Genomic DNA, 51,940 nt, shown 5'->3' with positions numbered 1-51,940 from the left:
TCGCTGACCCATTATACAAAAGGTACGCAGTCACACCACGAAGGTGCTCCACTGCTTGTACGTACACGGTTTCAGGTTCTATTTCACTCCCCTCGCCGGGGTCTTTTCGCCTTTCCCTCACGGTACTGGTTCACTATCGGTCAGTCAGGAGTATTTAGCCTTGGAGGATGGTCCCCCCATATTCAGACAGGATACCACGTGTCCCGCCCTACTCTTCGAGTTCACAACCTGTGTGCTTTCGTGTACGGGACTGTCACCCTGTACCGTGCGACTTTCCAGACGCTTCCACTAACACACAAGCTGATTCAGACTCTGGGCTGCTCCCCGTTCGCTCGCCGCTACTGGGGAATCTCGGTTGATTTCTTTTCCTCGGGGTACTTAGATGTTTCAGTTCCCCCAGTTCGCCTCGTTAACCTATGTATTCAGTTAACGATAGTGTGACGAATCACACTGGGTTTCCCCATTCGGACATCGCCGGGTCAAAGGTTCATATCACCTCGCCGGCGCTTTTCGCAGATTAGCACGTCCTTCATCGCCTCTGACTGCCAGGGCATCCACCGTGTACGCTTAGTCGCTTAACCTCACAACCCGAAGATGTTTCACTTCTGATTGCGAAAATTTGAGAGACTCGAACACACCATTTAAGATGTGTCGTTTCAATTTTCAGCTTGATCCAGATTTTTAAAGAGCAAAACTTCGCAGTGCACCTTTTCAGGTTCACTCTGAAGTTTTCTTGGGTTCGCAGTAAAAGATGGTGGAGCTATGCGGGATCGAACCGCAGACCTCCTGCGTGCAAAGCAGGCGCTCTCCCAGCTGAGCTATAGCCCCATCGTTTTGCAATCTCTGTACCGCTCATCCTTTAAAAGGAGTTTGGTAGGCCTGAGTGGACTTGAACCACCGACCTCACCCTTATCAGGGGTGCGCTCTAACCACCTGAGCTACAAGCCTGCAGAGATTTTTACTGCTGTTTTTCATCAGACAATCTGTGTGAGCACTACAAAGGCAGGTTCTTTAAGGTAAGGAGGTGATCCAACCGCAGGTTCCCCTACGGTTACCTTGTTACGACTTCACCCCAGTCATGAATCACAAAGTGGTAAGCGCCCTCCCGAAGGTTAAGCTACCTACTTCTTTTGCAACCCACTCCCATGGTGTGACGGGCGGTGTGTACAAGGCCCGGGAACGTATTCACCGTAGCATTCTGATCTACGATTACTAGCGATTCCGACTTCATGGAGTCGAGTTGCAGACTCCAATCCGGACTACGACGCACTTTATGAGGTCCGCTTGCTCTCGCGAGGTCGCTTCTCTTTGTATGCGCCATTGTAGCACGTGTGTAGCCCTACTCGTAAGGGCCATGATGACTTGACGTCATCCCCACCTTCCTCCAGTTTATCACTGGCAGTCTCCTTTGAGTTCCCGGCCGGACCGCTGGCAACAAAGGATAAGGGTTGCGCTCGTTGCGGGACTTAACCCAACATTTCACAACACGAGCTGACGACAGCCATGCAGCACCTGTCTCAGAGTTCCCGAAGGCACCAATCCATCTCTGGAAAGTTCTCTGGATGTCAAGAGTAGGTAAGGTTCTTCGCGTTGCATCGAATTAAACCACATGCTCCACCGCTTGTGCGGGCCCCCGTCAATTCATTTGAGTTTTAACCTTGCGGCCGTACTCCCCAGGCGGTCGACTTAACGCGTTAGCTCCGGAAGCCACGCCTCAAGGGCACAACCTCCAAGTCGACATCGTTTACGGCGTGGACTACCAGGGTATCTAATCCTGTTTGCTCCCCACGCTTTCGCACCTGAGCGTCAGTCTTTGTCCAGGGGGCCGCCTTCGCCACCGGTATTCCTCCAGATCTCTACGCATTTCACCGCTACACCTGGAATTCTACCCCCCTCTACAAGACTCTAGCCTGCCAGTTTCGAATGCAGTTCCCAGGTTGAGCCCGGGGATTTCACATCCGACTTGACAGACCGCCTGCGTGCGCTTTACGCCCAGTAATTCCGATTAACGCTTGCACCCTCCGTATTACCGCGGCTGCTGGCACGGAGTTAGCCGGTGCTTCTTCTGCGGGTAACGTCAATCGCTGAGGTTATTAACCTCAACGCCTTCCTCCCCGCTGAAAGTACTTTACAACCCGAAGGCCTTCTTCATACACGCGGCATGGCTGCATCAGGCTTGCGCCCATTGTGCAATATTCCCCACTGCTGCCTCCCGTAGGAGTCTGGACCGTGTCTCAGTTCCAGTGTGGCTGGTCATCCTCTCAGACCAGCTAGGGATCGTCGCCTAGGTGAGCCGTTACCCCACCTACTAGCTAATCCCATCTGGGCACATCTGATGGCAAGAGGCCCGAAGGTCCCCCTCTTTGGTCTTGCGACGTTATGCGGTATTAGCTACCGTTTCCAGTAGTTATCCCCCTCCATCAGGCAGTTTCCCAGACATTACTCACCCGTCCGCCGCTCGCCGGCAAAGTAGCAAGCTACTTTCCGCTGCCGCTCGACTTGCATGTGTTAGGCCTGCCGCCAGCGTTCAATCTGAGCCATGATCAAACTCTTCAATTTAAGTTTGATGCTCGTGAATTAAACTTCGTAATGAATTACGTATGTTCACTCAGAGACTTGGTATTCATTTTTCGTCCGAGGACGTTAAGAATCCATGTCACTTTGAGTGCCCACACAGATTGTCTGATAAATTGTTAAAGAGCAGTGCAACGCGGCTTTCGCTCACCGTTGCGAGGTGGCGTATATTACGCTTTCCTCTTTCAGAGTCAACCCGTTATTTCAGGATTTTTTCTCTTCAACCGAACCGCTTGTTGTGTGAAGTGATTCACATCCGCCGTGTCGATGGAGGCGCATTATAGGGAGCCGCCGAGGAATGACAAGCGGAAAAATGCATTTTTATTTCAACCGCTCACCTTTTCACCAAAAAGGCTATTTTTGGTGCTTTTTAATCTCTTTTGGCAGATCGGCCAGACTATTAATCACCCAATCAGCCGCATTCTCAGCCTCTGGCGTCACTGGCTTGCCGGTACGCACTAATATTTTAGTCCCTACACCCGCGGCTGCGGCTGCCTGCATATCTTCCAGTTTATCGCCCACCATATAAGAAGCCGCCATATCAATGTGCAGGAACTCCTGCGCAGAGATAAACATCCCCGGATGCGGCTTACGGCAATCACAGGTCTGACGATACGCTTCTACGGTTCCCTGCGGATGATGCGGACAATAGTAGATGCCATCCAGATCCACACCGCGGTCGGCAAGTGACCAGTCCATCCATTCGGTCAGCGTCTCGAACTGCGCTTCGGTGAATTTACCACGTGCAATACCAGACTGGTTCGTCACCACCACCAGCGCATAGCCCATCTCTTTCAACTGGCGCATGGCATCTATTACGCCCTCGATAAACTCGAACTCATCAATCTCATGGACATAACCGTGATCCACATTAATAGTGCCGTCACGATCGAGAAAAATTGCGGGTACTGATTTTGCCACCGGTTTGCTCCTGAAAAAGGCATGTTCAGCTAGTATCTCATGAATCGCAGCGCAATAAAGTGCTCATCGTACAGAGTTGGATTGATTTAGACGTCTGGATGCCTTAACATCCGTTTTGTTTACGGTCATCACCCGTATCTGGCAGAAGAAAATGCCACGGCTAACTTACATACGATAAAAATAATCTAATGATTAAACTTTCCAATATCACCAAAGTGTTCCAGCAGGGGAACCGAACCATTCAGGCGCTGAACAACGTCAGCCTGCATGTTCCTGCTGGTCAAATTTATGGCGTCATTGGCGCATCGGGTGCAGGTAAAAGTACGCTGATCCGTTGTGTTAACCTGCTTGAGCGCCCAACCCAGGGCAGCGTAGAAGTTGGCGGCCAGGAACTTACCGCCCTTTCAGAGAAAGAACTCACCAAAGCGCGTCGTCAGATTGGCATGATCTTCCAGCACTTTAACCTGCTGGCTTCCCGCACCGTGTTCGGCAACGTTGCCTTACCGCTTGAGCTGGATAACACGCCGAAAGAAGAAGTGAAGCGTCGCGTCACCGAGCTGCTCGACCTCGTAGGTCTGGGCGACAAACAGGATAGCTACCCGGCAAATCTGTCCGGTGGGCAAAAACAGCGTGTGGCCATTGCCCGCGCGCTGGCAAGCAATCCTAAGGTGCTGCTGTGTGATGAAGCCACCAGCGCACTGGATCCGGCAACCACGCGTTCGATTCTGGAACTGCTGAAAGACATTAACCGTCGCCTGGGCCTGACGATCCTCCTTATTACGCACGAGATGGACGTGGTGAAACGCATCTGCGACTGCGTGGCGGTCATCAGTAACGGTGAACTGATCGAGCAGGACACGGTAAGCGAAGTGTTCTCGCATCCGAAAACCCCGCTGGCGCAGCAGTTCATCCAGTCCACGCTGCATCTGGATATTCCGGAAGACTATCTGGAACGTCTGAAAACAGAAGCAACAGCAGACAGCGTCCCGATGCTGCGCATGGAGTTCACCGGCCAGTCCGTTGATGCTCCCCTGCTTTCCGAAACCGCACGTCGCTTTAACGTGAATAACAACATCATCAGCGCGCAGATGGATTACGCCGGAGGCGTGAAGTTCGGCATCATGCTGACAGAAATGCACGGCACACAAGAAGAAACCCAGGCAGCCATTGCCTGGCTGCAAGAACATCACGTAAAAGTAGAGGTACTGGGTTATGTCTGAGCCGATGATGTGGCTGCTGGTTCGCGGCGTTTGGGAAACGCTGGCAATGACCTTTGTCTCTGGTTTCTTTGGTTTTGTGATTGGCCTGCCGGTCGGCGTGTTGCTGTACGTGACGCGTCCGGGTCAAATCATTGAGAACGCGAAGCTGTACCGTACGCTCTCTGCGCTGGTGAACATCTTCCGTTCTATCCCGTTCATTATTCTGCTGGTGTGGATGATTCCATTTACCCGCGTGATCGTCGGAACGTCTATCGGTCTGCAGGCGGCGATCGTTCCGCTGACCGTTGGCGCTGCGCCGTTTATCGCCCGCATGGTGGAAAACGCCCTGCTGGAGATCCCAACCGGTTTGATCGAAGCGTCCCGCGCGATGGGCGCCACGCCGATGCAGATCGTCCGCAAGGTTCTGCTGCCTGAGGCACTGCCAGGGCTGGTGAATGCGGCAACCATTACGCTTATCACCCTGGTCGGTTATTCCGCGATGGGCGGTGCCGTAGGCGCGGGCGGTTTAGGCCAGATTGGTTATCAGTACGGCTATATTGGATATAACGCGACCGTGATGAATACCGTTCTGGTATTGCTGGTTGTTCTGGTTTACTTAATCCAGTTCTCTGGCGATCGCATCGTCCGGGCTGTTACGCACAAATAACGTTACACACAACATAAACTCTACGAGTTAAGGATAAAACATGGCGTTTAAATTAAAGACCTTCGCAGCAGTAGGCGCGCTGATCGGCTCTCTGGCACTGGTGGGTTGCGGTCAGGATGAAAAAGATCCGAACCACATTAAAGTGGGCGTTATCGTAGGTGCAGAACAGCAGGTTGCAGAAGTTGCTCAGAAAGTGGCGAAAGAGAAATATGGCCTGGACGTGGAGCTGGTGACCTTCAACGATTACGTTCTGCCGAACGAAGCGCTGAGCAAAGGTGATATCGACGCGAACGCCTTCCAGCATAAACCATACCTGGACCAACAGATCAAAGATCGCGGCTATAAACTGGTGGGCGTGGGTAACACATTCGTTTATCCAATTGCCGGTTACTCTAAGAAAATTAAATCCCTGGACGAGCTGCAGCCGGGCTCTCAGGTTGCCGTGCCTAACGACCCAACTAACCTTGGTCGTTCCCTGCTGCTGCTGCAGAAAGTGGGCCTGATCAAACTGAAAGACGGTGTTGGCCTGCTGCCAACCGTTCTGGACGTCACCGAGAACCCGAAAAATCTGAAAATTGTTGAGCTGGAAGCACCGCAGCTGCCACGTTCTCTGGACGATGCGCAGATTGCCCTGGCCGTTATCAACACCACGTACGCCAGTCAGATTGGCCTGACCCCAGCTAAAGACGGTATCTTCGTTGAAGATAAAGACTCTCCATACGTAAACCTGATCGTGACTCGCGAAGACAACAAAGACGCGGAAAACGTGAAGAAATTCGTACAGGCCTATCAGTCTGACGAAGTTTACCAGGAAGCCAACAAAGTGTTTAACGGCGGCGCTGTTAAGGGCTGGTAATCTCACCTCAGTGTAATATCATCAGGACGGGCTTATGCCCGTCTTGTCATTTGTGCAGTCAACTGATTCAATATCTGACGTTTTGATTATCCATTGAGGAAATATTATGCGTGCTTTACCGATCTGTCTTTTAGCACTCATGCTGAGCGGCTGTTCTATGCTAAGCAGATCTCCCGTTGAACCTGTTCAAAGCACGGCAACCCCGCCAAAGACCGAGCCTGCGAAACCGAAAGTGGTACGCCCTGCGCCGGTTCGCATTATCACGAAAGCGGATGAACTCGTCGGTAAACCGTTCCGTGAACTGGGCGAAGTGAGCGGCGAATCCTGTCAGGCGACCAATCAGGACTCACCACCGAATATCCCGACAGCGCGTAAACGCATGCAGATTAATGCCGCAAAAATGAAAGCCAACGCGGTCCTGCTGCACAGCTGTGAAGTCACCAGCGGCACGCCGGGCTGCTACCGTCAGGCGGTGTGCATCGGTTCTGCGCTGAACATCACGGCGAAATGAGTGCATTTCAGTTCGAGCAGATAGGCGTTATCCACTCTCCTTACAAAGAGAAGTTCGCCGTCCCCCGCCAGCCCGGTCTTGTCACCAGCGGACGCGGTGAGCTTCACCTGATTGCGCCTTACAATCAGGCCGATGCGGTGCGCGGGCTTGAGGCGTTCAGCCACCTGTGGGTGGTGTTCGTGTTTCACCAGACGATGGAAGGCGGCTGGCGTCCTACCGTGCGTCCTCCTCGTCTTGGCGGCAATGCGAGAATGGGGGTGTTTGCGACGCGCTCGACCTTCCGTCCAAACCCGGTTGGCATGTCACTGGTTGAACTGAAAGGCATACGCTGCCAGAAAGATCGGGTGATACTGGAGTTAGGTAGCCTGGACCTTGTAGACGGCACGCCGGTGATCGACATCAAACCCTATTTGCCCTTCGCCGAAGCCCTTCCGGACGCGCGTGCAAGTTATGCTCAGGACGCCCCACAGGCGGACATGCCTGTATATTTTACGCCTGAGATAACCGCTCAGTTCGGCCAACTGGAGAAACGCTATCCTCGCTTACGGGATTTCATCACCGAAGTTCTGGCACAGGACCCGCGTCCGGCCTACCGTAAAGAAGAGGAAGCAGGCAAAACGTACGCCGTCTGGCTGCTGGATTTTAACGTTCGCTGGCGCGTCACCGGGGCAGGTTTTGAAGTGTTTGCCCTTGAACCCAGGTAATTTTGTTCTCCTCTCTTTTGGCATCTTTGCCACACTGGTAAACTAAACCACTTTTTTTGTGTCAGGCTGGTGTTTCAGCCTGTTCCAATCGTCGAAATGGAACCGTAACAACATGCGTACTAGCCAATATCTGCTCTCCACTCTGAAGGAGACGCCTGCCGACGCCGAAGTGATCAGCCATCAGCTGATGCTGCGCGCCGGGATGATCCGCAAGCTGGCCTCCGGGTTATACACCTGGCTGCCGACCGGCGTGCGCGTCCTGAAAAAAGTCGAAAACATCGTGCGTGAAGAGATGAACAACGCCGGTGCTATCGAGGTGTCCATGCCCGTGGTTCAGCCCGCTGACCTGTGGCAGGAGAGCGGTCGTTGGGAACAGTATGGTCCTGAACTGCTGCGCTTCGTCGATCGTGGCGAGCGTCCGTTCGTTCTCGGCCCAACGCATGAAGAAGTCATCACCGACCTGATTCGTAATGAGCTGAGCTCTTACAAACAGCTGCCGCTGAACTTCTTCCAGATCCAGACCAAGTTCCGTGACGAAGTTCGCCCGCGTTTCGGCGTCATGCGCTCTCGCGAATTCCTGATGAAAGACGCCTACTCTTTCCATACCTCTCAGGAATCCCTGCAAGAGACCTACGACGCAATGTACGCGGCGTACAGCAAAATCTTCTCCCGCATGGGGCTGGATTTCCGTGCTGTGCAGGCCGATACCGGCTCCATCGGCGGTAGCGCATCTCATGAATTCCAGGTACTGGCGCAGAGCGGTGAAGACGATGTGATCTTCTCTGACTCTTCCGATTACGCGGCGAACATCGAATTCGCAGAAGCGCTGGCACCAAAAGAACCACGTGCTGCGGCAACGCAAGAGATGACGCTGGTTGATACGCCAAACGCTAAAACCATTGCCGAGCTGGTTGAGCAGTTCAACCTGCCGATCGAAAAAACCGTTAAGACGCTGCTGGTGAAAGCCACCGAAGGGAGCGCTTACCCGCTGGTTGCCCTGCTGGTGCGTGGCGATCACGAGCTGAACGAAGTGAAAGCAGAGAAGCTGCCGCAGGTTGCCAGCCCGCTGACGTTCGCAACGGAAGCGGAAATCCGCGCCGTGGTCAATGCTGGCCCAGGTTCTCTCGGTCCGGTGAATATGCCGGTTCCTGTTGTTATTGACCGCACGGTAGCCGCGATGAGCGACTTCTCCGCCGGTGCGAACATCGACGGTAAACACTACTTCGGCATCAACTGGGATCGCGACGTGGCGACGCCGGAAGTAGCAGACATCCGTAACGTGGTCGCAGGCGATCCAAGCCCGGACGGTCAGGGTACCCTGATGATCAAGCGCGGCATTGAAGTCGGTCACATCTTCCAGCTGGGTGATAAATACTCTCGCGCGCTGAACGCCGCTGTTCAGGGTGAAGATGGCCGTAACCAGATCCTGACCATGGGTTGCTACGGTATCGGGGTGACGCGCGTGGTAGCTGCCGCCATTGAGCAGAACTATGACGAGCGCGGCATCGTCTGGCCAGACAACATCGCACCGTTCCAGGTTGCTATTCTGCCAATGAACATGCACAAGTCTTACCGCGTGCAGGAACTGGCCGAGAAGCTGTATGCCGAGCTGCGTGCGCAGGGTATCGAAGTGCTGATGGATGACCGTAAAGAGCGTCCGGGCGTGATGTTTGCCGATATGGAACTGATCGGTATCCCACACACCGTCGTGATCGGCGACCGTAACCTCGACAGCGACGAGATTGAATACAAATACCGTCGCAGCGGCGAAAAACAGATGATCAAGACAGGCGAGATTCTTGATTACCTGGTGAAAGCCATCAAAGGCTAAACAAAAAACCCCGCTCAGGCGGGGTTTTTTAATGGCTCAGCGTCAGCTTATTTACTGTTACAGTCTTTACCCGCAACAAACTTCGCGTCTTTATCTGCCACCAGCGTTTTCACCATCTCTCCACTATCCGGGTTTGGCTCCAGCGTAAAGTGACCGTCCACCGTCAGCAATACCGGCTTGCTGTCATTGCCGCGCGCCACCGCGTAATCACGTTCAAGCTGCGCATTGTTTGCCACGCTGACCTTCTTACCGGTTGCGCAATCAGTAAAGATCGCCGCATCCGCCATATAGAAGTACATCCCCCGCATCGCCATCGGCGTCGCGGGCAGAGCCGCTTTTACCGGCGCCAGCGTGTAGTTGAACTGGGATTCAATTGGATTGCCTTCACGATCCAGCATCTCCATCCCCTCGCCTTTGGCGCGGAAATAAGTTTTCTCGCCAGCGGTATCCGTCAGAACCAGCTTCTCCGCCGTTCGCGCCCATGTTCCATAAGTTGCAAAAGAAGAAGGCTCTTTTGCGCCCTGATAGCGCTGGTTCATCACCCAGGTGCCGTCTTTTTGCAGGAACAGGGACGTTTCAATGCCTTCACAGTCCGCGCAAGGCAATACGCCGCGCCAGCTCTGCTGCATCGGTTTTAATTCTTCCGTCTGCGTGGGTTGTAAAACCTGCGTTTCGGAGCGGTTGTTACACCCGAAAAGCGCAAACAGCGTACTCACTGCCAGCGCTGACCATAATGCTTTTTTCACAATGAATTCCTTATGAAAAGTGTGTTCCCTTTCGTCACTCTGTGGGGCGACGAACTTTACCGCGTAGTGCTTTCACTGTGGATTTTTGGGCCTTCGAGGCCAGCCGACGCTCTTTCGATGCGCGGGTTGGCCGCGTTGCCCGGCGGCTTTTTTGTACTGCCGTTAATTCTTTGATGACCGCCACCAGCCTGGCTATCGCCGCTTCCCGGTTGAGCTCCTGGCTGCGGTATTCCTGGGCTTTGATCACCATCACGCCATCGCTGGTGATCAGGTGATGGCTGGCAGCAAGCAGACTTTCTTTATAATACTCTGGCAGGCTTGAGGCCCGAATGTCAAAACGCAAATGGATTGCCGTTGAGGCCTTGTTGACGTGCTGCCCACCTGCCCCCTGAGCACGGATGGCGGTGATCTCCAGCTCGTTGTCCGGAATGCTGACGTTTCGGGACAGGACGATCATGAGGCCGGTTGCCACGCCGTCAAATGAATTTCCAGATTATTCTGAGAATCAGAGAGCCAGATGGCACCGTCCTGAATCGTCGCCTGCAACACCATGGTCCGGCTGGCAAAGTCGCTCAGCTTCGCCAGCTGCTCATCATCCAGATACCAGACCGTGAGATTTTTAAACTGTCCGCACTTGCTTTTGTTTTGCTGCCACCAAATCTCCGCAGCGCGCTGATTATATGCGAATAAGGCCACTTCAGCGGACTGAGTGCAGGCCTTCTTAATTCTGCGTTCGTCCGGCAGTCCAAGTTCGATCCACAAATCGATACCCAGATGATCGTTGCGCAGCCAGGCTTCTGGCTCGTCTTCTGCGCTTAACCCACGGGTAAACTGCAGACGCTCGTCAGCGTACTTAATCCACGCCAGCAGGCGCAGCATCATGCGCTCCTGGGTTTCGGAGGGGTGGCGAGCCAGCGTCAGCGAGGCGTCCAGGAACTGGTTGCGATCGAGATCGGCCACATTGACCACTGCTTTATAAATTGTCGCTTTCAGCGCCATGAGAGAACTCCATTCGAATCAGGCGCTCATTGTAGCGAAAACCGCGGCAAAAGGCTGTTGTAGGGTGATAAATACACCGCTATCAAGGCGCTGATATTGCTTAAATGAGTATGGTATAGTCACCTTGCTAAACCGAGTTTATCTTCGTAGGCTTAATGATATCTCACAGTAAGTCAGTGCGCTGGCGGGAGGGGATGTGAATAATTATTGTGAGTTAATTCGCAAACGGTATGCGGAAATCGCCAGCGGAGATCTGGGGTATGTCCCGGACGCGTTGGGCTGTGTATTGAAAGTGCTTAATGAAGTGGCCTCTGATGAGAGCCTTTCAGAGTCGGTCAGGGAAAAAGCAGCGTATGCTGCGGCGAATTTACTGGTGAGCGATTATGTCGATGAATGATACTTATCAACCCATCAATTGTGATGACTATGACAACCTCGAACTCGCCTGCCAGCATCATTTATTACTGACGCTGGAGCTAAAAGATGGCGAAGTGTTGAAGGCGAAGGCCAGCGATCTGGTTTCACGTAAGAATGTGGAATACCTGATAGTGGAGGATGCCGGTGCGACGCGTGAGCTGCGCCTGGATAAAATAGCCAGCTTCAGCCACCCGCAAATCGGCACCGTCGTGGTGAGCGAATCCTGATGACATTAACGGGCAGCCTGGCTGCCCGTTACGCTTTCTGCCACTCAAACCTGACCCCCTCTTCCGCCCATCCCGCTTCCGTGATGAAAATGCCCGCAGCAGCAATCAATGTTTCACCATAGAACAACAGCGGCGTGGTGTCGCGCAGCCACGGCGGCACGTTGCACTCCTGCCAGATTTTCTTCAGCTTGCGTCCCCCGTTGCGTCCGACAATATGCAGCATGCCGCCAGCCCTAAAGCGTACCGTTACCGGTTCACCTGCCTCTGGCAGCCTCACATGACCAGACGGTATAAGAGAGACACGTCCTGCCTCACTGGGCAATATCAGCGGAAGCGCAGGTGAAAGCCAGTCGAGCACCACATCGGTCAGTGAAGGCGTTGATTTTACCCACCAGAGTTCCCCTTTGTAGCGCCTTACGCCAAAACCGTTCAGGTGGACGCACGGGGAAGCATCCTCCCGCGCCAGGGCAACCTCGTCCCAGATACGGTTTAGCATCGCCCGCGACGGCATCGCGGCGTGATGAGAGGCCAGCCAGCGCCGTAGCAGCGCGGCGCGGCGCACCGGGCTCATCGCTTTCAGCGGTGCAATCGCCAGCGCTCCGTCTTCAGAAATCAGTTCAGCCAGCTCGTCACTCAACAGCTCGTCCAGCAGCGATTCCTGTTCGGCGCACAGCATAGCGCTTCTTGCCGTCGCGTCGGCGAAATGCGGCCAGCGCTCGCTCAATAGCGGGAGGACGCGCAGACGCAGAAAGTTACGGTCATAGCCGTCATCCTGGTTGCTCTCATCTTCAATCCAGCTGAGCTGATGTTCTCGCGCCCAGGCCTCAAGCGAGGCGCGCGTCTCGCCAAGCAGCGGACGCAGTAACGTTGTACCGGCAAACTCAGAACGCTCAGGCATTGCTGAAAGCCCTGCCGGTCCGCTGCCCCGCTTAAGCGCCAGCAGAAAGGTTTCACACTGATCGTCCAGGTGCTGAGCCGTGACAAGCGCTTCTCCTGTACGCAATGCCCCGGCAAAGGCGGCATAGCGAGCTTTACGCGCCTGCGCCTCAATGCCCAGCCCTTCCTCTGCAAGCGTGACGCGCTCGACGAGAAGCGGGATCGCCCACGCCGCACACATAGCTTCGCAGTGCGCCACCCACATCTCTGCGCGAGGACTTAATCCGTGATGAATATGTATCGCGCGCAGCTGGACGTCAGGCTCCCGATCGCGCCAGCACTTAAGGCGATGAAGCAGAACGGTGGAATCCAGGCCACCGCTAAACCCCACCAGCAGCTGGCGGTACGGTGAAACGGCGTGTGCGATAGCGGGTAAGGTCATAGGGAATTACACATAAAAAATGCCCGAACTGAACGGGCATTATCACACAGGACGAAGATTACTGCTGATAAAGCTCCAGCGGCAGGCCGTCCGGGTCGTTGAAAAAGGTAAAACGCTTGTCGGTGAACGGATCGACGCGGATCGCTTCACACGTCACGCCGTGCGCTTCCAGATGTTTTACTGCGCTATCCAGGTCATCGACGCTGAAGGCAAGATGGCGCAGGCCACAGGCTTCCGGGCGGGACGGACGCGCAGGCGGAAAAGGAAAAGAGAACAGTTCAATCACATACTGCCCGTTTAACGCCAAGTCGCCCTTCCAGGAGTCGCGCTCCTCACGGTAGGCCTCGCTCAACAGCGTAAAGCCGAGAATGTCGCAGTAGAAGGCCTTACTCTTCGCGTAATCGGTCGCAATGATCGCAATATGATGAACAGCTTTTAAACCCAGCATAACTTCTCCTTTTTATGATGCCTGAACGTTACAACCGAAAACCCGCACCTGGCAAGCGGTCACTCTTATTTTAGGACTCGCACCCAGTACACGCCGTTTTCGTCGCGCTTCGCACCGTGGATATCCGTCTCAAAACCGGGATAGTGACGCCCTACCGAACAGAGCATCAGCAGGAAATCGAGCACGGCCCGACTCTCTTCGGTAATCATCTCTCCCGGCATCAGGAGCGGTACGCCCGGCGGATACGGCAGGATCATGTTTGCCGATACGCGCCCAACCAGATTTTCCAGCTCGACGGTTTCGACCTCTCCCCTCACCTGGCGCTGCCACGCCTGGTGCGGGGTAAACTTCATCTCCGGCAACACATCGAACGCCTGTAGCATCAGACGCGGCAGATCGTGCTGACGGATCAGCCTGTGGATCCCCTGGGCCAGATCCTGAATACGCATGTTACGGTAGAAGTCAGGATCCTCCGCGTAGAGATCCGGCAGCATGTTCTTCACCCGCAGGTTGAGATCGTAGGCGCGCTTAAATTCCATCAGACCGCGCAGCAACCCCATCGCCCGGGTTTTATCGATCCCGATACTGAACAGGAACAGCAAATTATAGGGGCCTGTTTTCTCCACCACCACGCCGCGTTCATCAAGGAATTTCGCCACCAGCGCAGCCGGGATCCCTTCCTCGCTCATCTTGCCCTGCTCATCCATACCCGGCGTCAGGATCGTCACCTTAACCGGGTCGAGGAACATATGGTCACTATCGGCATCCCGGAAGCCATGCCAGTCTTCGGCGGGCGAAACCGGCCAGCATTCTGCTTCATCAATCTCTTCCGGCTGCCAGATATCAAAGAACCAGCCGTCGGCTTCCTCTTTCAGCCGCTGAACCTCTTTACGGAAATGCAGTGCGCGCTCCACAGAGCGATTGATAAGACGTTTACCGGGATTGCCGCGCAGCATCGCCGCAGCCGTTTCGATAGACGCCACCAGCGGATAGCTTGGTGAGGTGGTTGTATGCATCATAAAGGCTTCGTTAAAGGTCTCTTCGTCGTATTCGCCTTTGATGTGAATCAGCGAAGCCTGGGAAAACGCGGCCAGCATTTTGTGCGTCGACTGCGTTTCGAAGAACACTTTACCCGGCACGCGTTCACCGCTCATGCCGCTTTTACCCGCGTAAATCGGGTGGAAATTGGTGTACGGTACCCACGCGGAATCGAAGTGGATCGACGGCACGTCCAAAGTCTTTTTGATCCAGTCCGTGTTGTACAGCAGACCGTCATAGGTCGAGTTGGTGATCACCGCATGGACAGGCCAGCCTGCGCCGGGCACTGCCGCGACCTTGCGCTCAATCGCGTCATGCGCGAACTCCCGCCGCGGAATACCGCCCAGAATACCGAGCGCGTTGCGCGTGGGCGACAGCCAGAGCGGTACAACGTCGCTCATCATCAGCAGGTGCGCCAGCGATTTATGGCAGTTACGGTCAATCAGCAGGGTGCTCCCCGCAGGCGCGGCATACATTCCGACGATTTTGTTCGAGGTCGAGGTGCCGTTGGTCACCATATAGCTCTGCTCGGCCCCAAAGGTGCGGGCGATATACTCTTCGGCTTCCAGATGCGGTCCGGTATGATCCAGCAGCGAGCCTAATTCGGTGACTGAAATGGACACGTCCGCTTTCAGCGTGTTGCCACCAAAGAAATCATAGAAGAGGCAGCCCACCGGGCTTTTTTGGTAGGCCGTTCCCGCCATATGCCCAGGCGTACAGAAGGTATATTTCCCCTCTTTCACGTAGGTGAAGAGCGCCCGGGTAAAGGGCGGAGTAATGTTATCGAGATATTCATTCGTGTATTGCTGAATGCGGGTCGCAATGTCTTCCGCCACGCCGAGGGAATATTCAAAGAACCACAGTGCCATACGCATATCATTGGCGCTGACGTCCATGGTTGAGTGGGTATTAATAAACGCGTACAGCGGGAGATATTCGTTCAGCTTGTTGATATCGCTGCACAGTTCGAGGTCATATTCATCCCAGTCGAAGATCACGCCGCAGATACGCGGGTTATGCTCGATGAACTTCAGCAGATCGGCGCTGTTGTGCGGCCAGATTAGCTGATACCCGCGCGACTGCAGGGCTTGCTCCAGCTCCTTAATCGGCTCATCTTTATAAAAGACGCCGTGTGGCCCCATAACGGCAATGATATTCATGGGCTTCCTCCTTAAAAAACATTAGCTAAGCATAGTCCGGCTAAACCGCAGGTATAAAAAAAGCCGCAACATTGTGCGGCTTTTCAGATAATTGTGAGGCTTACGCGTAGCCGTAGGTCATCAGACGCTGGTAACGGCGGTTGAGCAGATCTTCTTTGCTCAGCACGTCCAGGTCTGCCAGATCGGCCAGCAGCTGTGCTTTCAGAGAAGCAGCCATCACTTCCGGCTTACGATGTGCCCCACCCAGTGGTTCCGGGATGATGGAATCGATCAGCTTAAGCTCTTTCAGGCGTGGCGCAATGATGCCCATCGCTTCGGCAGCCAGAGGCGCTTTGTCGGCACTCTTCCACAGAATAGACGCGCAGCCTTCCGGGGAGATTACGGAATAGGTGCTGTACTGCAGCATATTCACTTTATCACCCACGCCAATCGCCAGCGCGCCACCGGAACCACCCTCACCGATAACGGTACAGATGACCGGCACCTTCAGACGAGACATCTCGCGCAGGTTGCGCGCGATAGCTTCAGACTGACCGCGCTCTTCCGCGCCCACGCCTGGGTATGCACCCGGGGTGTCGATGAAGGTGATGATTGGCATGTTGAAACGCTCAGCCATCTCCATCAGACGCAGGGCTTTACGGTAGCCTTCTGGTGCTGGCATACCAAAGTTACGACGGATTTTCTCTTTGGTTTCACGGCCTTTCTGATGACCAATGATCATCACCGGGCGTCCGTCCAGACGCGCGATACCACCAACGATAGCTTTATCGTCAGCGTATGCGCGATCGCCTGCCAGTTCGTCAAATTCGTCAAACGCCAGGCGGACATAATCCAGGGTGTACGGACGCTGTGGATGGCGTGCCAGCTGGGCCACCTGCCATGCGCCGAGATCGGCAAAGATTTTGCGCGTCAGCTCTACGCTTTTCTCGCGCAGACGATGCACTTCTTCGTCGATGTTAATATCCAGTTTTTCATCCTGACGGCTTACCGCTGTCAGAGAATCGATTTTCGCTTCCAGCTCAGCAATCGGCTGTTCGAAATCAAGGAAATTCAGACTCATAGTATTCCTGTATTAGTCAAACTCCAGTTCCACCTGCTCCGAACCAATGAGGCCACGGAGATCGTTCAGTAAACGATCGCTCGGAGAGACACGCCACGTTGCACCAAAGCGCAACCGCGCACGTGCATCCGCCCTCTGATAGTAGAGATGTACTGGAATTGTCCCCGAGCGGTGGGGTTCCAGAGACTGACGGAGTCGGTTTAAAAGCTGGTCATCAATTTGCCTGTCCGTCAGCGAGATAGCAAGCCCGCGAGCATATTTTTCCCGGGCTTCGTCAATGTCCATCACTTCGCGGGCGGTCATTTTAAGCCCCCCACTGAAGTCATCAAAGCTGACCTGTCCGCTGACGATAAGTATGCGGTCTTTTTCCAGCAATTGCTGGTATTTATCCAGCGCGTCGGTGAACAACATCACCTCCAGACGCCCGGAACGGTCATCCAACGTACAGATGCCGATACGATTGCCGCGCTTGGTGACCATAACCCTTGCAGCAATCACGAGCCCCGCAGCCGTGGTGATTTTACCACGTTCTGTCGGATGCATGTCTTTTAGCCTGTGGCCGCCGACATAGCGCTCAATTTCTTTAATGTACTGGTTGATCGGGTGACCCGTCAGGTACAAACCTAACGTTTCACGCTCGCCGTCCAGCACCACCTGTTCTGGCCACGGCTGGCAGTTGGAATACGACTGTTCAATCTGCTCCGGCTCTTCCGCCAGCACCCCGAACATATCCGCCTGGCCAATGGCTTCCGCTTTCGCGTGCTGATCCGCCGCTTTCAGGGCGTCGCCCAGCGAGTTCATCAGCGCGGCGCGGTGCGGCCCCAGCCTGTCGAACGCGCCGGACATGATCAGTTTTTCCAGCACGCGGCGGTTCAGCTTTTTGGTATCGGTACGGGCGCAGAGATCGAACAGCTCGCGGAAATAACCGCCGTTGTTGCGCGCTTCGATGATCGCCTCGATCGGCCCCTCACCCACGCCCTTGATCGCGCCGATCCCGTAAACGATCTCCCCGTCGTCATTGACGTGGAAATGGTAAAGACCCGAGTTGATATCCGGCGGCAGGATCTTCAGCCCCATGCGCCAGCACTCATCCACCAGGCCCACCACCTTCTCGGTGTTGTCCATATCGGCGGTCATTACCGCAGCCATAAACTCCGCAGGATAGTGCGCCTTCAGCCACAGCGTTTGATACGACACCAAAGCATAGGCGGCTGAGTGAGATTTGTTAAATCCGTACCCGGCGAATTTCTCCACCAGGTCGAAGATTTTCATCGCCAGCTCGCCGTCGACGCCGTTTTTCTTCGCCCCGTCTTCAAAGATGGAACGCTGCTTGGCCATCTCTTCCGGCTTTTTCTTACCCATCGCACGACGCAGCATGTCCGCGCCGCCGAGCGTATAGCCGGAAAGCACCTGGGCGATCTGCATCACCTGTTCCTGATACAGGATGATGCCATAGGTTGGCTCCAGTACCGGCTTCAGGCTTTCGTGCTGCCACTGAACGTCCGGGTAGGAAATCTCTTCGCGCCCGTGCTTACGGTCGATAAAGTTATCTACCATCCCTGACTGCAGCGGGCCCGGACGGAACAGGGCCACCAGCGCGATCATATCTTCGAAGCAGTCGGGCTGCAGACGTTTAATCAGATCTTTCATGCCGCGGGATTCAAGCTGGAAGACGGCGGTGGTCTCCGAGCGCTGCAGCATGTCGAAACTTTTCTTGTCGTCCAGCGGGATGGCCGCGATATCCAGCGGCGGCTCGCCGTTCTTCTCGCGGCGGGCGTTGATCATCTCCAGCGCCCAGTTGATGATGGTCAGCGTACGCAGGCCAAGGAAGTCGAACTTCACCAGCCCGGCGTATTCTACGTCGTTCTTGTCGAACTGGGTGACCGGATGCTGGCCCGCTTCATCGCAATACAGCGGCGCGAAGTCGGTGATTTTGGTCGGGGCGATAACCACGCCCCCCGCATGCTTACCGGCGTTACGCGTGACGCCTTCCAGCTTGCGCGCCATGTCGATCAGCGCTTTGACCTCTTCGTCCGCTTCATAGATTTCCGGCAGCTGCGGTTCAGCCTCAAAGGCTTTTGCCAGCGTCATGCCCGGATCGGGCGGCACCAGTTTAGAGATGCGATCGACAAACCCGTAAGGGTGGCCCAGCACGCGGCCCACGTCGCGGATAACCGCTTTCGCCGCCATCGTACCGAAGGTAATGATCTGCGATACCGCATCACGACCGTACATGTCGGCCACGTGCTCGATCACCTGATCACGTTTCTCCATGCAGAAGTCGACGTCGAAGTCGGGCATCGAGACACGTTCCGGGTTGAGGAAACGTTCGAACAGCAGGTCGAACTCCAGCGGATCGAGGTCGGTAATTTTCAGCGCGTACGCCACCAGCGAGCCTGCGCCGGAACCACGGCCCGGTCCAACCGGCACGCCGTTATCCTTCGACCACTGGATGAACTCCATAACGATCAGGAAGTAGCCCGGGAAGCCCATCTGGTTGATCACCTGGAGTTCAATGTCCAGGCGTTCGTCATACTCCGGGCGACGCTTTTTACGCTCTTCTTCATCCGGGAACAGGAATTCCAGACGCTCTTCCAGACCTTCTTTCGATTTCATGACCAGGAAATCTTCCGTGGTCATGTCACCCGTCGGGAACTGCGGCAGGAAGTATTCGCCAAGGCGGACGGTGACGTTGCAGCGCTTGGCAATCTCTACGCTGTTTTCCAGCGCTTCGGGGATATCGGAGAAGAGCTCACACATCTCCTCCTCGCTGCGCATGTACTGTTGTGCGGAGTAATTGCGCGGCCGCTTCGGATCGTCGAGGGTAAAGCCATCGTGGATCGCCACGCGAATTTCGTGAGCGTCAAAATCGCCCGCCTCAAGGAACCGAACGTCGTTGGTGGCCACTACGGGCAACCCGCGCTCCTCTGCGAGCGCCACCGCGGCATGAAGATAGCTCTCTTCATCCTGACGGCCGGTACGGATCAACTCCAGGTAATAACGATTCGGGAAATATTCTTCATAGAACGAGACGCATTGATCCACCAGCGCGCTGTTACCGCGCAGCAGGGATTTTCCGACGTCACCCATGCGGCCGCCGGAGATCAGCAGCAGCCCTTCGTTGAGCTCGGCCAGCCAGTCACGATCTATCCACGGCCCCAGCGCACCATATCCGCGCTGATAGGCTTTTGAGATAAGCAGCGTGAGGTTTTGGTAACCCGTGTTGTTCATCGCCAGCACGGAGATTTGCGTCAGTTCATCCCCGATGAGGTCGCTCTGCACGTGGAAATCTGCGCCGACGATCGGCTTCATCCCCGCGCCATGCGCCGTTCCGTAGAACTTCACCAGGCCACACAGGTTGGTAAAATCGGTGATCGCTAGCGCAGGCATGCCAAGCGAGGCCGCCTTTTTTACCAGCGGCCCGGTCTTCGCCAGCCCATCGATCATGGAGTAGTCGCTATGCACCCGCAGGTGTACGAAACGTGGTTCAGCCATCTTCAGATTCCGCGTTACTTAATTGCTTGCGTAATGATTCAGGACACCCGTCCCAGGGCGCGTTTTACCGGGCCAAAACTGCGCCGATGGTGTTCGGTTGCGCCATGTTCAGCCAGCCTCTCCAGGTGGAAAGGTGTGGGATATCCCTTATGCTGGGCGAAACCATACTGAGGGTAAGTGAGATCCAGCGCGGCCATTTCGGCGTCGCGTGTCACTTTGGCAATAATAGAAGCTGCGCTAATTTCTGCGACCCGGCTATCGCCTTTGACCACTGCCATTGAAGGCATGGGCAATGCCGGACAGCGGTTGCCGTCAATCAGGACATATTCAGGGGAAATTTTCAGCCCCGCCACCGCACGCTGCATCGCCAGCATCGTGGCATGCAAAATATTCAGCTCGTCTATCTCATGCGGTTCAGCGCGCCCGAGGCTCCAGGCCAGCGCTTTCTCCTGAATCTCACTAAACAGCGCCAGCCGGCGCTTTTCAGACAATTTTTTTGAGTCGTTCAGCCCGACGATCGGCCGAGCCGGATCGAGGATCACCGCAGCGGTCACCACGGCTCCCACTAACGGACCACGACCCACTTCGTCCACCCCCGCCACAAGGTGGGTGTGAGGATAAACAAATTCCATCATTTTGCTAACTCCAGCACCGCATCGGCCGCTTGCTCATCAGCATTACAGCGGATCAGTTGATGCAGTTCGCGGAAGGTATCGTGCATCTGGTGGCTGGTTTTACCGTTGGCGAGCAGCGGCAGCAGGGCCTCCGCCAGCGCCTGCGGCTGGCATTCATCCTGCAGCAGCTCTTTCACCAGCTCGCGCCCGGCAAGCAGGTTTGGCAGGGAGACGTAATCTGTTTTCACCAGACGTTTTGCCAGCCAGAAGGTAAACGGCTTCATGCGGTAACCGACCACCATCGGGCATTTCGCCAGCATACACTCCAGCGCCGCCGTGCCGGAGGCCAGTAGTGCCGCATCGCTCGCATACATCGCTTCCCGCCCCTGCCCGTCCAGAAGACGGACGTGAAGATCCGGGGCGACGTCAGCTTTGATGCGCTCAAACTGCTCGCGGCGTTTGGCATTCACCAGCGGCACGACCACTTCAAGATCGGGCCAGGTCTGGCGAAGAATTTGCGCAGTCTTAAGAAAATCGGCGCTCAGCATCTCAACTTCTGCGCCACGGCTGCCTGGCAGTAAGGCCAGACAGTGCACATCATGCGGGATGCCCAGCGCGTCGCGCACCGCGTTTTTATCCGGATCCAGCGGCATCGCATCCGCCATGGTATGACCGATAAAACGACACGGAACATTAAATCTGTCGTAAAACGCTTTTTCGAAAGGCAGGAAAGCCAGCACCAGGTGGGTGGACCGTCCGATTTTGAAAACGCGTTTCTGTCGCCACGCCCAGACGGACGGACTGACGTAGTGAATCGTCTTAATGCCCTGCTTTTTCAGATTCCCTTCGAGGGTAATGTTGAAATCAGGTGCATCGATACCGACAAACACATCGGGTTTGAGTTCGGTAAAGCGGCGGGTGAGATCGGCACGGATGTGCAGCAAACGGCGTAACCGTCCCAGCACCTCAACGATCCCCATCACGGCCAGCTCTTCCATTTCATACCAGGCTTCACAGCCTTCGGCCTGCATCAGCGGGCCAGCAACACCGACGAAGCGAGCATTGGGTACGCGAGCCTTAAGCGCACGGATGAGACCGGCACCAAGAATATCGCCGGAGGTTTCTCCGGCGACCAGGGCTATCGTAAGCGGACGACTGTCGACCATTAACGAATCAGACCCCTTGTTGAACGGTCAAAGAACTCCATGAACGCGTCCACTTCCGGGTGCTTTTTCGCCAGTTCGGCAATTTCCGGCTTCGCCTCTTCCAGCGTTTTACCGCTACGGTACAGCAGTTTGTACGCGTTGCGGATGGCAGTAATCGCTTCGCGACTAAAACCACGACGCTTGAGGCCTTCGATGTTCACGCCAAACGGCGTGGCATGGTTGCCCTGCGCAATCACATACGGTGGGACGTCCTGCGCCACACCGGAGCATCCGCCGACCATCACGTGCGCACCAATGATGCAGAACTGATGGACTGCGGTCATGCCGCCAATAATTGCGAAGTCATCAACTGATACGTGTCCTGCCAGCGTGGCATTGTTGGCAAGGATACAGCGGTCACCCACGGTACAGTCGTGCGCGATATGCGCATTCACCATAAACAGGTTATCGCTGCCCACCTTCGTCAACCCACCACCCTGTACTGTTCCACGATGAATGGTGACGCTTTCGCGAATACGGTTACGATCGCCGATTTCCACACGGGTCGACTCACCAGCATATTTCAGATCCTGGTTAACTTCGCCGATGGAGGCGAACTGATAGATCTCGTTATTGCAGCCAATGGTCGTGTGACCATTCACCACAACGTGAGATTTCAGTACTGTACCCTCACCAATTTCGACATGGGGTCCAACAATACAAAACGGGCCAATGTGGGCGTTAGCACCAACGATGGCACCCGTTTCCACAATGGCGGTAGGATGAATAAAGGCGGATTTATCAATCACGTATCAGGACTCCCGGCTACGAGCACACATCATCGTCGCTTCGCAAACAACTTTACCGTCAACCAGCGCTACGCCTTTGAAGCGAGTCAGGCCACGACGCGTTTTTTCAAAAGTGACTTCCATGATCATCTGATCACCAGGCACGACAGGGCGCTTAAAGCGCGCTTCGTCAATACCCGCGAAGTAATACAGCTCACCGGGTTCCAGTTTACCGACGCTTTTAAACGCCAGAATACCGGTAGCCTGAGCCATCGCTTCCAGAATCAACACACCCGGGAAGATAGGTTTACCAGGGAAGTGCCCCTGGAAGAACGGCTCATTCACGGAAACATTTTTCACTGCGCGCAGAAAACGACCTTCTTCAAAATCCAGCACACGGTCTACCAGCAGAAACGGGTAGCGGTGCGGCAGAAGTTCTAAAATCTCTTCAATATGCAGAGTATGAGTGTCAGTAGTCAAAATACTCTTCCTGTCAAAATGTACTGATAACAATAATAACACGGCCTGCCGGTTTATTAGAAAGCCGACAGGCCGGGAAAAATAGCGTTAAACGGATGACGCTTAGTCTTGTTGATCGATCTTGCGCTCAAGGGACTTGAGGCGCTTGCTCATATCATCAATGTTCATCACCAGAGCTGCTGTTTTACGCCATACCTTGTTGGGCTGGAGCGGAATGCCGGAGGAATAGACGCCAGGTTCAGTGATAGGACGCATTACCATGCCCATTCCCGTCACGGTCACCTTGTCGCAGATTTCCATATGGCCATTAATCACGCTCGCACCGCCAATCATGCAATAACGGCCAATTTTCAGGCTGCCCGCCATGATGACGCCACCCGCAACCGCGGTATTGTCGCCAATCACAACGTTATGCGCAATCTGGCACTGGTTATCGATGATAACACCATTGCCAATGATCGTGTCGTCAAGCGCGCCACGGTCAATGGTGGTACAGGCGCCGATCTCCACGCGATCGCCAATAATAACGCGACCAAGCTGCGGGATCTTAACCCAGTTACCGCGATCGTTAGCGTAACCAAAGCCATCAGAACCAATCACGGTGCTGGACTGGACGAGGCAGTTTTCGCCAATTTCAACGTCATGGTATACGGACACATTCGCCCATAAACGGGTCCCGGCGCCGATTTTCGTATTTTTCCCAACGAAGCAGCCCGGGCCAATGACGACGTTATCGCCCAGCTCGACGCCGGATTCGATAACCGCATTCGCACCAACGGCGACGTTGTTACCCAGCCTGGCCGTCTCATCAATCGCTGCGCTGGCAGCAATGTTCTGGGCCGGTTGCGGCGTGGTATCAAGAATTTGAGCCATGCGTGCATACGTCAGGTAGGGGTTTTTCACTACCAGCGCGCTTACAGTGGCAAATGGAAGATCGTCCTGCGTCAGAACAACAGCTGACGCCTGGCATTGAGCCAGTTGCTCACGGTACTTAGGGCTTACCATGAAGGTAATCGTGCCAGCTTTAGCAGATTGCATGGACGCAACAGCGGTGATGACGATATCGCCATCACCGTGTAATTCTGCATCCAACTGCTGAGCTAAATCAGCCAGTCGAATTGAAGGCATTACTTATTTAACCTGTTTCAGAACGTCAGCAGTGATGTCTTTAACATCTTTGCTGTTGAAAGCGACGGCGTTCGCATCAACAACCAGATCGATGCTCTGATCGGCAGCCACTGCTTTAACAGCGGTCTGAATGCGAGTCACCAGCTTGCCGCGTTCTTCGTTAGAACGACGCTGACGATCCTGCTCGAAAGCCTGCGCTTTCTGGGAGAACGCCTGGCGCTGAGCCATTACGTCTTTTTCCAGCTTGCTGCGGTCGCTTGCCTTCATGGTAGAACCATCACGCTGCAGACGCTGCATTTTGGACTGAAGATCGTTTTCCATACCCTGCAGTTCGCTTGCACGGCCTTTGAATTCGTTTTCCAGAGTCGCAGAAACACCTGTTTTCTGTGCAACCTGCTGGAACAAATTACCCATGTTGACGATTGCAATTTTGTCTGCTGCCTGAGCAGAAGTTGCCATCGCTAAACCGAGACCTGCAGCTAATAACCACTTTTTCACAATTAACTCCTTACCATCCCATTGGCACCAGAAGGTACCGTTCTTTGCGTGGCAAGGCGACCGTATTACCGATCGCCAGTTGTCAGCGCTACACTGCCAACGCATTCCTTTGCAGCGGATTATTACCAGGTTTTACCAATGTTAAACTGGAATTGCTCCGCTTTGTCTCCATCATATTTCTTAAACGGCTGGGCGTAAGAGAAGACCAACGGCCCCAGCGGTGACATCCATTGTAATGCGATACCGGCAGACATGCGAATATTGCTCGGATCGCTGTAGTCAGGAACGCCAGCTGCACGCATCTGGGCAGTGTTCTCCCAGTTGGTATCCCACACCGTACCCGCATCCCAGAAGAAGGATGTACGGACGGAGTTCGCATATTTATCACTAATAAACGGCGTTGGCGTGATGAACTCCAGACTGGCAACGGCCATAGCGTTACCGCCGACTGCGTCATCAGAACTACAGACTTCTGATGAGGAAGACTTATCGCAGTTATCTTTGTCGTTCCCGCCGTAGTAAACCGCTTTCGGACCAATGTTGTTGGACTGGAAGCCACGAACGGTACTGGAACCACCGGCATAGAAGTTTTCATAGAACGGCATCTCTTTGCCGCCTAAACCATCACCATAACCCCAACGGGTACGACCCAGAACCACCCACTTGTGATCGTCATCGATCGGGAAGTAGGACGCAGTATCGAGCGTCACCTTATAGAACTCGTTATCGGAACCCGGGACGGTAACTTTACCGTTCAGGTTGACGCGAGAACCTTCCGTTGGGAAGTAACCACGGTCGAGACGGTTATAGGTCCAGCCGTAGTTGAAGGTGAAGTCATCCGCAGCGAAACCGTTGTTATCGCTGTTTTTGCTGGCCGACTGACCGATAGAGTCCAGATAACGCCACATGGCCACCTGCGGTTGCATATTGGACAGGTCGTTATGCACGTAACCTAAGCCCGCTCGCAGGGTGTTGTATTCGTTAATCGGGAAGCCAAGCGTTCCGTCCACACCGTAACTCTTGTTGGTGTAGGAGGACAGATCCGCATCGTCGGCTTTAAAGTCGTTATAGAAGATACGACCGCCCAGGCTCACACCGTCAACGGTGAAGTATGGGTTCGTTACAGAGAACTCAGAGTAGGTCTGATAGTCGTTTTTGGTACCGTTAATGCCGACAGAGTAACCCGTACCCAGCCAGTTATCCTGCTGCACGCCAACCTGGAAGCTGACGCCGCTTTCAGTACCGTAGCCCACACCAAAGTTAAAGCTACCGGTGTTACGCTCTTTCACTTTATAAACGACATCAACCTGATCCGGGCTGCCCGGTACGCGCTGGGTATCAGTATCAACCGTTTCAAAATAGCCCAGACGGTTCAGACGCTCTTTACCCTGATCAACGAGATCGCTACCTAACCATGCGCCTTCCATCTGACGCATTTCGCGACGCAGAACGGAGTCTTTGGAGGTGTCGTTACCGACGAAGCGGATCTTACGCACGTAGAAACGGTTACCCGCGTCAACATTCACGTTCAGCTTAACGGTTTTATCCGCGTCATTGATTTCCGGCTGAGTCTGTACGCGCGGATAGGCATAACCATAGCGGCCGAGCAGCTTCTTAATGCTGTCTTCCATTTTGGTGACTTTGGATCCGCTATAGAGATCGCCTGGCTGAATTTTGGTCAGCGATTCGATTTCAGCAGAATGCCCCGCCAGATTACCACTCACCTCAACACCCGAAAGCTTGTACTGATCGCCTTCCGTGATGTTGATCGTAATGTAGATGCCTTTCTTGTCCGGCGTCAGGCTCACCTGCGTCGAGTCGATGTTGAAACGCGCGTAACCACGATCCAGATAGTAGCTGCGCAGGGTTTCAAGGTCGCCCGCCAGTTTCTGTTTCTGGTATTTGCGATCGCCCACCACGTTCCACCACGGCACTTCATCGCGCAGCTGGAAGGTGGAGATCAGTTCGTCGGTGCTGAACGCGTGGTTACCCACAATGTTGATCTGCTGGATCTTCGCAGAGACACCTTCCTGGAAGACCAGCTTCAGGTCAACACGGTTACGCGGCAGCGGAGTCACAACCGCTTTCACGCTGGCGCTGTATTTACCGACGCTGTAGTAGAAGTCTTCCAGACCTTTTTCAATGTCTGAAAGGGTTGTGCGGTCCAGAGACTCCCCCACACGAACACCGGATGCTTCAAGGTTTTGCTTGAGCATGTCATCTTTCACCGACTTGTTACCGGAGAAAGTGATACTGGCGATCGTTGGACGTTCTTTTACCTGTACCAGCAGGGTATCACCATCACGCAGGACGCGGACATCCTCGAAGTTGCCGGTGGCAAACAGAGCACGGATGGTATTACTGATATCATCATCATTAACCGTATCGCCGGGGCGCACAGGCATACTGAGGAGGGCCGCACCAACGGCGACACGCTGAAGGCCTTCGAAATGAATGTCTTTCACTACGAACCCGTCAGCACCGTATACGGTGGCGCTGCTAAACAGCAGCGACGCTATGAGCAACTTTTTCATCGCCATCGTTATTATGCGTTCTTCCTAACTAACTCTCTTACAACCGAGAGAAATCATTGAAAAGTGCAAGCCCCATTAACAGCACCAGCAAAATCGAGCCAATGCGATAACTAAAGTCTTGAACTCGCTCGGATACCGGCCCGCCTTTTAGCTTTTCAATCGCTAAAAACAGCAGATGACCCCCGTCTAAAACGGGAAGCGGGAACAGGTTGATTATCCCAAGGTTCACGCTAATGAGCGCGAGGAACATGAGATAGTAAATCACCCCGAATTCCGCTGACATCCCAGCCCCCTGGGCAATCGAAATTGGCCCACTGAGGTTGTTCAGTTTCACATCACCGGTTATCAATTTCCCCAACATGTTGACCGTCAGCTTCATCAGTTGCCATGTTTTATCCGTGGCTTCAAGGATGGCGCTGAACGGCCCATACTGGCGTATTGTCTTGTACTCATCTGGCAGCGGGATCACTTTTGGCACAACGCCTGCAAACCCTTCTGCCTTCTTGCCGACCGACTTCGTATCCGGGATCAGCGTCAGCGAAAGCGGACTGCCCTGCCTTTCAACTTCCAGCGCGAGAGACGTACCCGGATTATCGCGCACAAGAGTAACAAAGGTCATCCACTCTGTTAATGGTTGACCATCGACTTTAACGATCCTGTCGCCTGCTTGCAAACCCGCTTTGCTCGCCGCCGAGTTTGCCTGTACTTCGGCTAATACCGGCTCGATCTGCGCGCCGCGTGGACGAATGCCCAGCGCAGCGACGGGATCCTCTTTGTCTGGCTCGAAACGCCATTGACGTAAATCGAGCACTTTGTCCTGACGGGCGTCTGACCCAAATGGCGATACGCTGATGGTGGTCTGCGGATCGCCAATTTTAGCAACCAGCTGCAGTCGCACGGCATCCCAATCAGGGGTTTCGATGCCATCAATCGCTTTAAGTTCCATCCCGGATGTAATTTGCGCACTCGCCGCGATGGAGTTGGGGGCAATGTCACCTACTACCGGACGCACGCCAGGGACGCCGATGATAAACACCAGCCAGTAAGCGAAAATCGCAAAGATGAAGTTGGCTACCGGTCCGGCAGCGATGATGGCGGCGCGTTGTCCAACGGTTTTATTGTTGAATGCGCTGTGTCGCAGTTCAGGCGCGACAGGCTCGACGCGTTCGTCGAGCATTTTGACGTAGCCGCCCAGCGGGATAAGGGCGATGACAAATTGCGTACCGTGGCGGTCGGTGCGCGTCCAGAGTGATTTACCAAAACCGATGGAAAATCGTTCTACGCGCACGCCACAGCGGCGAGCAACCCAGAAATGGCCAAATTCATGCACGGTAATCAGTACACCCAGTGCAACTATGAACGCCGCCAGATTCCAGAGAATGCTCAGCATAAAACCTTCCGTTAAATCGTCCCGAATACCAGTAAAAGCAAACACGCAAACACTGGAACAGCCGCTGTCAGGCTATCAATGCGATCCAGTATACCGCCATGCCCTGGAATCAGGTGTCCACTGTCCTTAATCCCTGCTTCACGCTTGAACATACTTTCGGTTAAATCACCGAGCACGGAGGCAAGCGCAGCAAAAATCGAGCACACCAGCAGTATTGATGGTGCCACTTCAAGATTCGCCCAGACGCCGTAGCCCCAGGAGATGATCGCGGCCGTAAACAAACCGCCGATAAATCCTTGCCAGGTTTTGCCCGGAGAAACCTTCGGTGCCAGCTTATGTTTGCCAAACAGTTTACCAAACATATAGGCCCCGGAGTCAGCCCCCCAGACGAGAATCATCACATAAAGCAGCCAGATCGCACCGCTGTAGTGGTTTTCGTCGTAGTGCCAGGCGCGCAGCGCAACCATACCCCAGAAAAAAGGAATAATGGTGAGCAAACCAAAAATCAGTCGCAGCACTTTTGAATGACGCCACAACGCCGCGGAGCCGGGATAAAACAGCACCAGCAACAGCGCGGCAACCCACCAGGCCAACGATATCCACAAGGAACCAGCCACCAGAGGCTGATGAATATCATGATGATATTCAGGCAACGTGAACAGCATTACGGCCAGAATAAAGCCACAAAGTACCGCAAGCCATACTCGCTGCGTACGCGAGGTAAAGCCGCTAAACTGTCCCCATTCCCACGCGGCGAGCATGCACACCACCAGCGTAACAATAGCGAATCCCACCGGGGGCAGCAAAAACAGCGCCGCAATGACAATGGGTATTAATACAAAAGCGGAAATCAGGCGATACTTCAGCAAAAGCTACCCCCATCAGGCGTTGTCGCCACCAGGCTCGGTGCCGCCGAAACGACGCTCTCGATTGGCAAAGGCATGCAGCGCACCTTCAAAGTCTTGTTCATCAAAATCGGGCCAAAGAACATCTGTAAAGTAAAGTTCGGCATAGGCAATTTGCCATATCAAAAAGTTACTTATGCGATGTTCTCCCCCTGTCCTAATTACTAAATCCACAGGTGCCAGTTCATTCATGCAGATTTGCTTGCTCAGCGCTTCTTCATCAATTTGGTCGGGTCTCAACAGCCCTTCCTGAACCTGTTCGGCGAGATGCCGAACGCCCTGGATAATATCCCAGCGTCCGCCGTAATTCGCCGCAATATTCAGCGTCAGACCGGTATTATTTTCAGTCAGCGCCTCTGCTTTACGAATCCGTTCCTGCAAACGTGAGTTAAAACGACTGGTATCGCCAATGATACGCAGGCGGACGTTGTGGCGGTGCAGGCTTTTTACTTCGCTGTCTAGCGCCCACACAAACAATTCCATCAACGCAGTCACTTCCTGCAGCGGTCGATTCCAGTTTTCACTGCTAAAAGCATAGAGCGTTAACGCATCAATGCCGTTATTGGCGGCAAAAGAAACGGCGCGGCGAACGGATTTCGCCCCAGCTTTATGCCCAAAGGCTCGTATCTTCCCTTGTCTTTTCGCCCAGCGGCCATTGCCATCCATAATGATTGCTACATGACGGCAGCCATGAGCTGGCAAGTTTTCGCTTATTGGTTGATTCGCAGACAACATAACGCGTTTTTTGTCCCTGAAAAGGATTTAACGGTACTCAGGAATACTGAAGCCGATACATAAAAAAGCCGTGTCAAACCACGGCTCACCTGACCACGTAAAGTCAAATACCTGCGATCAGGTGGCGCAGACTATATCACTGAAGCCCAACGCTAACAAATAGCACGACGACTAGTGGTTGCTTTATCACCAGCTTGCGAGACGTGTCACCTGTTGGCGCGCAATATTACGCGCAGCTGCATCCACCGTTAGCACCTCTTCCACGCTCTGTGGTTCGCGCAAATCCATCATCTCCAGTACCGATAAATTTAACGCCGCAATATCGGTAAAACGAATTTGCTGATTCAGAAATGCTTCAACGGTAATTTCATTGGCTGCATTCAGTGCCGTTGTCGCCGCCTGCCCCTGGTCAAAGGCCGTCATTGCAAGCTTCAGACAAGGGTAACGGTCGTAGTCTGGTTCACTGAACGTCAGGGAACTTAGCTTGCAGAAATCAAGCGGCTTCACGCCGGACTTCACTCGATTCGGCCACGCCATGGAATGGGCAATCGGCGTACGCATATCCGGTTCGCCCAGCTGCGCCAGCACGCTGCCATCCTGATAACGCACCATCGAATGAATCACCGATTGCGGGTGAATCAGTACTTCCATCTGTTTCGCTGACGCATTAAACAGCCAGCGCGCTTCAATGTATTCCAGACCTTTATTCATCATGGTGGCAGAGTCAACGGAGATTTTACGCCCCATCGACCAGTTCGGATGGCGGCACGCCTGATCCGGCGTCATTGCACGCAGTTCAGACAGTGGCGTTTCACGGAACGGGCCACCTGACCCGGTAAGCAGAATCGACACGACGCCATTCTGCTCCAGGTCAGCGTACCCCAGGTTCTGTTGAAAAGGTTGCGGTAAACTCTGAAAAATCGCGTTGTGCTCGCTGTCGACGGGCAAAAGACGTGCGCCGCGCTGCTTCACCGCCTCCATGAACAGGCGTCCGCAGGTAACCAGCGACTCTTTATTGGCCAGCAGAACATCCTTACCGGCATCAATCGCGGCAAGCGTCGGCAATAATCCTGCCGCCCCGACAATGGCCGCCATTACCTGATCCACCTCATCCAGCGCCGCCATCTCGCAGGCCGCCTGTTGGCCACTCAGCACCTCGGTTCGACTGCCCTTCTCAAGCAGCTGTGCTTTCAGCAGGCGCGCGCTCTCTTCGTCATCCATCACCGCATAGCGGGGCGTAAACTCCAGGCACTGCTCAACCATTCGCTGCACATTCTTACCGGCCACCAGCGCTGTCACGGTGTAAAGTTCAGGATTATGGCGAACAACGTCGAGAGTGCTGCAACCAATAGAGCCGGTTGAGCCAAGGAGTGTTAAATGCTTCATGAGATGCCCGAAAAGTTAGACCATTTAAAAGCAAAACGCCGCCAGCAAGACCCAAAGTCCCTCTGAACGGCGTTTATCAGTGTACGACAGAAATCAGAACTGCATCAGTTCCGCTTCTTTATCTGCCAGCGCCGCATCAATTTTCTTGATGGCAGCGTCAGTCATTTTCTGAATGTCGTCCTGAGAACGACGATCGTCATCTTCACTGATCTCTTTTTCTTTCAGCAGCGCTTTTACTTTATCATTCGCGTCGCGACGGACGTTACGCACGGATACACGACCCTGCTCAGCTTCGCCACGTACCACTTTGATCAGGTCTTTACGACGCTCTTCGGTCAGCGGTGGCAGTGGAACGCGGATGTCAGCCCCCGCAGAGCTTGGGTTCAGACCGAGGTCAGACGCCATGATCGCTTTCTCAACCGCCGGGCCCATAGAACGATCGAATACGTTGATTTTCAGCGTACGGGTATCTTCTACCGTCACGCTCGCCAGCTGACGCAGAGGGGTTGGCGTACCGTAGTACTCGACGATGATGCCATCCAGCAGGCTTGGGGAAGCACGGCCAGTACGGATTTTGCTGATTTGGGTTTTGAACGCTTCTACGCATTTTTCCATGCGTACTTCAGCATCTTTTCTGATGTCGTTAATCACGTTACGAATCCTTGAAAACTTGTCTCAGGCAGACTATCCGCCAGCACAGCGCTACAGGTGTGCTAAGTATAGTCGCGTTTAATTCATGACAACGCCAAAGGCGCGCCCGGGTAAGATACCACTACAAAATAAAGCGGAATCTTACCTGTATTTATCGTCAACGGAAATTATTCCGTGATCAAAGTGCCTTCTTTTTCGCCCATGACCACGCGACGCAGTGCGCCAGGTTTGTTCATGTTGAAGACACGAATTGGCAATTTGTGGTCGCGAGCCAGCGTGAAGGCGGCAAGATCCATCACTTTCAGCTCTTTATCCAGCACTTCGCTGTAGCTCAGCTGATCGTACATGGTGGCAGAAGGATCTTTTGCCGGGTCGGCAGTAAACACGCCATCGACTTTGGTCGCTTTCAGTACCACATCAGCTTCGATCTCGATACCGCGCAGGCAGGCAGCGGAATCGGTCGTAAAGAACGGGTTACCCGTACCGGCGGAGAGGATCACCACGCGGTTGTTGCGCAGCAGGCTGATAGCTTCTGCCCAGCTGTAATTATCGCATACGCCATTCAGGGGGATCGCGGACATCAGGCGGGCGTTCACATAGGCGCGATGGAGCGCATCACGCATCGCCAGGCCATTCATCACGGTTGCCAGCATACCCATGTGGTCGCCCACAACGCGGTTCATCCCCGCTTTCGCCAGACCAGCACCACGGAAAAGGTTGCCACCGCCAATGACCACGCCAACCTGGATGCCCAGTTCGACCAGTTCTTTGATTTCCTGTGCCATGCGATCAAGGATGCTTGCGTCAATACCGAAGCCTTCCGATCCCTGCAGCGCTTCGCCACTCAGCTTAAGCAGAATGCGTTTGTACACGGGTTTTGCATTGGTAGCCATGTTTCTTTCCTGAGACTGTCAACGATTAAGATGGGGGTTAATTCTGGCGACATGATATGCCGCAAATCAGTACAGCGATACTGGAGCCTGTCTGATTTCCTGTGACGGGTGACAAAAAGAAGCCGCCCTCAGGCGGCTCCTTTTCAATCATTAAGACTGCTTGGACATTGCAGCAACTTCTGCTGCGAAGTCAGTCTCAACTTTCTCGATGCCTTCGCCCACTTCGAAGCGGATGAAGCCAGTTACGTCAGCGTTGTGCTCTTTCAGCAGCTGAGCAACAGACTTGCTTGGGTCCATTACGAATGGCTGGCCAGTCAGAGAAACTTCGCCGGTGAATTTCTTCATGCGGCCTTCAACCATTTTCTCTGCGATTTCTTTTGGTTTACCAGACTGCATCGCGATGTCCAGCTGAACCTGGTACTCTTTCTCTACCACTTCAGCAGACACGTCTTCTGGCTTAACGAATTCTGGCTTGCTTGCAGCGATGTGCATTGCCAGCTGTTTAACCAGCTCTTCGTCAGCGCCTTTAGCCGCAACCAGAACACCGATACGAGCACCGTGCTGGTAAGAACCCAGAACGTCGCCTTCCAGAGAAGCAACGCGACGGATGTTGATGTTCTCACCGATTTTAGCAACCAGCGCAACACGCTCTTCTTCGAACTGTGCTTTCAGAACTTCAACGTCAGTGATTTTGCCAGCAACCGCTGCGTCCAGAACTTTGTTAGCAAATGCCTGGAAACCACCATCTTTAGCAACGAAGTCAGTCTGGCAGTTAACTTCCAGAATGATGCCGTAGGTGCCGTCGATCTTAGTGATGATCACGCCGTCAGCAGCAACGTTGCCTGCTTTTTTAGCTGCTTTGATCGCACCGGATTTACGCATGTTTTCGATTGCCAGCTCGATGTCGCCGTTCGCTTCAGTCAGCGCTTTTTTGCAATCCATCATGCCTGCGCCAGTACGCTCGCGCAGCTCTTTTACCAGGGATGCGGTAATTTCAGCCATTCTTAAATCCTCGGGAGATGTGAACTGCCCGGCCGGGGGCCAAACAGTGTAAATTGAAAAAAGGGGCCGGTAATGGGCCCCTATTCATACACGGTACTAATAAGGGGTAAAACCTTATTATTCAGCTTCTACGAAGCTTTCTTCCGCCTGAGAAGCCAGATCCTGGGAACGGCCTTCACGAACGGTAGCAGCTACAGCGCTCAGGTACAGGCTAACAGCACGGATTGCGTCGTCGTTACCCGGGATAACGAAGTCAACACCGTCCGGATCGGAGTTGGTATCAACGATAGCGAATACCGGGATACCCAGGTTGTTAGCTTCTTTGATAGCGATGTGCTCGTGGTCTGCATCGATTACGAACAGCGCGTCTGGCAGGCCGCCCATATCTTTGATACCGCCCAGGCTGTTTTCCAGCTTGTCCAGTTCACGAGTGCGCATCAGCGCTTCTTTCTTAGTCAGCTTGTCGAAAGTACCGTCCTGAGACTGGGTTTCCAGATCTTTCAGGCGCTTGATGGACTGACGAACAGTTTTCCAGTTGGTCAGCATGCCGCCTAACCAGCGATGGTTCACAAAGAACTGGTCGCAGCTGTTAGCAGCATCTTTCACAGCTTCGCTTGCAGCGCGCTTAGTACCAACGAACAGAATCTTACCTTTACGGGAAGAGATCTTGTTCAGCTCAGCCAGGGCTTCGTTGAACATTGGTACAGTTTTCTCAAGGTTGATGATGTGAACTTTGTTACGTGCGCCGAAGATGAAAGGCTTCATTTTCGGGTTCCAGTAACGGGTCTGGTGACCAAAGTGAACACCAGCCTTGAGCATGTCGCGCATGGAAACAGTTGCCATGTTTAAAACCTCTATATTGAAAGTTGGGGTTATGCCTCCACGTATCCCATATTACCGACCCCGAAGGGCACCCCGGAATATGTGCCGATACGTGTGTGTTGTTACACAAAGTGAGATTTGTCGCTCCCGTCCAGCCTGTGTATCTGAGATGGATCGGAAGTCCGGCGCGCTTTATACCACAAAACACGACCAGAAACCAACAGTTGTTGGCGGAGTGTGCTGTTAATGATTCTCAATTTGGCACGGAGCGTGCCTGACTGATACCATTGACGACACTTAGACTAGTATTGTCGAAAAAATCGACACCGATGGACAGATTACATGGCTATCTCTATTAAGACACCTGAAGAAATTGAAAAGATGCGCGTCGCCGGTCGTCTGGCCGCGGAAGTGCTGGAAATGATCGAGCCGTTCGTGAAGCCGGGCGTCAGCACGGGTGAACTGGACCGCATCTGTAACGACTATATCGTGAACGAGCAGCACGCGGTTTCCGCCTGCCTCGGCTACCACGGTTTCCCAAAATCCGTCTGCATCTCTATTAATGAAGTGGTGTGCCACGGCATTCCTGACGATGAAAAACTGCTGAAAGACGGCGATATCGTCAACATCGACGTGACCGTCATTAAAGACGAGTACCACGGTGACACCTCAAAAATGTTCATCGTTGGCAAGCCGACCATCCTGGGCGAGCGCCTGTGCAAAGTCACCCAGGACAGCCTCTACCTGGCGCTGAAAATGGTGAAGCCGGGTATTCGCCTGCGTACTATCGGCGCCGCAATTCAGAAATTTGTGGAAGCGGAAGGGTTCTCCGTGGTGCGCGAATACTGCGGTCACGGTATTGGCCGCGTCTTCCATGAAGAGCCGCAGGTTCTGCACTACGATGCAGACGACGGCGGCGTCGTGCTGCAAAAGGGCATGACCTTCACCATCGAGCCAATGGTCAACGCCGGTGACTACCGCATCCGCACTATGAAAGACGGCTGGACGGTGAAAACCAAAGACAGAAGCTTGTCTGCCCAGTACGAGCATACTATTGTGGTAACAGACAACGGCTGCGAAATTATGACGTTGCGCAAGGATGACACCATCCCGGCGATACTGACGAACATTGAGTGATAAGAAGCCGGCAAATGCCGGCTTTTTTAATGGCGATAGCTTTTTCTTATGGGTGGCGCACGATGAGTAATCTTTTACCCGAACAGTATGCTAATACAGCCCTTCCCACCCTCCCCGACCAGCCCGATAACCCGGGCGTCTGGCCGCCGCACGAGCTGACCTGCGCGCATATTAAAGCCCATATGGATGTTTTCCATCGCTGGCTGGGTAGCGCGTTCGATGCAGGCGTATCTGCCGAGCAGCTCATTGAGGCGCGCACCGAGTTTATCGACCAGCTCCTGCAGCGTCTATGGATCGACTACGGTTTCGGGCAGGTTAGCGACGTCGCGCTGGTTGCCGTCGGGGGCTATGGCCGCGGTGAGCTGCATCCGCTTTCCGATATCGATCTCCTGATCCTAAGCCGCAAAAAGCTGCCGGACGAACAGGCGCAAAAAATCGGCGAGCTTCTGACCCTGCTCTGGGACGTGAAGCTGGAAGTCGGCCACAGCGTTCGCACCCTGGAAGAGTGTCTGCTGGAAGGGCTATCGGACCTGACCGTTGCCACCAACCTGATTGAAACACGTCTGCTGATTGGCGACGTCGCGCTGTTCCTGGAGCTGCAAAAACACATCTTCAGCGACGGCTTCTGGCCGTCAGAAAAGTTCTTCGCCGCGAAAGTCGAGGAGCAAAACCAGCGCCACCAGCGCTACCACGGCACCAGCTATAACCTTGAGCCTGACATTAAAAGCAGCCCCGGCGGCCTGCGCGACATCCACACGTTACAGTGGGTCGCCCGTCGCCATTTCGGCGCCACCTCGCTGGACGAGATGGTTGGCTTCGGTTTTTTAACCGAGGCGGAGCGTAACGAGCTCAACGAGTGTCTGCACCTGCTGTGGCGCATCCGCTTTGCCCTGCATCTGGAGGTCACCCGCTACGATAACCGTCTGCTGTTTGACCGCCAGCTCAGCGTGGCGCAGCGCCTGAATTACCAGGGCGAAGGTAACGAGCCGGTTGAGCAGATGATGAAGGATTTCTTCCGCGTCACCCGCCGGGTGACCGAGCTGAACCAGATGCTGTTGCAGCTGTTCGACGAGGCCATTCTGGCCCTGACGGCGGACGAAAAGCCGCGCCCGATTGATGACGAATTCCAGCTGCGCGGTACGCTTATCGATCTGCGCGACGAAACGCTGTTTATCCGCGAGCCGGAAGCGATCCTGCGGATGTTCTACACCATGGTGCGCAACAGCACCATCACCGGGATCTACTCCACCACCCTGCGCCATCTGCGCCACGCGCGCCGACATCTGACGCAGCCTTTGTGTTACATCCCGGAAGCGCGCTCGCTGTTCCTGAGCATGCTCCGCCACCCGGGTGCCGTCAGCCGCGGGCTGCTGCCGATGCACCGCCACAGCGTGCTGTGGGCCTATATGCCGCAGTGGTCGCACATCGTCGGGCAGATGCAGTTCGACCTGTTCCACGCCTACACGGTGGATGAACACACCATCCGCGTGATGCTCAAGCTGGAGAGCTTTGCGAAAGAAGAGACGCGCTCCCGCCACCCGCTGTGCGTGGAGCTGTGGCCGCGCCTGACCCATCCGGAACTGATCCTGATTGCCGCCCTGTTCCACGACATCGCCAAGGGCCGCGGCGGCGATCACTCGGTGCTCGGCGCGCAGGACGTGCTGAAATTTGCCGAACTACACGGCCTGAACTCACGTGAAACGCAGCTGGTGGCCTGGCTGGTGCGCCATCACCTGCTGATGTCGGTCACCGCGCAGCGTCGGGACATTCAGGACCCGGAAGTCATTAAGCAGTTCGCGGAAGAAGTTCAGACGGAAAACCGCCTGCGCTATCTGGTCTGCCTGACGGTGGCGGATATTTGCGCCACCAACGAAACCCTGTGGAACAGCTGGAAGCAGAGCCTGCTGCGCGAGCTGTACTTCGCTACCGAAAAACAGCTGCGTCGCGGGATGCAGAACACGCCGGACATGCGCGAGCGCGTGCGTCACCACCAGCTTCAGGCGCTGGCGCTGCTGCGGATGGATAACATTGATGAAGAGGCGCTACATCAGATTTGGGCTCGCTGCCGCGCCAACTATTTTGTCCGCCACAGCCCAAACCAGCTGGCGTGGCACGCGCGGCATCTGCTCAAGCACGATCTGTCCCAGCCGATGATCCTGCTAAGCCCGCAGGCCACGCGCGGCGGAACGGAGATTTTCATCTGGAGCCCGGACCGGCCTTATCTGTTTGCTGCCGTCTGTGCCGAGCTGGACAGGCGTAACCTGAGCGTGCATGACGCGCAGATTTTCACCACCCGCGACGGCATGGCCATGGACACCTTTATCGTGCTGGAGCCGGACGGCAGCCCGCTGTCGTCGGACAGGCATGAAGGGATACGTTTTGGTCTGGAGCAGGCGATTACCCAGCGCAGCTGGCAGCCCCCGCAGCCGCGTCGCCAGCCGGCAAAATTGCGCCACTTTACCGTGGATACCGAGGTCAATTTCCTGCCGACCCACACCGATCGTAAATCGTTCCTGGAGCTGATCGCGCTCGACCAGCCAGGGCTGCTCGCCCGCGTCGGCCAGGTTTTTGCCGATCTGGGAATTTCGCTTCATGGGGCCCGAATTACAACGATTGGCGAGCGAGTAGAAGATTTATTTATAATCGCCACCGCCGACCGGCGTGCCCTTAATAATGACCTGCAGCTTGAAGTGCAACAACGGTTGACAGCAGCCCTCAATCCAAACGATAAAGGGTGATATGTTTTTTAGTGAAATGGAAAGAGTAAACAATGCAGCAGTTACAGAACGTTATTGAGTCCGCTTTTGAGCGTCGCGCCGAGATTACCCCGGCAAATGTGGATACCGTGACCCGTGAAGCGGTAAACCAGGTGATTTCCCTGCTGGATTCCGGCGCACTGCGCGTGGCAGAAAAAATCGACGGTCAGTGGGTCACTCATCAATGGCTGAAGAAAGCCGTGCTGCTCTCTTTCCGCATCAACGATAACCAGGTTATCGACGGAGCAGAAAGCCGCTACTTCGATAAAGTGCCAATGAAGTTCGCTGACTACGACGAAGCGCGTTTCCAGAAAGAAGGTTTCCGCGTGGTGCCGCCTGCGGCGGTGCGTCAGGGTGCCTTCATCGCACGCAACACCGTGCTGATGCCATCCTACGTGAACATCGGTGCCTACGTTGATGAAGGCACCATGGTGGATACGTGGGCAACGGTTGGTTCCTGCGCACAGATCGGGAAAAACGTTCACCTGTCCGGCGGCGTGGGCATCGGCGGTGTTCTGGAGCCACTGCAGGCTAACCCAACCATCATCGAAGATAACTGCTTCATCGGCGCGCGTTCAGAAGTGGTGGAAGGCGTGATCGTGGAAGAAGGTTCCGTGATCTCCATGGGCGTTTACATCGGCCAGAGCACCCGTATTTACGACCGTGAAACCGGTGAAGTGCATTACGGTCGCGTTCCGGCGGGCTCCGTGGTGGTTTCCGGCAACCTGCCGTCCAAAGATGGCAAATACAGCCTGTACTGTGCGGTTATCGTGAAGAAAGTGGATGCGAAAACGCGCGGTAAAGTGGGCATCAACGAATTGCTGCGCACCATCGATTAATCGGGTATAACAAAAAGCGGGGGCAACCCCGCTTTTTTTATATCTGAGGGTGGCGAAAATAGATTTTTTCGTTAATTATTCAAAGGTTATGTTGAGATCAAGGGTACCGCTATGTACGATAATCTGAAAAGTCTGGGCATTACCAATCCTGATGAAATTGATCGTTACAGCCTCCGCCAGGAAGCCAATAACGATATTTTGAAAATCTATTTTCACAAGGACAAAGGAGAGTTTTTCGCCAAAAGCGTGAAGTTTAAATACCCACGCCAGCGTAAGACCGTTGTTGCTGACGGTGTAGGACAGGGATACAAAGAAGTACAGGAAATCAGCCCTAACCTGCGCTATGTGATCGATGAACTCGATCAGATCTGCCAGCGCGACCGCACCGAAGTCGATCTCAAGCGCAAGATCCTTGACGATCTGCGTCACCTTGAAAGCGTTGTTACCAATAAGATCAGCGAGATTGAAGCGGATCTTGAGAAGTTAACCCGCAACAAATAAGCCGTTTTATTGCCCGGTGGCGCTTCGCTTACCGGGCCTACGAACGCATGTAGGCCGGGTAAGGCGAAGCCGCCCCCCGGCAAACAGCATCATCTCTGTTCATCCAACTGCAGCGCCACATACAGCAGCAGCCTGTCATCGAAATTTCCCAGATCTAACCCCGTCAGCTCTGAAATTCGATTTAACCGATACTCCAGGGTATTGCGGTGGATAAACAGCGCTTTTGACGTCGCCAGCGGCTGCACGTTATGACGGAACCACGCCTGCAGCGTCCGGCGCAGCAGGCCGTTATTGTCCATGGCTTTCAGGCGCGCCAGTGGCCGCGCAAGCTCATTGGCCTGCCAGCCCCCGCGCAGGCTGTCGAGCAGCACCGGCAGCATCAGGTCCTGATAGAAATAGCTGCGGCTTTCCGGCATTCGCTGCTTACCCACCATCATGGTGGTGCGCGCGGTTCGCCAGGAGCGGGCGATACTGCCCGGACCGGTAAAGTAGTTGCCCAGCGCAACGCGAAAACGCAGCTGACCATTCTCTTTCATACGGGAAATTAACTGCTCCACGCGACGGCGATGATCGTCCGCATCCCAGCGGCCAAACGCATTGAGCGCCGGTTTGAGCACCACCATCTCCGTCAGAGAGACGATCGCCACCAGGTTATCGCGCTCCGGCGTCGCCAGTGCATTTTGCAGCTGCTGCAGCTCGGCCATCGCGCTGTCTACGCCCAGCTGGCCGCTGTCAACCTCAATGACCGCCACCACGCGCGGCTGGTTCAGATCGATCCCCAGACGCTGGGCCCATTCACTGAGCGCAGGCGTATGCTCCTCTGCCTGAATAAGGTTCATCACCAGCTCTTCGCGCAGGCGGCTGTCCTGAGCCAGCAGGTGCATCAGCCGCGACTGCTCCAGCATCATCTCCGCCGTCATGCAGACCAGCTCACCGTATTTTCGCAGTGACTCAGGCTCGCCGGTGAGGCCGATGACCCCCACAATCTCGCCTTCAAGGCGCAGCGGTAAATTGATGCCCTGACGGACGCCGTGCAGGTGTTTCGCTACCGCATCGTCGATATCGACCACGCGCCCCTGGGAGAGCACCAGCAGCGCGCCTTCGTGCAATTCCCCAATACGCTCGCGATCGCCACTGCCAATAATGCGCCCGCGGGCATCCATTACGTTGATATTGGTATCAATGATGCGCATGGTGCGCGCCACAATATCCTGCGCCATTTTGGTATCAAGATGCCAGCCAGCCATAGAACCCTCCCGTGAGCAGAGCTCAAGCATAGGGAAGTTCAGCGACGCCTGCATTGTGCAGATGCACAAAGAGAGAGGAAGAAGTGTGGACTTGTGTGAAAGGTCACAGAAACGAGGAAAGCCCCTGCGAACAGGGGCTTCAGAGGATTACTGCATCAGCAGGTAAATAGAGGTGTCACCACGCTGGATATTCAGCGCCAGCACGGAAGGTTTGCTGTCGAGGATCTTACGCAGTTCAGCGATGTTTTTCACCGGCTGCTGGTTAGCGCCCATGATCACATCGCCTTTTTTCAGGCCGATACGGGCTGCCGGTGAATTCGCCTTCACGTTATTCACCACTACGCCTTTATCTGCGCCTTTGTTGCTCATCTCGGCGCCTTCAATCCCGCTGAAGATGGTGCTGGAGTCCACCTGATTCTGGCTGCTCTGCTGCAGCTCCAGGCTGACGTTAACCGCCTTGCCGTCGCTCAGCAGACCAAGGGTCACTTTGCTGCCGATAGGCATAGAGCCGACTTCCGCACGCAGGGCGGCAAAGCTGCTGATCGGTTTACCGTTCAGGGAGGTGATCACATCCCCCGCTTTAATGCCCGCTTTAGCGGCAGAGGAGTTCGGCATCACCTGGCTGACGAATGCCCCGCGCTGGGCGTCAACCTTCATTGCCTTAGCCAGTTCGGAGTTCAGTTCCGTACCCAGGATACCCAGCTCACCGCGTTTCACCTGGCCATACTGCACCATCTGCGCGGTCAGGTTTTTCACCATGTTACTTGGGATAGCAAAGCCGATCCCGATGTTGCCGCCGTCCGGTGCCAGGATCGCGGTGTTGATACCGATCAGCTCGCCGTTCAGGTTCACCAGCGCGCCGCCGGAGTTACCGCGGTTGATCGCCGCATCCGTCTGGATGAAGTTTTCATAGTTTTCGGCATTGAGGCCGCTGCGGCCCAGTGCAGAGACGATACCCGAGGTCACGGTTTCACCCAGACCGAACGGGTTACCGATCGCCACGGTATAGTCACCCACGCGCAGCGCGTCGGAGTCGGCAATTTTAATCGCCGTCAGGTTTTTCGGATCCTGAATCTGGATCAGCGCGATGTCGGAGCGTGGATCTTTGCCGACCACTTTGGCGTCAAACTTACGGCCATCGCTCAGCTGAACCTTAATGCTGCTCGCGTTATCGACAACGTGGTTGTTAGTGACGACATAGCCTTTCGCTGCATCAATGATTACCCCCGAGCCAAGCGCCATGAATTTCTGCTGCTGGCCGCCGCCCTGGTTGTCATCCCCTGCGCCACCGCCCTGACAGAACGGAGAGCTCTGGAATGGCGAACCGTCCTGGCAGAACGGCGAGTTGTCGCCGAAGAACTGCTGGAAGTTACGCGGCATGCGCGGCGTATTGACGGTCGTGCTACCCTCAACGTTAATACTCACCACCGATGGCATCACTTTTTCGAGCATCGGTGCCAGGCTTGGCATCTGCTGCGCGGTTGCTGCCGACGACGCGGTCTCGGCTGCAGTAGCAGTCAGAGGAGACAGCGCTAAACCTAAACTCAGAGCCAGTGCACTCATTGCTAATGTGGTTTTTTTCATGTTTCTCAATCTCGATTTACAGGTAACGCAAAATTGCTGTGTAACTCAGATTCGTTTTATACCGCTTAGTTCCGGCGATAAGTTTATGGAAAAGGTAAAAATTTATTGGCCGTCTTTACAAAACTCCGGGTTATTCCACCGCCATCAGCTTGCGATATTCATCCCAGGCATACAAATCCGTCATGCCGCTGATATAGTCCTGGATAAGACGGCAGCGGTAATAATATTCCATCACCGGCCACTGCGGTGACTGGCGATCCAGCTTGCCAATCGCTTCGACATACGCCAGACGGTGTCGGGTAGAAAGTTTTTGATAAAGTCGTGATTCAATGGGAATACGGCGCACGCGCTCGTGTTCTACCAGCTCGCTGAAATCGTCGACCGACAGCTGGAGCAGCGGAGCATAAATTTCCAGTAACCCACTGATCACCCTATATCCCTGCAGCTCTAACTGTTCGACATCCGGATGGCTGAATACATGCCGCATCGCCACATGTTTATAAAGCTCGAGGAGCTGGCTGAAACTGCTGTCATCTTCCAGCAGGGCGTGGTTGAATTCCCCGCTGAAAATCAGCGGCAAATTATCAATAAAGCGTGACGCCGCGTACGGCACCAGCTTATTTAATGTATTGACCCGCAAATACATAAAGAACTGGTCTTCCGTACTGCGGCTTAATGTATTTGAGCGCGATTTTTCCCAGGCATTTTCGACAACCAGCGCAAACAGCGAGCCTTTTTCATGGGTGCCCCAGGCCGTATAAAGATGCTGATAAAGCTCCTCGACGCTGAAAATTCTTTTCTCAACGGCGTCTTCCAGATCGGCCACGCAATAGGAAATATCATCGGCGGCTTCCATAATCCAGGTCAATGGAAAACGGCCGTTTGGCGTCAATGAAAGTTCTTTACGTAACCGTTCAATATAAGCCTCTTCGGAAAGGTAATAGCCCGGTTTTTTCATTAAATAACTGTGGGACGCGGGCGTCTCCCCCATCCACCACGCGGGGCGCGTATATTTAAGAATGCAGCCGACCTGCGCCCAGGTCAGGTTCATACGCATCAGGGAATGCACCAGCCGGATCCCCTGCGCGTTACCCTCAAAGTGACAGAGGTCCTGGCGCACCTTGCGGCGCAGATCGTTCAGCCCCTCTTCACCTTCACGCAGGCGTAAATCGCGTACGATGCAGCGGTCGTCGCTCAGCGGCTGGCTTACCGCATCCGAAGGGAAAAGCCGTTGCTTAAACCAGTCATTGATAGCCGCCTCTCCAAAGTGACCGAAAGGCGGGTTGCCGATGTCATGCATCAGGCAGGCCATCTCAACGATGCTCTCAAAAGGCCCCGTCAGCTCGTCCAGACCATAGGTTTCCAGTAAGCGCTGCTCTTTGAGACGGCTTAAAATCTCTTTGGCGATGTAGCGCCCGACCTGCTGCACCTCCATGGAGTGGGTTAAGCGCGTGCGCACCGCGGCGTTACGCTCCAGCGGAAAGACCTGGGTCTTTTGCTGCAGACGGCGGATGGCGGGCGAGTTAATGATCCGCCCGCGATCGCTTTCGAAGATACGCAGGATCTCATGTTCGCTCTTGTCGCCCTGCGGCGAACGGAAACGTCGGTGCCAGTTAATTTTGGTGCGAAAATCGATTGGTGACATGTGCTCCCCCGCGTGAGAATGCGTTTCCCCTTAACCGCATGATAGACTATGCATCTTAACAAGGCACATCGCGAGTAAATCTATGAAAATCGGCATTATTGGTGCAATGGAAGAAGAAGTTACGCTTCTGCGTGACAAAATTGAGAACCGTCAGACCCTCTCTCTGGGGGGTTGTGAGATCTATACCGGTCAGCTAAACGGTGTTGACGTGGCTCTGCTGAAATCAGGCATCGGTAAAGTCGCTGCGGCGCTGGGTGCCACCCTGCTGCTTGAGCGCTGCAAGCCGGACGTGATCGTGAATACCGGCTCTGCGGGCGGCCTGGCGCCGACGCTGAAAGTGGGTGACATCGTTGTTTCCGACGAAGCGCGCTATCACGATGCGGACGTCACCGCGTTCGGCTACGAGTACGGCCAGCTTCCGGGCTGCCCGGCAGGGTTTAAAGCGGACGACAAACTGATTGCGGCGGCAGAGACCTGCATTGCGGAGCTCAACCTCAACGCGGTACGCGGTCTGATTGTCAGCGGTGATGCGTTCATCAACGGCTCCGTTGGCCTGGCGAAAATCCGTCATAACTTCCCTCAGGCGGTGGCCGTTGAGATGGAAGCGACCGCGATCGCGCACGTTTGCCATAATTTCAACGTACCGTTTGTAGTGGTTCGCGCCATCTCTGACGTGGCAGATCAGCAGTCCCACATCAGCTTCGACGAGTTCCTGACCGTTGCGGCAAAACAGTCCACCGTGATGGTGGAACGCCTGGTGCAGAACCTGGCACGTGGCTAAACATCCCCTCAGGGCGCTGGCCGCCCTGCTTCTGCTCGCACCGGCGTGGCTTTTTGCCGCGCCGCGTGTGATTACCCTCTCTCCCGCCAATACCGAACTGGCGTTTGCCGCCGGGATCACGCCCGTTGGCGTGAGCAGCTTTTCGGATTATCCCCCTCAGGCGACAGGCATTGAACAGGTGGCAACCTGGCAAGGGATGAACCTTGAGCGCATCGTGGCGCTGAAACCGGATCTCGTGCTGGCCTGGCGCGGCGGAAACGCCGAGCGGCAGGTCAACCAGCTTACCTCCCTTGGCATCAAGGTCATGTGGATTGATGCCGTCAGCATTGAGCAGGTCGCTCAGGCGCTACAGGCCCTGGCACCCTATAGCCCTACGCCCAAAAAAGCCGAGGCTGCAGCGAAACAGATGCTCAGCGACTATGCCGCGCTGAAATCCCGATACGATACCCCTGTTAAAAAGCGCATCTTCCTGCAGTTTGGCAGCCAGCCGCTGTTCACCACCGGAAAAGGGTCGATTCAGAATCAGGTACTGGAAGTCTGTGGCGGTGAAAACATCTTTGCAGCCAGCCGGGTACCGTGGCCTCAGGTAAGCCGTGAGCAGGTTCTGGCGCGCCAGCCACAGGCCATCGTGGTGGTCGGAAATGCGAGCGAAATTCCCAAAATCGAGCAATTCTGGCAAAAGCAGCTAAAAATACCGGTAATACCCCTCAACAGCGACTGGTTTGAACGCGCCAGCCCGCGTATTATCCTCGCCGCAAAACAGCTCTGTGCCGCGCTGGCAGAGAGTCACTAACATAAGACCCTTTTCGAGGATTTAACGATGCTCGTTTATTGGCTGGATATTCTTGGCACAGCCGTTTTTGCTATCTCCGGCGTCCTGCTCGCCGGAAAACTACGCATGGATCCGTTTGGCGTGCTGGTGCTGGGCGTGGTGACCGCCGTGGGCGGCGGGACAATCCGCGATATGGCGCTGGCCAATGGCCCGGTGTTTTGGGTGAAAGATCCAACCGACCTGGTGGTCGCGATGGTCACCTGCCTGTTAACCATTGTGCTGGTTCGCCAGCCCCGACGATTACCAAAATGGATATTGCCGGTACTGGATGCCGTCGGTCTGGCCGTGTTTGTCGGTATTGGCGTCAATAAGGCGTTTAATGCGGGCACCGGTCCGATGGTGGCGATCTGCATGGGCGTATTAACCGGCGTGGGCGGCGGGATCATTCGCGACATTCTGGCACGTGAGGTGCCGATGATCCTGCGTACTGAAATTTACGCAACGGCCTGTATTGCGGGCGGCATTGTCCACGCGACCGCGTATTACACCTTTGCCATTCCGCTGGAAAACGCCGCGATGCTGGGGATGATCGTGACGCTGGCGATACGTTTAGCGGCGATACGCTGGCACCTGAAGCTGCCGACGTTTGCGCTGGATGAAACTTCAAGATAGGCGTCGTTTATAAGCCCGGTGGCGCTTCGCTTACCGGGCCTACAATCCGCATTCAGGCTTAAATGCTGAACGAAGACCCACACCCGCAGGTGCTTGTTGCGTTCGGGTTGGTGACCACAAAGCGTGAACCTTCCAGACCTTCGGTGTAGTCGACAGAACCACCTACCAGATACTGCAGGCTCATCGGGTCAACCACCAGCGCGACGCCCTGTTTCTCAATGGTCATATCGCCATCGTTAACCTGATCGTCAAAAGTAAAACCGTACTGGAAGCCGCTGCAGCCGCCACCGGTAATATAGACACGCAGTTTCAGATCCGGATTGTCTTCGTCGGCAATCAGGGTTTTCACTTTGTTGGCTGCTGCTTCGGTAAATTCCAGCGGCACAGCTACGTCATCACTCATCTTATGCTCCCATGAATACTGCTATTGGGTAAAATTCACCCAATTCTTTTCGTCATTATCTAATACCCTGGTAATTCATTCAAGTATTCTGCGCGGCGGCCCGCTCCGCCTCTTGTTTTGCCAGGGTACGCGCGAGGATGGTGGAGTATAGCGGTTTTCCACCCAGGAACTGGGCTAATAGTGTCGCCCCGAGACAGGTAATGATCATTGGCAAAATGAGCTGGTAATTGTCCGTCATCTCCAGCACCAGCACGATACCGGTCAACGGCGCGCGCAGGGAGGCGGCCAGCAGCGCCCCCATTCCGGCTACCGCAAAGGTCCCTGCATCAAGGTGATAGGCGGGAAAGCCCGCTTCAGCCGCCATACCAAACGCGGTGCCCAACAAGGTTCCCAGCGCCAGCATCGGGGCGAATATCCCGCCGGGCGCGCCGGAGGAAAAACACAATACCGTGGTGATGACGCGGGAGATAAACATAAACAGCAGCAGACCCACGCTGAAGTTCCCCGCCGCCGCAATGGGGATCAGCCCGAAGCCGCCGCCCGCGGCATTTGGCTCGATAAACCCGAGCACACCACAGATTCCGCCAAGCAGGCCGCCCATCAGCACCCATTTAGTCGTATTCCCACCGTGAATACGCTGGAACATATCCTGAGCGCGCAGGATAAAGGTGTTAAACAGCGGTCCCACCACGCCAAAAATCATGCCGAGGATCAGGTAAAGCCACAGGGTGTTAACCGGCGCGTTGGTCAGTTTACCCACCTCAATGACCGCCCCTTCGCCATTAAAGAGGCGAAACACAATGCTCGACATAATGACGCCGGTAAACACCGCTTTAATGGAGATCAGGTTGTAGCGAAACTGCGCGCGCATCTCTTCGATGATAAACAAAATGCCCGCCAGCGGCGCGTTAAAGGCCGCCGATAGCCCCGCCGCCGCACCGGTTGCCAGCAGCGTATGGCGCGCTTCGGCGCTGCGCATCCGAAAGAGATCGCCCACCATGCGGCCGACGTTCCCGCCCAGCTGAACCGTGGGTCCTTCCCGGCCAAGAACCATCCCCGCGCCCAGCGTACCCATGCCGCCGATAAATTTCACCGGAATGACTCGCCACCAGCGCACAGGACGCAGCTCCTCCAGCGCCCCTTCAATTTCCGGGATGCCGGACCCGCCCGCCTCCGGCGCAAATTTACGCACCAGAAAATACCCCACCATGGCAAACAGCGCCGACAGCCCGAACGCCGCAACCCAGACCAGCCATCGGCTGTCGGCGAAACCGGCCACGGTTCCCACTCGCCAGTTGAGCACGGCATTAACCGCTTTTTCAAACGCCACGCCCACCAGACCGGCGAGCGTTCCCACCACGGCAGCGGCCAGCAGGATCGCCAGCGGCGTTTTATCGCGATTGAGCAGCCGTCGAATACTGATTCGATGCTGGGCGCGCGTAAACTGTTGTTCTTCAAAAGACGGAGAATCTGATTTCATGTCCTGTACTTATTCGTCATACAAAAGCCGCGTGGATTTTACCAGAGACTGCCCCACCGTCTCCTGAAAATTACTTAACAAATCTTAAAGCATTACCAGGCTAAAAATTTCATAACCTTCCCCGAATCACTTAGAATAGTGGGCTTAATCATTTTATACGAACCAGGAACGACGCCATGAGCAAGTCTGAAAACCTCTACAGTGCAGCCCGCGAGCTTATTCCGGGTGGCGTGAACTCACCTGTGCGCGCCTTTACCGGCGTGGGCGGCACGCCGCTGTTTATCGAACGTGCTGACGGCGCGTATCTGTATGATGTCGATGGCAAAGCCTATATCGATTATGTCGGCTCCTGGGGCCCGATGGTGCTGGGGCACAACCACCCGGCCATTCGTAACGCCGTGATTGAAGCCGCCCAGCGCGGCCTGAGCTTCGGTGCGCCTACCGAAATGGAAGTCAAGATGGCGGAACTGGTCACCGAGCTGGTTCCGACCATGGACATGGTGCGCATGGTGAACTCCGGTACCGAAGCCACCATGAGCGCCATCCGCCTGGCGCGCGGTTTTACCGGCCGCGATAAAATCATCAAGTTCGAAGGCTGCTACCACGGCCACGCGGACTGCCTGCTGGTGAAAGCGGGTTCCGGCGCGCTGACGCTCGGCCAGCCAAACTCGCCTGGCGTGCCTGCGGATTTCGCGAAGCATACCCTGACCTGCACCTACAACGATCTGAACACCGTTCGCGCGGCGTTCGAGCAGTATCCGCAGGAGATCGCCTGCATCATCGTTGAGCCGGTTGCGGGCAACATGAACTGTATCCCACCGCAGCCTGACTTCCTGCCGGGCCTGCGCGCCCTGTGCGATGAGTTCGGCGCGCTGCTGATCATCGACGAAGTGATGACCGGCTTCCGCGTGGCGCTGGCGGGCGCCCAGTCTTATTACGGCGTGGAGCCGGACCTCACCTGCCTGGGTAAAATCATCGGCGGCGGCATGCCGGTCGGCGCGTTCGGTGGTCGTAAGGACGTCATGGAAGCGCTGGCTCCAACCGGCCCGGTTTACCAGGCGGGCACGCTCTCCGGTAACCCTATCGCCATGGCGGCGGGCTTTGCCTGCCTGACCGAAGTGGCTCAGCCAGGTATTCACGAAACCCTGACCGACCGGACCACGCAGCTAGCAAACGGCCTGCTGGAAGCGGCAGAAGAGGCCGGCATTCCGCTGGTGGTTAACCACGTAGGCGGGATGTTCGGGATTTTCTTCACCGAGGCGAAAACCGTGACCCGCTATCAGGACGTGGTGAAGTGCGACGTTGAACGCTTCAAGCGCTTCTTCCACCTGATGCTGGAAGAAGGCGTCTACCTGGCACCGTCCGCATTCGAGGCGGGCTTTATGTCCGTGGCGCACAGCGAAGAAGATATCAATAACACCATTGACGCGGCGCGTAAGGTGTTTGCCAAGCTCTAAGGGCATTGCCGGGTAGCGCTAACGCTTACCCGGCCTACGGTGTTCTCCCTCTCCCCGTGGGAGAGGGCATCAAGCCGCACCTGACTACCGACTCTGCTTTCTCAACAGATAGATAAAATACGGCGCACCAATAAAGGTCGACAGCAGCCCCGCCGGGATCTGATACGGGAACAGCACCATTCTTCCGCACCAGTCTGCAAACACCAGCATCACCCCGCCCGTGAGGGCCGACATGACAATATGCGGCATCGTCCGGCGGAACCCCATCATTCTGGCGATATGCGGCGCCATTAACCCCACAAAACTCAGCGGGCCAATCGTCATGGTGGCCGTCGCCGTCAGGCACGCGGCGAGCAGCAGCAGCGCTACACGCGCTGGCGTCAGCGCCATGCCCACCGCACGTGCGGTTTCCCCGCCGAGCGGCAGAATAGTGAGCCAGCGTCGGCACAGCGGCACCATCGCCAGCAGCACGACCATCACGATCCCGGACCCGATCGCCTGGCTGCCGGTCGCGCCGTACGTTGAGCCGGATATCCAGGTCAGGATCTTCGCCATACGCGGGTCGCCGCTTGCCTGCAGCATCATCAGCAGCATGGTGAACGCGGTGCTGAGCGCCATCCCCGCCAGCAGCATACGGTGCGGTGAAAACCCGCCGCGACCGGCGGCAATCAGGATAATCAGCAGCGTAACGGCCGCACCGAGACTGCCGGCAGGCATCAGCCAGCCAAACGCATTGCCCGGCACAAAGAACAGCATCAGCACCACGCCAAAGGCGGCGCCAGAGCTGATCCCAAGCACTTCCGGGCTCGCCATCGGGTTGCCGGTCAGACGCTGAATAATGCACCCCGCCACCGCCAGCATTACCCCTGCAATCAGCGCAGCAAAGATACGCGGCCAGCGCCACTGCAGCAGGTCGTTGAGTAAATCGCCCGTTGCCCAGTGCCAGCCCGCGGCATCGCGACCGAATGAGAGCGCCGCGAACGAGACGATAACCAGCACCGCCAGCCCGGCAAGGCTAAACCACAGTACCGACTGACGTTCAGCATGGACTTTATCGCCCGCATCCATCGCCGGTGCGCTCATGCTGCGCAGACGCGGCAGCAGCCAAAGCAGCAGCGGCGCACCGATAAGCGCCGTGACCGAGCCGGTAGAGACTTCCCGCCACACCCGCGCCAGCCAGAGAATAAGCTGATCGGAAAGCCAGAGGATCAGCGCCCCAATCAGCGAGGCCAGCAGCAGACGCGCCAGCAAACGGCGCGCCCCAAGCATTTTCGCCAGCAGCGGCGCAAACAGGCCGATAAACCCGATGATGCCGACCGCGTTCACCAGCAGGGCGCTTAATACAATCGCCAGCGTCAGCGCCGCCAGGCGAGCCAGCGACAGCGCCAGCCCCAGGTTACGCGCCACGCCATCATCCAGTCCCATCAGCGTCAGGGGACGCAGGAGCAGCAGCGTCAGCACAACACCGCCAGCCAGCTGCGGCCACAGGCGCAGCACAACGCTCCAGTCGGTTTGGGTGAGCGT

46 protein-coding genes, 2 tRNA genes and 2 rRNA genes (1 of these 50 only partly in view) are annotated in these 51,940 nt (G+C 55.2%); 16 read left to right on the top strand and 34 right to left on the bottom strand.

Features of this window, described 5'->3' with window-relative positions:
* The 5 genes from PI91_RS06735 to gmhB form a co-directional block, all read right to left on the bottom strand.
* Nucleotides 1-581 (bottom strand): 23S ribosomal RNA (locus tag PI91_RS06735); the annotation flags it as partial.
* Between the two features lie 171 nt (nt 582-752).
* Nucleotides 753-828 (bottom strand) — tRNA-Ala (locus PI91_RS06730).
* 43 nt (nt 829-871) lie between these two features.
* A tRNA-Ile gene (locus PI91_RS06725) sits at nt 872-948 on the bottom strand.
* A gap of 69 nt (nt 949-1,017) precedes the next feature.
* Nucleotides 1,018-2,559 (bottom strand): 16S ribosomal RNA (locus tag PI91_RS06720).
* 369 nt (nt 2,560-2,928) lie between these two features.
* Nucleotides 2,929-3,495, bottom strand: coding sequence for a D-glycero-beta-D-manno-heptose 1,7-bisphosphate 7-phosphatase (gmhB, locus tag PI91_RS06715; RefSeq protein WP_008501879.1), 567 nt, complete (start codon nt 3,493-3,495; stop codon nt 2,929-2,931).
* A gap of 188 nt (nt 3,496-3,683) precedes the next feature.
* On the opposite strand from gmhB, the gene metN reads away from it, so the two are divergent.
* The 6 genes from metN to proS all read left to right on the top strand — a co-directional run bounded on the left by metN (nt 3,684) and on the right by proS (nt 9,263).
* Nucleotides 3,684-4,715: a methionine ABC transporter ATP-binding protein MetN gene (gene metN, locus PI91_RS06710; RefSeq protein WP_008501880.1), complete on the top strand. Its 1,032-nt coding sequence runs from the start codon at nt 3,684-3,686 to the stop codon at nt 4,713-4,715.
* Nucleotides 4,708-5,361: a methionine ABC transporter permease MetI gene (locus tag PI91_RS06705; RefSeq protein ID WP_003856130.1), complete on the top strand. Its 654-nt coding sequence runs from the start codon at nt 4,708-4,710 to the stop codon at nt 5,359-5,361. Before metN ends, PI91_RS06705 begins: the two co-directional genes overlap by 8 nt.
* A 40-nt stretch (nt 5,362-5,401) precedes the next feature.
* Nucleotides 5,402-6,217 (top strand): methionine ABC transporter substrate-binding lipoprotein MetQ, encoded by an 816-nt coding sequence (gene metQ / locus PI91_RS06700; RefSeq protein WP_014168729.1) that lies wholly within the window; start codon nt 5,402-5,404, stop codon nt 6,215-6,217.
* 106 nt (nt 6,218-6,323) lie between these two features.
* A complete protein-coding gene (rcsF, locus tag PI91_RS06695; protein ID WP_008501883.1) occupies nt 6,324-6,728 on the top strand; it encodes an Rcs stress response system protein RcsF in 405 nt (134 codons plus the stop codon).
* Nucleotides 6,725-7,432 carry a tRNA (N6-threonylcarbamoyladenosine(37)-N6)-methyltransferase TrmO gene (gene tsaA, locus PI91_RS06690; RefSeq protein WP_032675982.1) on the top strand — a complete coding sequence of 236 codons (708 nt, stop codon included), beginning with the start codon at nt 6,725-6,727 and terminating at the stop codon, nt 7,430-7,432. Before rcsF ends, tsaA begins: the two co-directional genes overlap by 4 nt.
* A 112-nt stretch (nt 7,433-7,544) precedes the next feature.
* Complete coding sequence (gene proS, locus PI91_RS06685; RefSeq protein ID WP_021240478.1) at nt 7,545-9,263, top strand: proline--tRNA ligase; 1,719 nt, start codon at nt 7,545-7,547, stop codon at nt 9,261-9,263.
* A gap of 47 nt (nt 9,264-9,310) precedes the next feature.
* Here the strand turns inward: proS and nlpE are convergent, their stop codons facing one another.
* From nlpE to PI91_RS06670, 3 genes are read right to left on the bottom strand one after another with little or no spacing between them, the layout of a single operon-like run.
* The gene (gene nlpE / locus PI91_RS06680; RefSeq protein ID WP_021240479.1) at nt 9,311-10,009 is read right to left on the bottom strand and encodes an envelope stress response activation lipoprotein NlpE; all 699 of its coding nucleotides are present in this window, start codon (nt 10,007-10,009) and stop codon (nt 9,311-9,313) included.
* 34 nt (nt 10,010-10,043) lie between these two features.
* Nucleotides 10,044-10,466 (bottom strand): alternative ribosome rescue aminoacyl-tRNA hydrolase ArfB, encoded by a 423-nt coding sequence (arfB, locus tag PI91_RS06675; RefSeq protein ID WP_008501887.1) that lies wholly within the window; start codon nt 10,464-10,466, stop codon nt 10,044-10,046.
* Nucleotides 10,463-11,008 carry a YaeQ family protein gene (locus PI91_RS06670; protein ID WP_039265714.1) on the bottom strand — a complete coding sequence of 182 codons (546 nt, stop codon included), beginning with the start codon at nt 11,006-11,008 and terminating at the stop codon, nt 10,463-10,465. The genes arfB and PI91_RS06670 overlap by 4 nt, the downstream gene beginning before the upstream one ends.
* Nucleotides 11,009-11,204: 196 nt before the next feature.
* Here PI91_RS06670 and PI91_RS06665 point away from each other — a divergent pair, with 196 nt between their 5' ends.
* Both PI91_RS06665 and rof read left to right on the top strand, forming a co-directional pair.
* On the top strand, nt 11,205-11,405 hold the full coding sequence (locus PI91_RS06665; protein WP_008501889.1) for a YaeP family protein: 201 nt from the start codon (nt 11,205-11,207) through the stop codon (nt 11,403-11,405).
* Entirely contained in the window at nt 11,392-11,652 is a 261-nt protein-coding gene (gene rof, locus PI91_RS06660; protein ID WP_008501890.1) for a Rho-binding antiterminator, read from the top strand. The genes PI91_RS06665 and rof overlap by 14 nt, the downstream gene beginning before the upstream one ends.
* A 28-nt stretch (nt 11,653-11,680) precedes the next feature.
* On the opposite strand, the gene tilS is transcribed toward rof, so the two are convergent.
* The 20 genes from tilS to rpsB form a co-directional block, all read right to left on the bottom strand.
* Nucleotides 11,681-12,970, bottom strand: coding sequence for a tRNA lysidine(34) synthetase TilS (gene tilS / locus PI91_RS06655; protein ID WP_039265712.1), 1,290 nt, complete (start codon nt 12,968-12,970; stop codon nt 11,681-11,683).
* 58 nt (nt 12,971-13,028) lie between these two features.
* A complete protein-coding gene (locus tag PI91_RS06650) occupies nt 13,029-13,418 on the bottom strand; it encodes a VOC family protein (RefSeq protein ID WP_008501893.1) in 390 nt (129 codons plus the stop codon).
* A gap of 65 nt (nt 13,419-13,483) precedes the next feature.
* Nucleotides 13,484-15,616, bottom strand: a complete 2,133-nt coding sequence (locus PI91_RS06645) for a lysine decarboxylase LdcC (protein ID WP_039265711.1) — start codon at nt 15,614-15,616, stop codon at nt 13,484-13,486.
* Nucleotides 15,617-15,716: 100 nt separating this feature from the next.
* Complete coding sequence (gene accA, locus PI91_RS06640) at nt 15,717-16,676, bottom strand: acetyl-CoA carboxylase carboxyl transferase subunit alpha (RefSeq protein WP_008501895.1); 960 nt, start codon at nt 16,674-16,676, stop codon at nt 15,717-15,719.
* Between the two features lie 12 nt (nt 16,677-16,688).
* Nucleotides 16,689-20,171 (bottom strand): DNA polymerase III subunit alpha, encoded by a 3,483-nt coding sequence (dnaE, locus tag PI91_RS06635; protein WP_008501896.1) that lies wholly within the window; start codon nt 20,169-20,171, stop codon nt 16,689-16,691.
* Between the two features lie 38 nt (nt 20,172-20,209).
* Nucleotides 20,210-20,806 carry a ribonuclease HII gene (rnhB, locus tag PI91_RS06630; RefSeq protein ID WP_008501897.1) on the bottom strand — a complete coding sequence of 199 codons (597 nt, stop codon included), beginning with the start codon at nt 20,804-20,806 and terminating at the stop codon, nt 20,210-20,212.
* Nucleotides 20,803-21,951: a lipid-A-disaccharide synthase gene (gene lpxB / locus PI91_RS06625; protein WP_039265709.1), complete on the bottom strand. Its 1,149-nt coding sequence runs from the start codon at nt 21,949-21,951 to the stop codon at nt 20,803-20,805. The genes rnhB and lpxB overlap by 4 nt, the downstream gene beginning before the upstream one ends.
* Nucleotides 21,951-22,739: an acyl-ACP--UDP-N-acetylglucosamine O-acyltransferase gene (gene lpxA, locus PI91_RS06620; RefSeq protein ID WP_008501899.1), complete on the bottom strand. Its 789-nt coding sequence runs from the start codon at nt 22,737-22,739 to the stop codon at nt 21,951-21,953. Before lpxA ends, lpxB begins: the two co-directional genes overlap by 1 nt.
* 3 nt (nt 22,740-22,742) lie before the next feature.
* Nucleotides 22,743-23,198, bottom strand: a complete 456-nt coding sequence (fabZ, locus tag PI91_RS06615; RefSeq protein WP_010426706.1) for a 3-hydroxyacyl-ACP dehydratase FabZ — start codon at nt 23,196-23,198, stop codon at nt 22,743-22,745.
* 102 nt (nt 23,199-23,300) lie between these two features.
* Nucleotides 23,301-24,326, bottom strand: coding sequence for a UDP-3-O-(3-hydroxymyristoyl)glucosamine N-acyltransferase (lpxD, locus tag PI91_RS06610; RefSeq protein ID WP_008501901.1), 1,026 nt, complete (start codon nt 24,324-24,326; stop codon nt 23,301-23,303).
* Between the two features lie 3 nt (nt 24,327-24,329).
* Nucleotides 24,330-24,824 carry a molecular chaperone Skp gene (gene skp / locus PI91_RS06605; protein ID WP_008501902.1) on the bottom strand — a complete coding sequence of 165 codons (495 nt, stop codon included), beginning with the start codon at nt 24,822-24,824 and terminating at the stop codon, nt 24,330-24,332.
* A gap of 122 nt (nt 24,825-24,946) precedes the next feature.
* Nucleotides 24,947-27,364 carry an outer membrane protein assembly factor BamA gene (gene bamA, locus PI91_RS06600; RefSeq protein WP_039265708.1) on the bottom strand — a complete coding sequence of 806 codons (2,418 nt, stop codon included), beginning with the start codon at nt 27,362-27,364 and terminating at the stop codon, nt 24,947-24,949.
* A gap of 31 nt (nt 27,365-27,395) precedes the next feature.
* Nucleotides 27,396-28,748 (bottom strand): sigma E protease regulator RseP, encoded by a 1,353-nt coding sequence (rseP, locus tag PI91_RS06595; protein WP_008501905.1) that lies wholly within the window; start codon nt 28,746-28,748, stop codon nt 27,396-27,398.
* A gap of 11 nt (nt 28,749-28,759) precedes the next feature.
* Nucleotides 28,760-29,617, bottom strand: a complete 858-nt coding sequence (gene cdsA / locus PI91_RS06590) for a phosphatidate cytidylyltransferase (protein ID WP_008501906.1) — start codon at nt 29,615-29,617, stop codon at nt 28,760-28,762.
* Nucleotides 29,618-29,629: 12 nt separating this feature from the next.
* Nucleotides 29,630-30,388, bottom strand: a complete 759-nt coding sequence (gene ispU / locus PI91_RS06585) for a (2E,6E)-farnesyl-diphosphate-specific ditrans,polycis-undecaprenyl-diphosphate synthase (RefSeq protein WP_021240487.1) — start codon at nt 30,386-30,388, stop codon at nt 29,630-29,632.
* 186 nt (nt 30,389-30,574) lie between these two features.
* Entirely contained in the window at nt 30,575-31,774 is a 1,200-nt protein-coding gene (ispC, locus tag PI91_RS06580; protein ID WP_008501908.1) for a 1-deoxy-D-xylulose-5-phosphate reductoisomerase, read from the bottom strand.
* A 93-nt stretch (nt 31,775-31,867) separates the two neighbouring features.
* Nucleotides 31,868-32,425, bottom strand: coding sequence for a ribosome recycling factor (gene frr, locus PI91_RS06575; RefSeq protein WP_008501909.1), 558 nt, complete (start codon nt 32,423-32,425; stop codon nt 31,868-31,870).
* Nucleotides 32,426-32,592: 167 nt separating this feature from the next.
* A complete protein-coding gene (gene pyrH / locus PI91_RS06570; protein WP_008501910.1) occupies nt 32,593-33,318 on the bottom strand; it encodes a UMP kinase in 726 nt (241 codons plus the stop codon).
* Between the two features lie 150 nt (nt 33,319-33,468).
* Entirely contained in the window at nt 33,469-34,320 is an 852-nt protein-coding gene (gene tsf, locus PI91_RS06565) for a translation elongation factor Ts (RefSeq protein WP_014830708.1), read from the bottom strand.
* 117 nt (nt 34,321-34,437) lie between these two features.
* Nucleotides 34,438-35,163 (bottom strand): 30S ribosomal protein S2, encoded by a 726-nt coding sequence (gene rpsB, locus PI91_RS06560; protein ID WP_003856207.1) that lies wholly within the window; start codon nt 35,161-35,163, stop codon nt 34,438-34,440.
* Between the two features lie 321 nt (nt 35,164-35,484).
* On the opposite strand from rpsB, the gene map reads away from it, so the two are divergent.
* The 4 genes from map (at nt 35,485) to PI91_RS06540 (ending at nt 40,375) form a co-directional block, all read left to right on the top strand.
* Nucleotides 35,485-36,279: a type I methionyl aminopeptidase gene (gene map, locus PI91_RS06555; protein ID WP_008501913.1), complete on the top strand. Its 795-nt coding sequence runs from the start codon at nt 35,485-35,487 to the stop codon at nt 36,277-36,279.
* Between the two features lie 62 nt (nt 36,280-36,341).
* The gene (gene glnD / locus PI91_RS06550; RefSeq protein WP_023345458.1) at nt 36,342-39,017 is read left to right on the top strand and encodes a bifunctional uridylyltransferase/uridylyl-removing protein GlnD; all 2,676 of its coding nucleotides are present in this window, start codon (nt 36,342-36,344) and stop codon (nt 39,015-39,017) included.
* Between the two features lie 32 nt (nt 39,018-39,049).
* On the top strand, nt 39,050-39,874 hold the full coding sequence (gene dapD, locus PI91_RS06545) for a 2,3,4,5-tetrahydropyridine-2,6-dicarboxylate N-succinyltransferase (RefSeq protein ID WP_008501915.1): 825 nt from the start codon (nt 39,050-39,052) through the stop codon (nt 39,872-39,874).
* A gap of 111 nt (nt 39,875-39,985) precedes the next feature.
* A complete protein-coding gene (locus tag PI91_RS06540; protein WP_008501916.1) occupies nt 39,986-40,375 on the top strand; it encodes a DUF3461 family protein in 390 nt (129 codons plus the stop codon).
* An 89-nt stretch (nt 40,376-40,464) separates the two neighbouring features.
* On the opposite strand, the gene cdaR is transcribed toward PI91_RS06540, so the two are convergent.
* From cdaR to dgt, 3 genes are all read right to left on the bottom strand, one after another.
* A complete protein-coding gene (gene cdaR / locus PI91_RS06535; protein WP_008501917.1) occupies nt 40,465-41,622 on the bottom strand; it encodes a DNA-binding transcriptional regulator CdaR in 1,158 nt (385 codons plus the stop codon).
* A 147-nt stretch (nt 41,623-41,769) separates the two neighbouring features.
* Complete coding sequence (gene degP / locus PI91_RS06530; RefSeq protein ID WP_039265706.1) at nt 41,770-43,206, bottom strand: serine endoprotease DegP; 1,437 nt, start codon at nt 43,204-43,206, stop codon at nt 41,770-41,772.
* 130 nt (nt 43,207-43,336) lie between these two features.
* A complete protein-coding gene (gene dgt / locus PI91_RS06525) occupies nt 43,337-44,851 on the bottom strand; it encodes a dGTPase (protein WP_039265704.1) in 1,515 nt (504 codons plus the stop codon).
* Between the two features lie 82 nt (nt 44,852-44,933).
* Here dgt and mtnN point away from each other — a divergent pair, with 82 nt between their 5' ends.
* The 3 genes from mtnN to PI91_RS06510 are packed head-to-tail and all read left to right on the top strand — an operon-like array spanning nt 44,934 to nt 47,076.
* Entirely contained in the window at nt 44,934-45,632 is a 699-nt protein-coding gene (mtnN, locus tag PI91_RS06520) for a 5'-methylthioadenosine/S-adenosylhomocysteine nucleosidase (RefSeq protein ID WP_008501920.1), read from the top strand.
* Nucleotides 45,625-46,425, top strand: a complete 801-nt coding sequence (gene btuF / locus PI91_RS06515; protein WP_039265702.1) for a vitamin B12 ABC transporter substrate-binding protein BtuF — start codon at nt 45,625-45,627, stop codon at nt 46,423-46,425. The genes mtnN and btuF overlap by 8 nt, the downstream gene beginning before the upstream one ends.
* Before the next feature lie 27 nt (nt 46,426-46,452).
* Nucleotides 46,453-47,076, top strand: a complete 624-nt coding sequence (locus tag PI91_RS06510) for a TRIC cation channel family protein (RefSeq protein WP_008501922.1) — start codon at nt 46,453-46,455, stop codon at nt 47,074-47,076.
* A gap of 58 nt (nt 47,077-47,134) precedes the next feature.
* Here PI91_RS06510 and erpA read toward each other — a convergent pair whose 3' ends face one another.
* Together erpA and clcA are read right to left on the bottom strand one after the other, a co-directional pair.
* On the bottom strand, nt 47,135-47,479 hold the full coding sequence (gene erpA, locus PI91_RS06505) for an iron-sulfur cluster insertion protein ErpA (RefSeq protein ID WP_008501923.1): 345 nt from the start codon (nt 47,477-47,479) through the stop codon (nt 47,135-47,137).
* A gap of 79 nt (nt 47,480-47,558) precedes the next feature.
* Nucleotides 47,559-48,959, bottom strand: coding sequence for a H(+)/Cl(-) exchange transporter ClcA (gene clcA / locus PI91_RS06500; RefSeq protein ID WP_021240492.1), 1,401 nt, complete (start codon nt 48,957-48,959; stop codon nt 47,559-47,561).
* Nucleotides 48,960-49,135: 176 nt separating this feature from the next.
* Here clcA and hemL point away from each other — a divergent pair, with 176 nt between their 5' ends.
* On the top strand, nt 49,136-50,416 hold the full coding sequence (hemL, locus tag PI91_RS06495; RefSeq protein ID WP_008501925.1) for a glutamate-1-semialdehyde 2,1-aminomutase: 1,281 nt from the start codon (nt 49,136-49,138) through the stop codon (nt 50,414-50,416).
* Nucleotides 50,417-50,500: 84 nt separating this feature from the next.
* Here the strand turns inward: hemL and fhuB are convergent, their stop codons facing one another.
* On the bottom strand, nt 50,501-51,940 hold the 3' portion of the coding sequence (gene fhuB / locus PI91_RS06490) for a Fe(3+)-hydroxamate ABC transporter permease FhuB (protein WP_039265701.1). Its footprint extends 543 nt past the window's final position; only the last 1,440 of its 1,983 coding nucleotides appear in the window; its start codon lies off the right edge, out of view; it ends in the stop codon at nt 50,501-50,503.

This window comes from Enterobacter sp. FB, assembly GCF_000805795.1.
GTDB classification, from domain to species: Bacteria; Pseudomonadota; Gammaproteobacteria; order Enterobacterales; family Enterobacteriaceae; genus Enterobacter; species Enterobacter roggenkampii.
Note: the sequence above shows the minus strand (reverse complement) of the source record. Positions and strands in the feature narration are given on the sequence as shown.

Excerpts from the sequence above, each read along its gene's own strand:
- metN (WP_008501880.1), top strand. The coding sequence starts at position 3,684 with ATGATTAAACTTTCCAATATCACCAAAGTGTTCCAGCAGGGGAACCGA.
- PI91_RS06705 (WP_003856130.1), top strand. The coding sequence starts at position 4,708 with ATGTCTGAGCCGATGATGTGGCTGCTGGTTCGCGGCGTTTGGGAAACG.
- metQ (WP_014168729.1), top strand. The coding sequence starts at position 5,402 with ATGGCGTTTAAATTAAAGACCTTCGCAGCAGTAGGCGCGCTGATCGGC.
- rcsF (WP_008501883.1), top strand. The coding sequence starts at position 6,324 with ATGCGTGCTTTACCGATCTGTCTTTTAGCACTCATGCTGAGCGGCTGT.
- tsaA (WP_032675982.1), top strand. The coding sequence starts at position 6,725 with ATGAGTGCATTTCAGTTCGAGCAGATAGGCGTTATCCACTCTCCTTAC.
- proS (WP_021240478.1), top strand. The coding sequence starts at position 7,545 with ATGCGTACTAGCCAATATCTGCTCTCCACTCTGAAGGAGACGCCTGCC.
- arfB (WP_008501887.1), bottom strand. The coding sequence starts at position 10,466 with ATGATCGTCCTGTCCCGAAACGTCAGCATTCCGGACAACGAGCTGGAG.
- PI91_RS06670 (WP_039265714.1), bottom strand. The coding sequence starts at position 11,008 with ATGGCGCTGAAAGCGACAATTTATAAAGCAGTGGTCAATGTGGCCGAT.
- rof (WP_008501890.1), top strand. The coding sequence starts at position 11,392 with ATGTCGATGAATGATACTTATCAACCCATCAATTGTGATGACTATGAC.
- tilS (WP_039265712.1), bottom strand. The coding sequence starts at position 12,970 with ATGACCTTACCCGCTATCGCACACGCCGTTTCACCGTACCGCCAGCTG.
- PI91_RS06650 (WP_008501893.1), bottom strand. The coding sequence starts at position 13,418 with ATGCTGGGTTTAAAAGCTGTTCATCATATTGCGATCATTGCGACCGAT.
- PI91_RS06645 (WP_039265711.1), bottom strand. The coding sequence starts at position 15,616 with ATGAATATCATTGCCGTTATGGGGCCACACGGCGTCTTTTATAAAGAT.
- accA (WP_008501895.1), bottom strand. The coding sequence starts at position 16,676 with ATGAGTCTGAATTTCCTTGATTTCGAACAGCCGATTGCTGAGCTGGAA.
- dnaE (WP_008501896.1), bottom strand. The coding sequence starts at position 20,171 with ATGGCTGAACCACGTTTCGTACACCTGCGGGTGCATAGCGACTACTCC.
- rnhB (WP_008501897.1), bottom strand. The coding sequence starts at position 20,806 with ATGATGGAATTTGTTTATCCTCACACCCACCTTGTGGCGGGGGTGGAC.
- lpxB (WP_039265709.1), bottom strand. The coding sequence starts at position 21,951 with ATGGTCGACAGTCGTCCGCTTACGATAGCCCTGGTCGCCGGAGAAACC.
- lpxD (WP_008501901.1), bottom strand. The coding sequence starts at position 24,326 with ATGCCTTCAATTCGACTGGCTGATTTAGCTCAGCAGTTGGATGCAGAA.
- bamA (WP_039265708.1), bottom strand. The coding sequence starts at position 27,364 with ATGGCGATGAAAAAGTTGCTCATAGCGTCGCTGCTGTTTAGCAGCGCC.
- rseP (WP_008501905.1), bottom strand. The coding sequence starts at position 28,748 with ATGCTGAGCATTCTCTGGAATCTGGCGGCGTTCATAGTTGCACTGGGT.
- ispU (WP_021240487.1), bottom strand. The coding sequence starts at position 30,388 with ATGTTGTCTGCGAATCAACCAATAAGCGAAAACTTGCCAGCTCATGGC.
- ispC (WP_008501908.1), bottom strand. The coding sequence starts at position 31,774 with ATGAAGCATTTAACACTCCTTGGCTCAACCGGCTCTATTGGTTGCAGC.
- pyrH (WP_008501910.1), bottom strand. The coding sequence starts at position 33,318 with ATGGCTACCAATGCAAAACCCGTGTACAAACGCATTCTGCTTAAGCTG.
- tsf (WP_014830708.1), bottom strand. The coding sequence starts at position 34,320 with ATGGCTGAAATTACCGCATCCCTGGTAAAAGAGCTGCGCGAGCGTACT.
- rpsB (WP_003856207.1), bottom strand. The coding sequence starts at position 35,163 with ATGGCAACTGTTTCCATGCGCGACATGCTCAAGGCTGGTGTTCACTTT.
- map (WP_008501913.1), top strand. The coding sequence starts at position 35,485 with ATGGCTATCTCTATTAAGACACCTGAAGAAATTGAAAAGATGCGCGTC.
- glnD (WP_023345458.1), top strand. The coding sequence starts at position 36,342 with ATGAGTAATCTTTTACCCGAACAGTATGCTAATACAGCCCTTCCCACC.
- dapD (WP_008501915.1), top strand. The coding sequence starts at position 39,050 with ATGCAGCAGTTACAGAACGTTATTGAGTCCGCTTTTGAGCGTCGCGCC.
- PI91_RS06540 (WP_008501916.1), top strand. The coding sequence starts at position 39,986 with ATGTACGATAATCTGAAAAGTCTGGGCATTACCAATCCTGATGAAATT.
- cdaR (WP_008501917.1), bottom strand. The coding sequence starts at position 41,622 with ATGGCTGGCTGGCATCTTGATACCAAAATGGCGCAGGATATTGTGGCG.
- degP (WP_039265706.1), bottom strand. The coding sequence starts at position 43,206 with ATGAAAAAAACCACATTAGCAATGAGTGCACTGGCTCTGAGTTTAGGT.
- dgt (WP_039265704.1), bottom strand. The coding sequence starts at position 44,851 with ATGTCACCAATCGATTTTCGCACCAAAATTAACTGGCACCGACGTTTC.
- mtnN (WP_008501920.1), top strand. The coding sequence starts at position 44,934 with ATGAAAATCGGCATTATTGGTGCAATGGAAGAAGAAGTTACGCTTCTG.
- PI91_RS06510 (WP_008501922.1), top strand. The coding sequence starts at position 46,453 with ATGCTCGTTTATTGGCTGGATATTCTTGGCACAGCCGTTTTTGCTATC.
- erpA (WP_008501923.1), bottom strand. The coding sequence starts at position 47,479 with ATGAGTGATGACGTAGCTGTGCCGCTGGAATTTACCGAAGCAGCAGCC.
- clcA (WP_021240492.1), bottom strand. The coding sequence starts at position 48,959 with ATGAAATCAGATTCTCCGTCTTTTGAAGAACAACAGTTTACGCGCGCC.
- hemL (WP_008501925.1), top strand. The coding sequence starts at position 49,136 with ATGAGCAAGTCTGAAAACCTCTACAGTGCAGCCCGCGAGCTTATTCCG.